We start from the raw sequence: 54597 nt of genomic DNA on the forward strand, positions 1-54597 counted from the left end.
CAGCTTCCACCAGTCCGCCCTGCCCCTGGCCCTGCTGCTCCGGCTGGCCGGGGTCGGCCGGATCAGCGCGATCAGCGACGACTACCCCGGCGCCCTGCTCGACGTGCGCCACCGCGTCCCGGCCGGCGTACCCGAACCCGAGCGTGCCCTCTCCCTCGCCGCCGCCGCCGGCTACACCCTCGCCCACCACGACGAACCGGCCCTGCGCCTGCGCCCGGCGCCGCAGCCCCCGCCCGAGGCCGGCGAACCGGGCTACGTGGTGCTGCACCCCGGCTCGGCGGCGCAGGCCCGGGGCTGCCCGCCGGAGCTGGCCGCCCGGATCGCCCGCACCCTGACCGGCGCCGGTTACCGGGTGGTGGTCACCGGCGGTCCCGGCGAGCGGGAGCTGACCGCCCAGGTGGCCGGCGACGACGCCGTCGACCTCGGCGGGCGGACCGGGCTCGCCGAGCTGGCCGCCACCGTCGCCCGGGCCGGCGCGGTGGTGGTGGGCAACACCGGCCCCGCCCACCTCGCCGCCGCCCACGGCGTCCCGGTGGTCAGCCTCTTCGCCCCGACCGTTTCGTTCGGACAGTGGGGGCCGTGGCGGGTGCCGACCGTACGGCTCGGCGACGCCGAGGCCCCCTGCCGGGACACCCGGGCCGCCCGGTGTCCCGTGCCCGGGCATCCCTGCCTCAGCGGCGTCGGGGCCGGGCAGGTGCTCGACGCGCTGCGGCTGCTCGGGGTGGCCCCGGCGGCCCTGCCGGCGCGCGACGGGGGCGGCGCGGGAGGCCGCGTGCAGGCGGCGGCCAGCACCGGCGGGAGCGGCCGATGAACGTCCTGCTGTGGCACGTGCACGGCTCCTGGACCACCTCGTTCGTGCACGGCAAGCACCGCTACCTCGTGCCGGTCACCCCCGACCGGGGCCCCTACGGCCTCGGCCGCGCCCGCACCTACCCCTGGCCGGACACGGCCGTCGAGGTCACCCCCGACCACCTGCGCACGGCCGACGTGGACCTCGTCATCCTCCAACGCCCCGAGGAACTCGACCTCGCCACCGAGTGGCTGGGCCGTCGCCCCGGCCAGGACATCCCCGCCGTCTACGTCGAGCACAACACCCCCAAGGACGGCGACGTCCCCCACAGCCGCCACCCCATGGCCGACCGGGACGACCTGCTCATCGCCCACGTCACCGCATTCAACGAGCTGTTCTGGGACACCGGCGCCACCCGCACCACCGTGGTCGACCACGGCATCGTCCCGCCCACCGTCGAGTACACCGGCGAGCTGGAGCGGCTGGCGGTGGTGATCAACGAGCCGGTACGCCGCTGGCGGGTCACCGGCACCGACCTGCTGCCCCGGTTCGCCGAGATCGCCCCGCTCGACGTCTTCGGGATGCGGGTCGCCGGGCTGGCCGACCACCTGGGTCTGCCGGCCGACCGGCTGGCCAGCCACGACGACGTGCCCCAGCACCGGATGCACGCCGAGCTGGGGCGGCGGCGGGCGTACCTGCACCTGTGCCGGTGGACGTCCCTCGGGCTGAGCCTGATCGAGGCGATGTCGATCGGGATGCCGGTCGTCGCGCTGGCCGCCACCGAGGCGGTGACGGCGGTGCCGCCCGGCGCCGGAGCCCTGTCCACCCGGGTCGACACGCTGCTGGACGCCGCCCGCCGGTTCGTCGAGGAGCCGGCGGAGGCGCGCCGGGCGGGGGCCGTGGCCCGCGCCGCCGCCCGGGAGCGCTACGGCCTCGACCGTTTCCTCGCCGACTGGGACCGGCTGCTGGAGGAGGAAGTATGCGCATCGCGATGATCTCGGAGCACGCCAGCCCGCTCGCCATCCTGGGCGGCGAGGACGCCGGCGGTCAGAACACGCATGTCGCCGAGCTCTCCGCCGCGCTCGCGGCCGCCGGACACGACGTGCGGGTCTACACGCGCCGCGACGCGGTGGACCTGCCCGTGACGGTACGCAGCGCCGACGGCTACGACGTCGTGCACGTCCCGGCGGGGCCGGCCGAGCCGGTCGCCAAGGACGCGCTGCTGCCGCACATGAAGGAGTTCAGCCGGTGGCTGGTCGACCGGTGGCGCGGCGGGGACTGGATGCCCGAGGTGATCCACGCGCACTTCTGGATGAGCGGCCTCGCCGCGCTGGCCGCCAGCCGGCAGACCGGGGTGCCGGTGGTGCAGACGTACCACGCCCTGGGCGTGGTGAAGCGGCGGCACCAGGGCGTGCAGGACACCAGCCCCGCCCGCCGCATCGGCTACGAGCGGGAGCTGGGCCGCTCGGTCGACCGGGTGATCGCGCAGTGCCAGGACGAGGTGGGCGAGCTGGTCCGGATGGGCGTGCCCCGGTCCCGGATGACCGTCGTCCCGTCCGGGGTCAACCTGGGCACGTTCGCCCCGCTCGGCCCGACCGCCGACAAGGAGGACGGCCGGGCGCGGATCCTCACCGTCGGCCGGCTGGTCGAGCGGAAGGGCTTCCAGACCGTGGTCCGGGCGATGGCGTACGTCCCCGGGGCCGAGTGCGTGGTGGTCGGCGGTCCGCCCGCCGGCCTGCTGGAGACCGACCCGTACGCCCGCCGGCTGCGCGCCCTCGCCGGCACCTGCGGGGTGGCCGACCGGGTGAAGCTGGTCGGCGCGGTGCCGAGGGAGGAGATGGGGCGCTGGTACCGCTCGGCGGACGTCCTGGTGGCCGCCCCCTGGTACGAGCCGTTCGGGCTCACCCCGCTGGAGGCGATGGCGTGCGGGGTGCCGGTGGTGGGCACCGCCGTGGGCGGCATCAAGGACACCGTGGTCGAGGGCGTCACCGGCGACCTGGTCCCGGCCCGGGACCCGCACGCGCTGGGCACCGCGATCCAGCGGCTGCTCGACGACCGGATCCGCCGTTTCGCGTACGCGGCCGCGGCGCGGGAACGGGCCCGGCGGCGGTACTCGTGGGCGGCCACCGCCGAGCGGCTGGTCGAGGTCTACGGCGACGTGGCGGCGGTGCGCCGGCCCACCCGGGTGGTGGCCTGATGGCGGCGGCCCCGACGCCGCTCGACGCGCACCTCGCGAACCTGGCCGCGGCGCTGCTGCCCTTCCGGCAGTACGAGGAGCTGCTGGCCGGGTGGGGGGAGACCCTGGCGCGTCGGCTGGTCGACGGCGGCCGGCTGCTGGTGGCCGGCAACGGCGGCAGTGCCGCCGAGGCCCAACACCTCACCGCCGAACTCGTCGGCAAACTCCGCGACGACCGCCGACCGCTGTCCGCCATCGCCCTGCACGCCGAGACCTCCGCCCTCACCGCCATCGGCAACGACTACGGCTACGACGAGGTCTTCGCCCGCCAGGTGCGCGCCCACGGGCGCGCGGACGACATCCTCCTGCTGCTGTCCACCAGCGGCACCAGCACCAACCTCCTCGCCGCAGCCCAGGCCGGCCGCGACACCGGCCTGCGCTGCTGGGCTCTCACCGGACCCGCCCCCAACCCCCTCGCCGACCTCTGCCACGACACCCTCGCCGTCCCCTCATCCGACAGCCAGGTCGTCCAGGAACTCCACCTCGTCACCAGCCACCTGCTCTGCGAGTACGTGGAGCAGGCGCTGCCGACGGCGCTCGCCGGGCCGGGGGCGCCCGTGCGGACCGGGGTCGAGGTGGTGCTCGACGGTGGGGCAGGTCAGCAGGTCGACGCGTGATGAGGAGGGAAGCGTGACGGGACCCGTGGTGGTGGTCGGCGACACCCTGCTGGACCGCGACGTCGAGGGGGTGGTGAACCGGCTCTGTCCGGACTCGCCGGTGCCGGTGCTGGACGAGACCGCCCACGTCGACCGGCCCGGCGGCGCCGGACTGGCGGCGGTCTTCGCCGCCGCTCAGGGCGCGGAGGTGGTGCTGGTGACCGCGTTGGCGGACGACGCCGGCGGGGCCCGGCTGAGTTCGCTGCTCGACGCCGCCGGGGTGCAGGTGTACGCCCTCGGCCTGGGCGGCGGCACACCGGAGAAGATCCGGCTGCGCGCCCGGGGCCGGGTGCTGCTGCGCCACGACCGGGGCGGCGCCGCCGGCACGCCGGGCGAGCCCTCCGACGCGGTGCTGCGGGTGATCGCCCGGGCCTCCGCCGTGCTGGTCAGCGACTACGGTCGGGGGGTGGCCCGGCAGCCCGCGCTGCGGGTGGCCCTCGCCGAGACCCGGGCGCCGGTGGTCTGGGACCCCCACCCGCGGGGACCGGCGGCGGTGCCGGGGGTGCACCTGGCCACCCCGAACGAGTCCGAGGTGCGGGAACTGGTCAAGTCCCCGCCCGGCGCGACCCGGCTGGCGACCGCGTCCCGGGGCGCGCAGGCGCTGCGGCAGCGTTGGCGGGCCGGCGCGGTCGCGGTGACCCTGGGCGGGGACGGCGCGCTGCTCTGCCACGCCGGCTCGACCCCGCTGGTGGTCTCCGCACCGACCACCGCCGAGGGGGACACCTGCGGGGCCGGCGACCGGTTCGCCGCCACTGCCAGCCTCGCCCTCGCGCGGGGCGCGCTGGTCTCCGAGGCGGTGCAGGAGGCGGTCGCGGAGGCGTCGGCGTACGTGGCGGGCGGGGGAGTGGCGACGGCCCTGCCGCCGGCGCGTCCGCTGCCGCCGGCGGTGTCCAGCCCCGGTGGGGAGCGGGTCGGCGTGGCCGCGGCCGCCGCCGTGGTGTCGGCGGTACGCGCGGCCGGCGGCACGGTGGTCGCCACCGGCGGCTGCTTCGATCTGCTGCACGCCGGCCACGTGGCGACGTTGCAGGCCGCCCGGCAGCTCGGCGACTGCCTGGTCGTCTGCCTCAACTCCGACGCGAGCGTGACCGGGCTGAAGGGCCCCGACCGGCCGGTGAATCCGCAGGGCGACCGGGCCCGGTTGCTCGCGGCGCTGAGCTGCGTCGACGCGGTGATGATCTTCGACGAGTCCACCCCGCGCGCGGCCCTGTCCTGGCTGCGGCCGGACGTCTGGGTCAAGGGCGGCGACTACGCCGGCGACGGCGGCGAGCCCGCCCTGCCGGAGGCGGACGTGCTGCGCCGCTGGGGCGGGCACACCGTGGTGGTGCCGTACCTGGACGGCCGCTCCACCACCGGGCTGATCGCCGCGGCCCGGTCGGCCGGCCCCGCCGCCGGTCCGGCCGACGCGCCGCCGCTCACCGACACCGTGCCGCCGGCCTGTCCGCCGCCCGGCCCCGGCCCCGGGTCCGGGGGCGCGTCGGCGCAGCGACCGAGCACGGCGGAGGGCACCCGGTGAGCGGCGCGCCGCCCGGGGCCGGGCAGACGGTGCTGGTCACCGGCGGGTCGAGTGGCCTGGGCGCCGCCGTGGTCGCGGCGGTGGCCCGGGCCGGCGGCCGGCCCGTGGTGCTGGACCGGCACGCGCCGGCGGACGGGGTGCCGTGGGTGGAGTGCGACCTGGCCGACACCCGGGCCGCCGAGGCCGCCACCCGGCAGCTCGCCGAGCGCTCCGGCGGGCTGGACGCGGTGGTCACCGCGGCGGGGGTGGACGTGCCGGGCCGGCTGGCGGACCTCCCCGGCGAGACCTGGGACCGCGTCGTGACCGTGGACCTGCTCGCCACGGCGGCCGTCGTCCGGGCCGCCCTGCCGTTCCTGGAGAGCTCCCGGGGCAGCATCGTCACGGTCGCCTCGACGTTGGGGGTGAAGGCGGTCAGCGACGCCACCGCCTACTGCGCCGCCAAGTTCGGCGTCGTCGGCTTCACCCGCGCCCTCGCGGCCGAACTCGCCGGCACCGTCAACGTCACCCTGCTCATCCCCGGCGGCATGCGCACCGCCTTCTTCGACGACCGCGACCCCCAGTACCGGCCCGGCCCCGACGCCAACCTCAACGACCCCGCCGACACCGCCGCCGCCGTCATGTTCGCCCTCACCCAGCCGCCCGGCTGCGCCGTCCGCGAGATGGTCGTCTGCGCCGAACAGGAAACCTCCTACCCGTGATCCTCGCCCTGCGCGCCCTCGGCGTCGGCGATCTCGCCACCGCCGTCCCCGCCCTGCGCGCCCTGCGCACCGCCCACCCCGACCAGGAACTCGCCCTCGCCGCGCCCGCCTGGCTGGCCCCGCTGGTCGGCCTCGTCGGCGGCGTCGACCGGCTGGTGCCCACCGACGGCCTCGGCCGCCTCGACCCCACCGTGCGAAGGCCCCACATCGCCGTCAACCTGCACGGCCGCGGCCCCGAGTCCCACCGCGTGCTCGCCGACACCCGGCCCGGCCGGCTGTTCGCCTTCGCCAACCCCGCCGCGGGCCACCACGACGGTCCCGACTGGGCCGACGACGAGCACGAGGTGCACCGCTGGTGCCGGCTGTTGCGCTGGTACGGGACGGCGGCGGACCCGGCCGACCTCGGGCTGCGCCGGCCGCCGACGGGGGACGCCCCGACCGGGGCCACCGTGCTGCACCCCGGCACCAAGGTCATGGCGAAGCGCTGGCCGGCGGAGCGGTTCGCCGCGCTCGCCCGGGAGCTGACCCGCCGGGGGCACCGGGTGGTGCTGACCGGAAGCGCCGACGAGCGGGCGCTCGCCGAGCGGGTCGCGTACGACGCGGGGCTGCCCGGCACGGCGGTGCTGGCCGGCCGGACGGGCCTGGCCGGGCTGGCGGCCGTGGTCGCGTACGCCCGGCTGGTGGTCTGCGGGGACACCGGCGCGGCGCACCTGGCCACCGGCTACGGCACCGCCTCCGTGGTGCTCTTCGGCCCGGTCCCGCCGGCACGGTGGGGGCCGCCGCCGGACCGCCCCCGGCACCGGGTGCTGTGGGCGGGCGCACGGGATTGGCCGAGGTGGGACGGGGTAGGAACGCATCCGACGTTGGCGGCCGTGGGTGTCGACGAGGTGGTGGCCGCCGTGGACGAGGCGGAACGGGCGGTGCGGGTTTCCGGTGCGGTTGCGGCGTAGCGATCCGGGCAGGCCCGGGTACGGGCGTCGCCGGCGCGGCAAGGGGTGGCTCTTCCTCGACCCGGCCGGCGAGCCGGTCCGCGACCCGGACGCGCTGGGCCGGCTGCGGGAGCTGGTGATCCCGCCGGCCTGGCGGGACGTGTGGATCTGCCCGCACCCGAACGGGCACATCCAGGCGACCGGCGTGGACGCGGCGGGACGCAAGCAGTACCTCTACCACCCGACGTGGCGGCAGAAGCGGGACGAGGCGAAGTTCGACCACGTGCTGGAGGTGGCCCGCCGGCTGCCGGTGCTGCGCGAGCGGGTCGGGCAGGACCTCTCCGGCCGGGGGCTGAACCGCGACCGGGTGCTGGCGACCGTCACCCGGCTGCTGGACATGGGCATGTTCCGGGTCGGCAGCGACCAGTACGCGGCCGGCGACGACCCGACCTTCGGGGTGTCGACCCTGCGACCGGAGCACGCCCGGTCCCGGGGCGGCTGCGTGGTGTTCGAGTTTCCCGCCAAGGGCGGCATCGAGCAGGTGCGCCGGATCGAGGACCCGGAGCTGTGCCGGGTGCTGACCAACCTGCGGCGCCGGCGGCGGGCGGCCGACCGGCTGTTCGGCTACTGGGACGGCCGGGACTGGCGCGACGTGCGCAGCGACGAGGTCAACGAGTACCTGCGCGACGCCAGCGGCGGGGAGATGACCGCGAAGGACTTCCGGACCTGGCACGCCACCGTGCTGGCCGCCACCGCGCTGGCGACGGCGGGGTCGCAGCGCTCGGTCACCGCCCGGAGGAGGGCGGTCGCGGGGGTGATGCGGAACGTCGCGGAGCTGCTCGGCAACACCCCGACCGTGGCACGTACGTCCTACGTCGACCCGCGTGTGGTCGACCTCTACCACGACGGCGTGGTGGCCCCGGTCGACGGGCGGACGCCCCGGGAGAAGGCCGAGCAGATCGTCCTGGAACTGCTGGAGGAGGCCTGACCGGCCCCGCCGTCGGTCCTGGGGGGAATGGCGACGGGGCCGGGGTCCAGGACGAGTCCGGGTGGTCACCGGGCGGCCGCCCGCCGCCTCCATGGGCGGCGGGCGCCTCGCCGCGGCCCCCGTTGACGCCCGACCCCGCTGTCGCCGTCGGCGGGGAGGGGATCGGCCGCCTCGGATGTCAGTCTGCCCCGACCGGGTTGACCGTGGATGCCGTCGAGTTGACTTTGCGTGCCGGCTCTGCCTGGCTGGCGCGCCAGGACTGCGGCGTCATGCCGTGGGCCGCCCGGAAGATCCGGCTGAAGTGTGCCTTGTCGGGAAATCCCCAGCGTGCCGCGATCGCCTGGATCGGATGGTTGCTCAGGCCCGGGTCGGCCAGGTCGTGCCGGCACCGCGCCAGTCGCAGGTCCCGGATGTACGACGCGACCGTCGACTCCTCGGCCTCGAAGAGCCGGTGCAGGCTGCGCAGCGAGATGTGGTGGGCGTCCGCCACCACCTGGGGGCTCAGCGTCGCGTCGCCCAGGTGCCGTTGGATGTAGCCCTGGACCTGGGTGACCAGCGCGCGCCGGCGTACCTCGGTGGGCACGGCGTCCTCGGCCACCAGGTGCCGACCGAGCATGGTGGACGCGAGGTCCAGCGCGACGGTGCCGAGCCGGGCGGCGTCGGCGGCATGGTACTGCTCGGGATGGTTGGCGACCTGGACGAGGAACTGCGCCAGCAGCGCGCCGATCCCCTCGGTGCCCGACATCCGGCCGCCGAGCAGGGGCGCCAGCCGGTCCGGCGGCAGCGGCAGCGCGCCGTGCGGGATGAGCGCCACCACCGACCGGGCCGCCTCCTGACCTCGGTCGTCGCCGAGGTGCCGGACGCCGTGCGGGCGCGAGGCGTGGTAGAAGGTGAACTCGTCGGGCCCCAGCATGCTGCTCCGGCCGGCCTGGCTGACCACGCCGTCGCCGTTGACGGTCAGCGCCAGCATGTAGACCTCCGGATCCGACTGGCGCACCAGCTTCGGCGTCCGGACGCAGTCCAGCGACGGGTACCGGTAGTTGACCACCTGGATCGGGCCGAGCTCGATGATCTCGGCTCGGGCGGCGAAGTCGTGCGCGTGCTCCGTCCGGATCCGCAGCGGCGTCGCCGTACGGGCCACCATGTCCAGCCACATCCCGAAGCGGTCTGCTGCCGGAACCTGCTCCGTGTCGATGGTGGTCCGCCGCAGCATCCCCGCCCCCCGTCCCTTGCTCTCCGCCCGGTGGCCATTGTGGGCGACGCGGCCGGCGGCGGCCAGGGAGGGTTTGCGTTCAGTCCGCCGTCGAGCGGCTGCTGACCAGCACCTCGACGCCGTCGAGCACCCGGTCGAGGCCGAACTGCCACTCCGCGTCGAACTCCTCGTCGTCGTCGGCGGCGACGCCGTCGGCCAGTAGCGCGCGGATTGCCGGGTACGGGCCGTGCCGGGTCAGCCGGGCGAGCTGCTGCCAGTAGCGTACGCCGGCCTCGTCCGGGCTGATCTTGGTCCGTGCCGCCGCCTCGCTGATGTCCGCCGTCAGGGTGGCCCAGTGCCGGGCGTACCCGCTGACCAGCAGGATCGTCGAGAGGCGCTCGGCGGCGCGCAGGCCGGTACCGCGCAGGGTGTCCAGCCCCTGTTCCATCCAGCGCACCTGGTTGGGGCCCATCGGCGGGCCGCCGACCGGGACGTGCCGGGTCCACGGGTGGCGTTGGATCGCTGTCGCGTTGCCCAGCGCCCAGCGGGCCAGCGCCGGCCGCCACCCCTCGTCCGCGCCGCGCGGCGGCGGCGGATCGCCGTACGCGGCGTCGGCCATCAGCTCCAGCAGGTCGCTCTTGGCGGAGACGTAACGATAGAGCGACATGGTGCCCACGCCCAGCTCGCCGGCGACGCGGCTCATCGACACCGCCGGCAGTCCCTCGGCTTCGGCCACCCGGATGCCGGCGGCCACCACCTGCTCCAGGCTGAGGCTGCGCTTGGGGCCCTTCCCAGGGCGTTCGCGCAGGCCCCAGGCGATCTCCACGCTCTCGGGCAGCTCGACGTCGGCGTCGTTCACCCTCACCTCCCGATCCGGCTTGACCGCCATCCTAGCCTCTGCGTATGGTCTACGCAGAATAGCGTACGTCATACGCGGAATGCGGAGGGTGAGGGGCGATGGGAGCAGCAGCACCTGAGGCGGTGGAGACGATCGACCTACGCAAGTCGTACGGCGGGGTTGCCGTGCTCGACGGCCTGACCATGCGGGTCGCCCGGGGCAGCGTGTACGCCCTGCTCGGCCCGAACGGGGCCGGGAAGACCACGACCGTCCGGATCCTGGCCACGCTCGCCACCCCCGACGGGGGCGTGGCCCGGGTGGACGGTCACGACGTGGTGCGCGACCGGCGCCGGGTGCGGCGGACGATCAGCCTCGCCGGCCAGCACGCGGCGCTCGACGACCAGCAGACCGGCACGGAGAACCTGCACATGATGGCCCGGCTGGCGGGGCTCTCCCCGGCCGCCGCCCGGCGACGGGCCGCCGACCTGGCGGAGCGCTTCGACCTGGTCGCCGCCGCCGGACGGCGGGTGGCGACCTACTCCGGCGGCATGCGCCGCCGCGTCGACCTCGCGGCCAGCCTGGTCGGCGAGCCGTCCGTGATCTTCCTCGACGAGCCCACCACAGGCCTCGATCCGCGCAGCCGGCAGGGGCTGTGGGAGGTGGTGGCCGAGCTGGCCGGGGCGGGGGTGACGGTGCTGCTCACCACCCAGTACCTGGAGGAGGCCGACCGGCTGGCGGACCGGATCGCGGTGCTGCACGGCGGTCGGCTCGCCGCCGAGGGCAGCGCGGGCGACCTCAAGCGCCGCTTCGGCGCCCACCGCCTGGAGCTGACGCTGCGCGACGCGCCGAGCTTCGCCGCGGCGGAGCGCCGCCTCGGCGACCGGGTCACGCACCGCGACCCGGCCCGGCTGGAGTTGGCGGTGGCGACCGACGGGGGCGCGCCGCACGTCCGGCATTTGCTCGACGAGGTGGACCCGGACCGGCAGGATCTCGCCCGGTTCACCGTCCGCGAGGCCACCCTGGACGACGTCTTCCTCACCCTCACCGGCGACCCGGTGGCGGCCGCGCGGGAGGTGGCCCGTGTCTGAGCTGACCCTGCGGCCCTCCCGCGCCGGCGAGGCGCTGGTGATGGCGGCGCGCTGCCTGCGGCTGTCCCGGCGCAACGTCGACGCGCTGCTGACCTCGCTGCTGCTGCCCGTGATCCTGATGCTGCTCTTCGTCTACCTGTTCGGCGGCGCGATCGACACCGGCACCCGGTACGTCACCTACGTCGTCCCCGGTGTGCTGCTGCTCTGCGCCGGCTTCGGGGCGGCGGGTACGGCCGTCAGCGTGACCACCGACCTGACCGAAGGGGTGATCGAGCGGTTCCGCACGATGGACGTCAGCGCCGCCGCGATCCTCGGCGGGCACGTCGTGGCCAGCGTCGTCCGCAACACCGTCTCCACCGTGCTGGTGCTCGCCGTCGCCGTCGCCATCGGCTTCCGCCCGACCGTCGCGCCGCTGCGCTGGCTGGCCGCCGTCGGGGTGCTGCTGCTCTTCCTGCTCGCCGTGTCGTGGCTCTCGGCCGCGTTCGGCCTGCTGGCCCGCACCCCGGAGGCGGCCGGCGGCTTCACCTTCCTGGTGATGTTCCTGCCCTACCCGAGCAGCGCGTTCGTGCCGGTGGAGACCATGCCGAGCTGGCTGCGCGGCTTCGCCGACCACCAGCCGGTCACCCCCGTCATCGAGACGCTGCGGGCCCTGCTGCTGGGCACCCCGACGGGTACGGCTCCGGCCCGGGCCGTGGCCTGGTGCCTCGGCATCCTGCTCGTCGCCGTGCTGGCGAGCGTGGTGTTGTTCCGCCGCCGGGTCGCCTGAGCGCCGCGCGGACCCGCCGCGCGCCGCCCAGCGGCGCGCGGACCCGGCCCGGCCGCCCCGGCGGGACGCGCGACCGCGGTCACCCGGAACGGGCGGCGGCGGCACCGGACCTCGTCCGATGCCGCCGTCGTCGACGGGTCAGTCGTTGAGCACCTGGGAGAGCCGGTCGCGGAAGCGCCGCTCCGAGTCGCTGATTACGTCCCCGCCGAGGCCGAGGATGCCGCCGCTGGACGCCGCGCCCACCACCTGCTCGGCGATGTCCACCAGCCAGTGCTTGTACGCCCCGGCCTCGCCCTCGTCCACCTTGGCCGCCAGCAGCGCCGCCGCCTCCTTGGCCCGGCCCAGCACGTCCTCCAGGTAGGCCCGCGGGTCGGACGGCGCGATGACCGGCAGCTCCTCGCCGGCCTCGGGGTCGCCCACCCGGGAGACGACCTCCCCGGCGACGGCGGCGACCAGCGGGCTGGCCGACTCCCGGCCGGCGGAGATGGTCTCCAGCCCGGCCGCGTTCTCCGCCATGGTGCGCTTGGTGCCGTCGGACTCGGCGGCGCTCGCCGCGGTCAGCACCGACTGCGGCAGGCCGACCAGCAGCCCCCATTCCTCGTCGGAGAAACCGAACCCGGTGTACGCCGGCTGCTCGATCACGGCAACGCCCCTTCCCGCACTGAATCGCTCGTCGTCCACGGCCCCGCCAGCGGTGCCCGGCTCAGGCTAGTCGAGGGTCAGCAGGCCCTGTTCGGACACCACGCTGACGGACAGCGTCTTGTACCCCACCTCGTCGAAGAGAACCGTCATCCGGCCCTCCTCGTAGCTCAGCACCAGGCCGGGGCCCCACTCCGGGTGCCGGACCTGGCTGTGCACCGGGAACGGCCCGACCGCGCCGTCGTCGGCGGTGCTGGTGCCGGCGTGGCAGTTGTCGCAGTGCCCGCAGACCCTGGTCATCTGCTCGCCGAAGTAGGCCAGCAGCGTCTGCCCCCGGCAGGCGGTGGTCTCGGCGAAGGCCCGCATCATGTCGGTACGCGACCGGGTCACGCTCTGCTGCCGCTCCGCCTCGGCCAGGGCCGCCGCGGCGGCGTCCACGGGCGTGGGGGAGTAGCGGGGCGCGCCGACGCGCTGCCTGGCCCGCGGCTCGGCCGCGCCGACCTGCTCCAGCAGGGCGAGGTACTGGCCGAGCTTGCGCGGGCCCAGGCCGGTGACCTCGCGCAGTTCCTTCTTGGTGCGCGCCTGCTTGCGCAGCAGCGCGGACAGGTCGCGCAGTTCCGTCTCGTCCGGCAGCCCGCCGCTGAAGAACCGTTGCAACCCGACGTCCTCGGCCTGCCAGAGCAGCAGCACCCGCGCCGGTGCGCCGTCCCGGCCGGCCCGCCCGATCTCCTGGAAGTAGCTGTCCGGCGAGTCGGGCAGTGCCATGTGGACCACCCACGCGATGTTGGGCTTGTCGATGCCCATCCCGAACGCCGAGGTGGCCACCATGATCGGCACCTGGTCGGCGAGGAACGCCTCGTGCAGTTCGGCGCGGGCGCCGGCCGCCATGCCGCCGTGGTAGTGCTGCGCCGGGAACCCGGCGTCGGTGAGCCGGGCCGCCAGCTCCTCGGCGGAGCGCCGGGTGGGCACGTAGATGATGCCGGGCCGGGTGTCGTCGCGCAGCAGGGCGAGCAGCCGCCGCCACCGGTAGTCCTCCGTCGGGCAGTGGGCGACCTCGAGGAACAGGTTCGGCCGGTCCAGCCCGGAGACCACCACCTCGGGCTCGCGCAGCCGGAGCCGGGCGACGATGTCGTCGCGTACGGGCGGGGAGGCGGTTGCCGTCAGCGCCACCACCGGTGGCCGGCCGATGCCCTCGACGAGGTGACCGAGCGCCAGGTAGTCCGGGCGGAAGTCGTGCCCCCACGCGGATATGCAGTGCGCCTCGTCGATCGCCACCAGCGCCGGCCTCAGCGACTTCACCTCGGCCGTCCGGTCGGGGTTGGCGAGCTGCTCCGGGGTGATGAAGAGGAACTCCGCCCGTCCGTCGCGGATCTCGGCGATCGCCTCGGCCTGTTGGGCGGGCGACTCGGCGGAACTGATCCGCACCGCGCGCAGTTCCGGCCGCTGCCGCTCGTTGAGGGCCGCGATCTGGTCCTGCTGGAGGGCGAGCAGCGGGGAGATCACCACGGTCGGGCCGGGGATCAGGCTGGCCGGGATCTGGTAGATCGCCGACTTGCCGGCGCCGGTGGGCAGCACCACCAGGGCGTCGCGGCGCTTCATCACCGCCCGCATGGCGGCCAGTTGGTGGGGCCGCAGCGCCGTCCAGCCGAAGAGGCTCTTGGCCGCGCGGCGCAGGGTCGTCGAGTGCGTGGACAGTTTCATCGAGGGCCGGAGGTACCCGCCGTGATCAGCGGCGAAACCGCCGCCCGGGGTGGCGCGGACGATCCGCCCGACGGCCGGCTCCGTTGACAGCCGGGACCCTCACCAGCCACTATGAACACTCGTTCATGAACGGCGGTTCACTACGTTCCGGAGGTGGTCGATGATCGTCAACGAGCAGCAGGCGCAGGCGTGGAACGGTTACGAGGGGCGGCACTGGGCCGCGCACCACGACCGCTACGACGCGGTGAACAGCGGGTTCAACGAGGCCCTGCTGGCGGCCGTACGCCCCGGTGACCGGGTCCTCGACGTCGGCTGCGGCAACGGCCAGCTCACCCGGCTGGCGGCCGGGCGGGCGGGCGCCGGCGAGGCGCTCGGCGTCGACCTCTCCGCCCCCATGCTGGAGCGGGCCCGGGACCGGGCCGTCGCCGAGCGGGTGGACAACGTCCGGTTCCACCGGGCCGACGCGCAGGTCCACCCGTTCCCACCAGGGGCGTTCGACGTGGCGTTGAGCCGCTTCGGGGTGATGTTCTTCGCCGACCCGGTGGCCGCCTTCGCCAACATCGGCCGCGCGCTGCGGCCCAGCGGCCGCCTCGCCTTCCTCTGCATGGACGACATCCGCCGACGTGACCTCGGCCAGGTGCTCGCCGCCCTCGCCGCCCACCTGCCCCCGCCGGACGGGGACGGGACGGGGGTGGCCGAGCCGCTGTCGCTGGCCGACCCGACGGTGGTCGACCGGGTACTCACCGCGGCCGGCTTCCTCGACGTCGACTGCGCCGCCGTCGAGGCGCCCCAGGTCTGGGGACGGGACGCCGCCGACGCCGCAGCCTTCCTGGCCGGCTGGGGGCCGATCCGCCACCAGTTCGACCGCGTGGACCAGGCGACCGTCGACCGCGCCACCGCCGCGCTGACCGAGGCGCTGCGCCGGTACGAGCAGCCCGACGCGGTACGCCTGCGCGGCACCGCCTGGCTGGTCACCGCCCGCCGCCCCGGCTGACCGGGGCGGTCGGCCGGCCTTCGACGAAGTCTCTACGATTCGGGTGATGTCACCCAGGACAGCGGCGGCCCTGCGGGGCGGCGACCGGAGTCTGCGCGATCACCTGATCGCCACGGCGGAGCGGCTGATCGCCGACCGTGGCGTGGCCGGGTTGACCGTGCGCGACATCGCCCGGGCCGCCGGCGTGGCCGACGGCGTGCTCTACAACCACTTCGCCGACAAGGAGGAGTTGCTCGCGCACGCGCTGCACGCCCACGTCCGCGCCGCCGAGGAGCGGGCGGGCGGGCCGGCGCCGGAGCCGGGTATCGGGACGGTCGGGGCGAACCTGCGCGCGCACCTCACCCGGGCCCTCGCGCTGCACGCGGCGGTCCTGCCGGCCTTCACCGGGCTGCTGCACCAGCCCCGGGTGCTCGCCCGCTTCGCGGAGCTGCCCAGTCCCGCCGCGGGCGGCTCGGTGCGCGCGGAGCTGGCCGACTACCTGCGGGCGGAGCAGCGGCTCGGCCGGGTGGCCCCGGACGCCCGGCCCGACGCCGTCGCGGCCCTGGTCGTCGGGGTCTGTCACGACCTGGTGCTCGGCCATCTGCTCGACCCGGCCGCCCCGGCCCCGGCCGAGTTGCCCGCGCGGACCGTCGACGACCTGGTCGTCACCCTGCTACGCGGCATCGCCCCGGCGCCCGACTGAGCCGGGGGACCGGGGCCGGGGCGCCTGTCCCGTCGGCGGGGAAACACCGCTCAGCGCAGGCGCGGGAACACCTCGCGCCGGTAGAGGTCGAGCAGGCCCGGCCAGTTCGGCCCCGTGTTGGCGACGTAGACCTCGTCGAAGCCGGCCTTGGCGTACTCGTCGATCTTGGCCAGGTGTGCGTCGACGTCCCGCCCGCAGACGAACGCGTCCTTCATCATCTCCGGCCGGACCAGCTTGGCGGCCTGCTCGAAGTGCCGCGGCGAGGGCAGCACCTGGGACAGTTCGCCCGGCACCCCGGCGTTCGGCCAGCGCTCGTACGCGATCCGCATCCCCTCCTCCTCGGTCTGCGCGTACGCCGCCTTGAAGCCGGCCTGGCACGGCTTGTCGCCGCCGCCCTCGCGGAACCGACGGACCAGATCGGCGTCGGGGGACGTGTTGACGAAACCGTCGCCGATCCGGGCCGCCAGGTCGACTGCCTTCGGGCCGAAGCCCGACACGTAGATCGGCGGGGGAGTGTCCGGCAGCGTGTAGATCCGGGCGTGCTCGACGGTGTAGTGCCGACCGTGGTGGTTGACGAAGCCGCCCCGCCAGAGTTCGCGGATCACCGCGACGGCCTCCTCCAGCATCTCCAGTCGGACGTCGGTCTGCGGCCAGACGTCGCCGAGGATGTGCTCGTTGAGCGCCTCGCCGCTGCCCACCCCGAGCACGAACCGGCCGGAGTGCATGACCGCGCTGGTGGCCGCCGCCTGGGCGACGATCGCCGGGTGGACGCGCACCGTCGGGCAGGTGACGGCGGTGGTGACCGGGAGTCGGCAGACCTGGCTGAGCGCGCCGATCACCGACCAGACGAAGGGGCTCTGCCCCTGCGCGTCCGTCCAGGGGTGGTAGTGGTCGGAGATCCAGAGCGCCTCGAAGCCGGCCCGCTCCGCGGCGCGCGCCTGTTCGAGTAGCTCCGCCGGCGCGTACTCCTCCGTGGACAGAAAGTAGCCGATCCTCATGCTTCCGTTACCTTTCAGTGCGTTCTGGTGAGCACACGATTGATAGTCCCGCCTTGCGGTGGGACGGTCCCGGTCTGACCGGCGGGTGCCGTGCCGGGTTGACGCTTCACAGCCACCTGCCCGCCTGGGCGGGTCTTACGGTCGGCTCCACGTCCTGCCACCGGGCCACTCCCGGCGGTGTTGAACTGCGTCGCGAGTGCGGCCAGGTTGTAGGCGGCGTTCAGGTCCCGGTCCAGGGTCAGGCCGCATGCCTTGCAGGTGTATTCGCGCTCGGACAGGGCCAGCTTGGTTTTCACCGTGCCGCAGCCTGAGCAGGTTTTCGAGGACGGATACCAGCGGTCGGCCACGATCAGCCGGCCGCTGTTCCACGTTGTCTTGTACGCGAGTTGCCTGCGGATCTCGGCGAAGCCTGCGTCGGCAATGTGCCGGGCCAGCTTGCGGTTGGCGATCATGCCGGTGACGTTGAGGTCTTCCACCACGATGGTTCCGTGCTCGCGGGTCAGCCGGGTGGTGAGTTTGTGTAGACCGTCGCGGCGTAGGTGCGTGACCCGGGCGTGCGCGCGGCCGAGCCGGGCGGCGGCGCGCTGCCATCGGTTCGACGGGCGCCGGCCGGTTCTGCGGTCCGGGCCGGTCTTGCGGGACAGCGACCGGCCGAGCCCGCGCAGGCAGCGTTGTGCGTTGCGGAGGTGTCGCGGGTTCGGGACCAGTTCGCCGGTGGACAGCACGGCGAGGTGTGTGATGCCGACGTCGACACCGACGGTCGAGGCGGGCCGGGCCGGTGTCCGCGCTGCCCGTTCGACCTCGACGGTGTAGGAGACGTACCAGCGTCCGCCGTCGCGCCGGACGGTAGCGGACATGGTCCGGGCGGTGCCGTTGTCGAGGCGGCGGGCGAGCTTGCGGGCGCACTCGTGCAGCTTCAGGCGGCCCAGCCGGGGCAGCACCACGTGCATCCGGTCCGGCTCGACCCGGATCGCGCCGGTCGTGAACCGCACGCTCGGTGTGCTGTGGCGCCGGGACTTGAATCGGGGGAACCCGACCGGCCGCCCGGCTCGTTTCCCGGTCCGGGAGTCGGCCCAGCCTTTCAACCCGCGCGCCAGGGCGTCGAGACCGGTATTAAACGCCTCTTTGGAGCACTCCTGCCACCACGGCGCGACATCGTTCTTGGCGGCGTTCCACGCCTTACGCAGCGCGGGCAACGACCACGACAACGCCGGGGTGAGTTGATCGTCCGGGATCCCGTATGAACGCTCGGCCGCCCGCTGATCCATGACCGCCTTCACCCTGGCCAGGGCCCAGTTGTGCGCGACCCGGGCGGCCCCGGCGTGCGCCAGCACGGCACGCTCCTGCGCCGGGGTGAGGTCGATGGCGTACCGGTACGCCTGGACGGTTTTCACGCCGCACCGTCCGGGCCGGTAACGGCGTCGACCGCACGACGAGCGCGGTCCGCCGCCGCCCGCCGGCCGTGCAGGCGGGCGTACAGCGACGTCAGGATCTCCGTGACGTCGCGGACCAGGTCGTCGTCGAACCCGGCCGGGTCAACGACCAGCAGCCGCCGGCCTTGCGCGGTCAGTGCGGCCTCGACGTACTCGGCGCCGAACCGGGCGAACCGGTCACGATGCTCGACCACGATCGTCGACACGTCCGGGTCACGCGACAGCGCGAGGAACTTCTTCCGATGCCCGTTCAACGCGGACCCGACCTCGGTCACCACCCGCGACACGGCGAGGTGCTGCCCGGTCGCCCACATGGCGACCCGGGCGACCTGCCGGTCCAGGTCCGCCCTCTGATCGACCGACGACACCCGGGCGTACATCACGGCCTGCCCAGCAACGGCCACCGCGCCGGTAACCGGCTCCCCAACCATGATCAGCCGACCCAGCCGATACGTGGGAACGGGCAGCGTCCCAGCCGCCTAACGCCGACGCGCGGTCGCATACGAGACACCGGTAGCCACCGCCCACTCCTTCAAATTCACGCCGTCACTCCAGCCGACCAACGAGCGCTGAAGCCAACCGACACGCCAGCAGTTAACAGCCCCGTCGCCGTGTCGTACCGGGTCCAACGAGGCAGGCGGTACCCCGGTGGCCGCCGTCGGAACCGGCCGGGCCGCGCGGGCGGGGATCAGCGCCGGAACATCGCGCGGATCGCGGCGAGCAGCAGCAGGCCGCCGACCACCAGGCCGAGCAGGCGTACGCCGGGGACGTCGGCCGGGCTCGTCGCGTCGGCCAGCAGCAGGGGATCCATCCCCGAACTGTCCCCAGCTCCGCGTCCGACGGCAACTGTAAGGTTTATTGACTATTCCTTCGGGCGATGTGACCATGGCAGCACCGCCGCCGGTGGCGGGCCGCCGGGGCGCGGAGAAGACGGGGGTACGACGACCGCATGAGCGAGCGAACCATCAGAAACCACGCGGGCGGGCCGAGGTGATGGCGTGAGCGCCGGAAGCCTGGCGGCCCTGGCCGCCGCCGTCCTGCAACCCGGCTTCGTCGGCACCACCCCGCCGCCCTGGATCTGCCGCTGGCTCGGCGAGGGGCTCGGCTCGGTGGTGCTGTTCGCCCGCAACGTGGTCGACCCGGAGCAGGTGGCCGCGCTGACCGCCACCCTGCGCGCCGAGCGCCCCGACGTCGTCGTCGCCATCGACGAGGAGGCCGGCGACGTGACCCGGATCGAGTCCGCCCGGGGCAGCTCCCGGCCCGGCAACTTCGCCCTCGGTGCGGTGGACGACCCGGCGCTGACCGAGCAGGTCGCCCGGGACCTCGGCGCCGACCTCGCCGCGCTCGGGATCACCCTGGACTACGCGCCGGACGCCGACGTCAACTCCAACCCGGCCAACCCGGTGATCGGCGTCCGTTCCTTCGGCGCGGAGCCGGCGCTGGTCGCCCGGCACACCGCCGCCTGGGTACGCGGCCTCCAGGCCGGCGGGGTCGCCGCCTGCGCCAAGCACTTCCCCGGGCACGGGGACACGCGGGTCGACTCGCACCACGCCCTGCCCCGGATCGCGGCCGACCGGGCCCGCCTCGACGCCGTCGAGCTGGCCCCGTTCCGGGCCGCCGTGGCCGCCGGCGTGCAGGCGGTGATGACCGGCCACCTGCTGGTGCCGGCGCTGGACCCGGAGCTGCCGGCCACCCTCAGCGGCCGGATCCTCGGCGGGCTGCTCCGCGACGAGCTGGGCTTCTCCGGCGTCGTGGTCACGGACGCGGTGGAGATGCGGGCCGTCGCCGGCCGGTACGGCTTCGCCGGCGCGACGGTACGTGCCCTCGCGGCCGGGGCCGACGCGATCTGCATCGGCGGCGAGCGGGCCGACGAGGAATCGGCGCGGCTGCTGCGGGACGCCATCGTCGCCGCCGTCGTCGCCGGCGACCTGCCCGAGGAACGCCTCGCCGAGGCGGCCAAGCGGGTCGGCCAGCTCGCCGCCTGGACGGTGACCGCCCGCGCCGACCGGCCGCCCCGGCCCCGCCCCTCCGTCGAGGGCTCCGCCGTCGGGCTGGCCGCCGCCCGACGGGCGCTGCGGGTCACCACCGCGCCCGCCGGCGTCGGCGCCCTGCCGCTGGCCGGCCCCGCGCACGTGGTGGAGTTCGAGCCGCCGCGCAACATCGCGATCGGCCCGGAGACGCCGTGGGGCCTGGCCGCCCCGCTGGCCGACCTGCTCGCCGGCACCACCACCGCCCGGTACGCCGAGGCCGACGTGCCCGCCGACCCGACCGCCGGTGCGGCCGACCGGTGCGTGGTGCTGGTGGTGCGCGACCTGCACCGGCACGACTGGGTGCGGGCGGCGGTGGGCCGCGCGCTGGCCGCCCGCCCGGACGCGGTCGTGGTCGAGCTGGGCGTGCCCGAGGCGGTCACCGGTGCCGTCCACGTCGCCACCCACGGCGCCACCCGGGCCGCCGCCCGCGCCGCCGCCGAGCTGCTGACCGGTCGCTGACCCGCCCGCCCTGCCGACGTCGCCGACCGCCCGGGTCGCCCCCGCTACGCCTCGGGGACGACCAGGTCGGCGTACTCGGGGTGGCGGTCGATGAAGGCGGCCATGAACGGGCAGCGCGGCACCACCGGAGTGCCGCGCTCGCGGAGCTGGTCGAGGGTGTCCCGGACCAGCGTCGCGCCGACGCCCATGTTCTGGAACTTCGGGTCCACCTCGGTGTGGGTGAAGACCAGCACCTCGCCGCGCGGCAGGTACGCGGTGAACCCGGCCAGCGCGTCGTCGACCAGGATCTCGAACCGGCGCTTGGCGGGGTTGTCCTCGACCAGGGTGCTCACCCGCCCATTCTCCCCCCGCCACCGGCGAGCCGGTCCAGTTCGGCGAGCAACCGGTCCACCTCGTCCGGGGTGTTGTAGTGGTGGATGCTGGCGCGCACCGCCCCGCCGCTGTCCCGCAGCCCCGTCGCCTGGAACCGTGGCGCGCCCGGTCGCCACGGCGCCGCCACCTGGGCGGATGATCATCACAATGCCGGGGTCGCGGTCGTCTCGTACCCTTGGCCGCGTGACGAACCGACGCGTTTACTCCCCGCTGACCCCCACCCGCCGGGCCACCGGCCTGCTGGCCGGCCTGGCGCTCGGCGTCGCCCTGCTGGCCGGTTGCAGCTCCGAGGGCGCCTCCACCGACTGCGGCCTGAACGCCTGCACGGTCACCTTCGACCGCGGCGTCGAGGCCAGCACCACCATCCTCGGCGTGGAGGCCAAGCTGGTCGGCGCGCAGGGCGACCAGGTGACCGTCGAGGTCGCCGGCGAGCAGCTGACGCTGACCACCGGCCAGCAGGCCACCGACGTCGGCGGCTTCTCCGTGACGCTGGACAGCGTCACCGACCAGGAGGTCAAGATCCGGGTGGCGACCGCCGGCAACTGACCCGCCCGGGGCGGCGGTGGCCGACGTTTGGGGATCTTCGCATTCGGAGATTGTGGCGCCATGTCACTCACCCGGAACGCCGAAGCCACCGCCTCCCGTACGGCGCACAGCCGGTGGCTCGAACTGTTGGCCCGGGCCGGTTTCATCGGCTACGGCATCGTGCACCTCCTGTTCGCCTGGCTGGCGCTGCAGATCGCGTTCGGGAAGCCCGCCGACGACGGCGACCAGTCCGGCGCGCTGCGCACCATCGCCGCCCAGCCGCTGGGCAGGTTCCTCGTCGTCACCATCGCGGTCGGCCTCTTCGCCATGGCGATCTGGCAGGCGCTGGAGGCAGCGGTCGGGCACCGCGCCGAGCGCGGCAAGGAGCGGGTCTGGGAGCGGCTGGCCTCGCTCGGCCGGACCCTCGTCTACCTCTACTTCGCCTGGACGGCCGTCAAGGTCTTCTCCGACGCCGGCTCGAACAGCGCCGACCAGCAGGAGGCGCTGACCGGCCGGGCGATGGAGTCCTCCGGCGGTCGCTGGCTGGTCGGCCTGGCCGGGCTCGTGCTCGCCGCGATCGGTGTCGGCCTGGTGATCTACGGGCTGGTCAAGCGCTTCGAGAAGCATCTCAGGAGCGGTGAGATGAGCCCGCGGACCCGCCAGCTCGCCCGCCGGCTCGGCGTCGCCGGCTACGTCGCCAAGGGCGTCGCGTACGGCATCGCCGGCCTGCTGATCATCCTGGCCGCCGTCAACTACGACCCGGAGAAGGCCCGGGGCCTGGACGCGGCGCTGCACACGCTGCGCGAACAGTCGTACGGTCAACTGCTGCTCACCCTCGTGGCCCTCGGCATCGCCGCCTTCGGCCTGTTCTGCTTCCTCCAGTCCCGGTACCGCAAGGTCTGAGCCTGGTCGATTCCGGGGCCGTCGGGCACTATTGGGCCTTTGCCCCGAAACAGGCCGCCCGGTCCGGAGGAGGAGAGAACCTGTGCAGAGCTACCTCGGGACGATCGTCGCCGCGCTCGCCGCGGCGGCGATCGCCCTGTTCGTCGTCGAGGTCGTGCATCGCGTGGTCCGGCGGCTCGGCCGGCGCTCGCTGCTGTTGACCGAGCTCACCGAGCACGCACATCGGTCGAGTCAGGTCGCCGCCACGGTCCTCGCCGTCCAGTTCGCCGTCCGCTTCAGCACCGGCTACGCGGTCGGCGAGCAGTGGCGGCAGGTGCTGCTGCACGCGCTGGTGCTCGGCGTGATCGCGAGCGTCGCCTGGCTGGTCGCCTCGCTGCTCGTGGTGGCGGAGGACACGGCGCTCGCCCGGTTCCGGGTGGACGTGCCGGACAACCGGCACGCGCGGCGGGTGCGGACCCAGGTGGTGCTGCTGCGCCGGTTGACCATCGCGGTGATCGTCGTCCTGGCGGTCGGCGTCATGCTGATGACCTTCCCGGCCGTACGCGGCATCGGCGCCGGCGTGCTGACCAGCGCCGGTGTCGTCGGTGTGGTCGCCGCGCTCGCCGCGCAGAGCCTGCTGGGCAACGTCTTCGCCGGCCTCCAGCTCGCCTTCAGCGACGCGGTGCGCCTCGACGACGTGGTGGTGGTCGAGGGGGAGTGGGGCCGGATCGAGGAGCTGACCCTCAGCTACGTGGTGGTGCAGATCTGGGACGACCGCCGGCTGATCCTGCCCACCTCGTACTTCACCACCAAGCCGTTCCAGAACTGGACCCGCACGGAGGCGGCCGTGCTGGGCACCGCCGAGTTCGACGTCGACTGGGCGATCCCGGTGCAGGCCATGCGGGAGGAGCTGCGCCGCCTGGTGGAGAGCACCGACCTGTGGGACGGCCGGGTCTGCGTGCTCCAGGTGACCGACGCGACCGGCGGCATGATCAAGGTGCGCGCCCTGGTCAGCGCGGCCGACGCCGGCAGCCTGTGGGACCTGCGCTGCCTGGTCCGCGAGCACCTGGTCGCCTGGATCCGGGACCAGCGGCCGACCGCGATGCCCCGGATGCGTACCGAGATCGGCGACGCGGAGAGCAACCTGCCGTGGCAGTGGGTACGACCCCGCCGGCCGGTGCGCCGCCTCGCCGACGGCGAGGTGCCCGACGACGCCCGGGTCTTCGGCGGCAGCGACGACGGCGACGCCCGCAGCGAGGCGTTCGTCGGCCCCGACGAGCCCGCCGAAACCCGCCGCTGACCCCCGCCCCCGCCCCGCCCCCGCCCCCGCGATCTTGCGCTTTGTGCCCTCCGAATGCGGAGAACGTCCGCTTTGCCGGGGCGGAAAGTGCAAGATCGCGAGGCCGGGTGGGAGTGGGGGCGGGGCAGGGCGGGGGCGGGGGCAGGGCGGGGAGGGGGAGGGTCGTGACCTGTGGGGGGTGGGGGCGGTTGGAGGTGTGGGTGGGGTTGTGCCTCGTGGGTTGACCGGGCGGAGTGCGCTGGCTCGGGAAGTTTGACCGGGCGTTTCGTGGGGACCTGCTGCGCGACGCTTCTGCACCTCCTCCCACGCGCCGTCCGCCGGCACGGGGGACGCGGCGGCCGGGCTCACCGGCCGCCGCGCGAAGGATTGACGGGCGGCGACTCCGGGCATACAGCGCGGTGATGATGAAAGGAGGACAGCATGGCTGACGTGGCGAACGCCCGCACATCCCGCGACGGGAGCGAGCCGTCCACCGCCGAGCTGGTGCAGCGGGCCACGGAGCAGGTCTCCCGCCTGGTCCGCGACGAGCTGGCCCTGGCCCGCGCGGAGCTGACCCAGAAGGGCAAGCATGCCGGCATCGGCATCGGCCTCTTCGGCGGCGGCGGGGCGCTGGCGCTCTACGGCCTGGGCGCCCTGGTCGCCACCGCGATCCTGCTGCTCGATCTGGTGCTGCCGGCCTGGGCCGCGGCCCTGATCGTCGCGGTGGTGCTCTTCGTGATGGCCGGCGTCCTCGCCCTGGTGGGCAAGAAGCAGGTCAGCCAGGCGGTCCCGCCGGTGCCGGCGGCCACGGTGCGCAGCGTCCGGGCCGACGTCGACACCGTCGCCGCCGCGGTGAAGGACAGGGGGCGGGCATGACGACGGGCAACGGCCGGGGCACCGGCGACACCGAGGCTCTCCGGGAGGAGATCCGGCGGACCCGGGTCGAGTTGGGCGAGACCATGGAGGCGCTCGCCGCCAAGGCCGACGTCAAGGCGCGGCTGAGGTCCTCCGCCGACCAGGCGAAGGAGCGGATGCGGGAGCAGGCCGCGCAGACCGTGGCCCGGGTGCGCGGGCAGGCGGCGCAGAAGGCGCAACTCGCGCGAGGGCAGGCGCAGGAGACGGGCGCGGTCGTCCGGCGCAACCCGGCGCCGTTCGTGGCCCTCGCGGCCGGCGCGGTGGCCGCCGCTATCGTGCTGTTGATCGTCCGGGGGAGGCGCAGGTGAGCAGGAACATCGGGAGGGCCGCGTACAAGCCGGTCGGCGTGCTGATGGGCATCGCCGCCGGTGCGGTCGCGGGCATGATCTTCCGGCAGGTGTGGAAGGTGACGGCGGGCGACGGCGAGGCGCCCAGCGCCACCGACGAGGAGCGCGGCTGGGGCGAGATCCTGGCGGCGGCGGCCTTGCAGGGCGCCATCTTCGCGGTCGTCCGGGCCGCCGTCGACCGGGGCGGCGCGGTGGGCGTACGCCGGCTGACCGGGCACTGGCCGGACTGACCCGGCTTTCGCCGAAGGCCCCCTCGCCGTGGCGGTGAGGGGGCCTTTCGCACGGCGGTAAGCGCCCACCCAGCGGATCTTCGGCATCCGTCAGGTCACATGTCGGAGAATTTCGTCGGGTAGGCTGTGCAGAGTTTTTGCGTACGTGGTTTGCTGTTCCACGCTGTTGAGAGATGGCGTGGGTTGAGAGAAGTCTCCTTCAATGGGGGCCGCCTCAGGCACCGCTGCTCGAAAACGGCCAATCGGCCGCACGGCGTGCTCGGCCGCCAGTTTTAGAAGGAGATACACATGGCGCAGGGAACCGTGAAGTGGTTCAACGCTGACAAGGGCTTCGGCTTCATCACCGTCGACGGCGGGGGTGCTGACGTGTTCGTCCACTTCTCGGCCATCCAGACCAGCGGCTACCGCACGCTGGAGGAGAACCAGCGGGTGGAGTTCGAGATCGCCCAGGGTCAGAAGGGTCCGCAGGCCGAGCAGGTCCGCCCCATCTGAGCACTGCCGGTCGGCAGTCGCCGACCAGTGGATGATCCGACGCCCGGATCACCAGTGAAGCCCCGTATCCCGCCCGGGATGCGGGGCTTTCCGCGTATCCCGGGCACGGTCGGCGCGCCGGGGCCGGGGGCGGGAGCGTGGGGGCCGCTCAGCGGCGTCGGCGGGCGCGCAGCCCGGACCAGAGCAGGGCGAGTCCGATCAGGACGACGAGTGGCCCGAGGATCGCCCAGATCCGCTGGTCGGTCATCAGGCTGCCCTCGACGTAGCCGAGGCCCTGCACCGTCCAGACCGCCCCTACGACCACGGCGAGCAGGCCGAGGGTGAGCGGCAGCCAGCCCTTCATCGTGATTCCCCTTCGTCGATCCCCGCCGCGGGGAACCGTCCGACGAGCTGCTCGCTGCCCGGTCCGACCACCCCGACGTGCCACCCCGGCCGGGGGAAGGTCCGCTGCTCCATGCCACCGAGCCTAGTGATCCCGCTTGTGGGGCCGCGCCACGGGCCGTACGGTTAGCAAGACGGACGTACGGTTTGGGAGGCTGCGATGTGGGATCCGACGACATACCTGCGCTACGGCGACGAGCGCTCCCGGCCCTTCCACGACCTGCTCGCGCGGGTCCCGGCCGAGCGGCCGCGCGTCGTGGTCGACCTCGGCTGCGGGCCCGGCAACCTGACGGAGGTCCTCGCCGGACGCTGGCCGGACAGCCGCGTCGTCGGCCTCGACTCCTCGGTGGAGATGATCGCGCGGGCACACGCCACCGCGTCCCCGGTCTCCTTCGTGGTGGGCGACGTCCGGGACTGGCGGCCGGAATCCGACGTGGACGTGGTGGTCAGCAACGCGGTGCTGCAGTGGGTCCCCGGCCATCGTGAGCTGCTCGCCCGCTGGGCACGTGAGCTGCCCGGCGGGGCCTGGCTGGCGGTGCAGGTGCCGGGCAACTTCGACGCGCCCTCACACCGGGCGCTGCGCGAGGTCGCCGGCCGCCCGGCCTGGCGCGCCGACCTCGTTCCGCTGCTGCGCGAGGCCCCGGTCGACGACGCCACCGGCTACGCCGGGTTGCTGACCGGTGCCGGCTGCGCCGTGGACGCCTGGGAGACTACCTACGTGCACCTGCTGCCGGCCCGCGCCGACGCGGACCACCCCGTGCTGACCTGGATGGAGGGCACCGCGCTCCGGCCGGTCCGCGCGGCCCTGGACGCCGCCGGCTGGGCCGACTTCCGGGCCGAACTCGGCGTACGCCTCGCGCAGGCGTACCCGGTGCGGCACGGTCAGGTGTACTTCCCGTTCCGACGCGTCTTCATCGTCGCCCGTACCGGCGCCCGTGCAGAGGAGAACATGTGACCGACCTGCAAACCTTCATCGCCGGACTGCCCAAGGTGGAGCTGCACGTGCACCACGTCGGCTCCGCCTCGCCCCGGATCGTCGCCGAGTTGGCCGCCCGTCACGAGGGCCGCAGCCCCGTGCCCGCGGACCCGGCCGCGCTCGCCGACTACTTCGCCTTCCGTGACTTCGCGCACTTCATCGAGGTCTACCTGAGCGTCGTGGACCTCATCCGCGACCAGGAGGACGTCTGGATCCTCACCCACGAGGTGGCCCGCGAGCTGGCCCGCCAGCAGGTCCGCTACGCCGAGCTGACCGTGACGCCCTACTCGCACGTGCACCGGGGCATCCCCGCCCCGGCCTTCTGCGAGGCGATCGAGGACGCCCGCAAGCGGGCCGAGGCCGACTTCGGCATCGAGCTGCGCTGGTGCTTCGACATCCCCGGCGAGGCGGGCCTGCCGGCGGCCGAGGAGACCCTGCGGATCTCGCTGGAGGAGCGCCCGGACGGGCTGATCAGCTTCGGCCTGGGCGGCCCGGAGATCGGCGTGCCCCGGCCGCAGTTCAAGCCGTACTTCGACCGGGCCCGGGCGGCCGGCCTGCGCTCGGTGCCGCACGCCGGCGAGACCACCGGCCCGCAGACGGTCTGGGACGCGCTGCGCGACCTGGGCGCGGAGCGGATCGGGCACGGCATCTCCGCCGCGCAGGACCCGGAGCTGCTGGCCCACCTCGCCGAGCACCGGATCGGCATGGAGGTCTGCCCGACGTCCAACGTGCGGACCCGGGCGGTCGCCACCATCGACGAGCACCCGTTGCGGCAGTTGGTCGACGCCGGCCTGCTGGTCACCATCAACTCCGACGACCCGCCGATGTTCGGCACCACCCTCAACGACGAGTACGCCGTCGCGGCCCGGCTGCTCGACGCGGGGCCGGAGGGGCTGGCCGCGCTGGCCCGCAACGCGGTGACCGCCTCCTTCCTGGACCCGGCGGGCAAGCAGCGGATCGGCGCCGAGATCGACGCCTACGTGGCGGCCGCCACCCGCTGAGCGGGGCGGGGTAGCCGGCGCGCGGCGTGGCAGGAGAGCGTCGCGCGCCGTGCGGGAAGGTGTGGCGGAAGGAAGTGTGGCGCGCGGCGGGAGCAGGTTGTGGGGGGACCGTTGCTCCCACCGCGCGCACGGCTCCACCGGCCGGTGGGTGCTCGGGGCAGTGACCGGTGGAACTGATGGGTTCGTGGAAGATCATGCCAGTCCGCGACGGGCCGGCCGCCGCGGTTAATCCGGATCTAAGGAAGACTTGCGCCGGCCCACAGCTCGGCCGACCAGCCCGAACCGGCTGACCTGCCGGGGCGTTGCCTCGGGGTCGGCGAGGAGCATGACCACGCTCGCCCCGCCGAGCCGGGCCCGGTCGATGCTCACCGAGCCGTTGGCCTGCAACGCCACCCGCTTGGCGATGTCCAGCCCCAGCCCGGTGGAGCCCTGGTCGCTGGCACCCCGGCGCAGCGCCCGGTCGGGGTTGGCGATCCCCGGCCCGGCGTCGTCGATCCGGATGGCCACGTAGCCGTCGCGGCGGGAGACCGCCACCTCGAACGCGGTGCCCTGCGGCGTGTAGCGGAAGACGTTGCCGATCACCGCGTCCAGCGCGGCGGCCAGCTCGGCCCGCGGCACCGGCGCCGGGATGCGCAGCTGGGCGCCGGTCACCCGGTGCGGGCGGTTCTGGTCGCCGGCCAGCGCGGCCCAGAACACCATCCGGTCCCGGACCACCTCGCTGACGTCGCACATCGCCGGCCCCGCCTCGTGCGCCACCGCCTTGCGGGTGGTCTTGATCAGCACGTCGATCTCGCCCTCGAGGGTGACGATCGCCTGCCGGATCCGTCGGATGCCGCGCCGCCGATCAAGCTCCGCCGCGCTGAACGAGCCCACGCTGGTGTCGTCGGACTCCAGCGCCTCGGCGTCCAGCCGGAGCACGGTCAGCGGGGTGCGCAGCCGGTGCGACAGGTCGGCGACCAGCTCCCGCTCGTCGGTGCGCGCCGCGACCATCCGGTCGGCCATCCGGTTGAAGGCGTACCCGGCCTCGGCCAGCTCGCGCGGGCCGCTGGGCTCGACGCGTACGGCCAGGTCGCCGTCGCCGATCGCGAGCGCGGCCCTGACCAGCCCCCGGGCCGAGTCGACCGCGCGGGCGGCGACCCGGTCGACCACCAGCACCGCCGCGCCCACCAGCGCGGCGGCCACCCCGAGCAGCAGCAGCCACCGGCCGCCGGCGCCCTCGTCCAGCGCCGACTCGGGCACGAAGACCTCCACCACGGCGGTGCGGTCGCCGAGCACCGCCGGGTCGAGCCGGAGCACCCCGCCGTCGACGTCGACGACCACGGAGCGCCGCTCGGCCCGGGCCCGCTCCAGGTCCGCGCCGCCGGCCCGGCCCGCGGGCCCGTCCGTCCCGAGGCCGTGTACGACGGGCCGGGTGGCCGGGTCGTCGCCGCTGGCGGCCACGGCGCGCTGCACCACGGCGGGATCGGTGCTGACCGCGAGCGCCCCGGTCACCAGCGCGCTGCGGCGGGCGGCATCCGCGATGGCCTCCTCGCGGGCCCGGTCACCGAGGCCGGTGGCGAGCGGGACGAGGAAGGCGAACGCGACCAGGGCGCACATGCCGGCCGTGAGACGGGCCAGCGACGCCCTCAGTCCGGTGCCACCAGCCGGAAGCCGACCCCCCGCACGGTGCGCAGGTAGCGCGGCTTCGCCGCGGACTCGCCCATTTTGCGACGTAGCCAGTAAAGGTGAACGTCGATGGTCTGGTCCTCGCCGACCGACGGCTGCCGCCATACCTCCTCCAGAAGTTCCCGGCGGGACACTACCCGGCCCGGACGTGCGGCGAGATACGCCAACAGGTCGAATTCCTTGCGGGTCAGCGCCAACGGCTCGCCGTCGAGGTGGGCGCTGCGCTCCCCGACGTCCACCCGCAGCCCGCCGACGCTGTGCACGGCCGGCTGCACCGCCCGGCTGGCCCGCCCGGCCCGGCGCAGCACCGTGGTGATCCGGGCGTCGAGGTGCGCGCCGGTGAACGGCTTGACCATGTAGTCGTCGGCCCCGGCGCGCAGCAGCCGGACCACGGACTGCTCGTCGTCGCGCGCGGTGGCGATGATGATCGGCACGTCGGTGATGCCGCGCAGCATCCGCAGCGCGTCCGAGCCGTCGAGGTCGGGCAGGCCGAGGTCGAGCACCACCAGGTCGGGGGTCTCGGCGGCCACGCGGCGCAGCGCGTCCAGCGCGGTGCCCACGGCGTGCACGGCGTGCCCCCGGTCGGCGAGGGACCGCAGCATCGCGCCGCGTACGACGTGATCGTCTTCGACCAGGAGCACGGTGGCCACGCCAAGACGGTACTCGGGGTGGCAAGTTGATCGCGTTGCGGCGCACCTGCGAACCGGGCAAGCTGGTACAACGATGTCCTTCACGCTCTTTGCCGACACCCGCCTCGCGCTCGCCCGGGACTCGCTCGCCGGCCTGTCGGTCGGCGACGCGCTCGGCTCGCAGTTCTTCGTCCCCGGCCGGCACCCGGCCGACCTGGCCGCCGGCAGGCTTCCCCCGGCGCCCTGGGAGTGGACCGACGACACCGAGATGGCCTGCTCGGTGGTCGCCGCCCTCGCCGCGGCGGGCACCATCGACCGGGACGCCCTCGCCATGGCCTTCGCCGAGCGCTGCGAGCCCTACCGGGGGTACGGGCCGGGTGCCGTGACGATCCTGCGGCTGATCCGCACGGGCACGCCGTGGCCGGTGGCGGCCGCCGCCGCCTTCGACGGGCAGGGCTCGTGCGGCAACGGCGCGGCGATGCGGGTCGGTCCGCTGGGCGCGTGGTTCGCCGACTCGACCGCCCGGGCGGCGGCGCAGGCAGGGGCGTCGGCCGAGGTGACCCACGCGCACCCGGAGGGCATCGCCGGGGCGGTCGCGGTGGCGGTGGCCGCCTCGCTGGCCGCCCGGGGCCGGCTGGACGGCCACCGGCCGCCCCCGCGCCGGCTGCTCGCCGGGGTGGCCGCCGCGCTGGACCCGGCCACCGAGGTGCACCGGGGCGTACGCCGGGCCGCCGACCTGCTCGACCGGCCGCTGCGCGAGGCCGTCGACGTGCTCGGCAACGGCTCCCGGGTCACCGCCCAGGACACCGTCGCCTTCACCTGCTGGGTGGCGGCCGTGCACCTGGACGACTACCCGGCGGCGATCGGCGCCTGCGTCGAGGCGGGCGGGGACGTGGACACCACCGCCGCCATCGTCGGGTCGGTGGTGGCCGCGCACACCGGGGTGGGCACCCCCGGCGGGGTGCCCGCTGACTGGCTGGCCGCCCGCGAGCCGCTGCCGGACTGGTCCGCCTGACCCTTCCCGCCGGTCGGGCGGGCGCCGGGGCCGGCGTCCCACGGGTCGCGGGGGCGGTGGCGTCGCCGACCGTGCCGGCGGGGGCGACCGATAGCATCGCAGGAGCCGAACGTTCGGCGTCATCCGTACCGTCTGCTGGAGGAGTGACCGTGTCCGCACCCCGTACCCCCGCCGTGGCCGACCCCGTCGTCGTCGCCGCCGGGACCACGGCGGCCGACGCGGTGGCCGCGGCCGGGCTGCCCGCGGCCGGCCCGAAGGCGGTCGTCGTGGTCCGCGACCCGCAGGGCCAGCTGCGTGACCTGGACTGGTCGCCGCAGGTCGACACCGAGGTCGAGCCGGTCGGCCTCGACTCCCCGGACGGGCTCAACGTGCTGCGGCACTCCACCGCGCACGTGCTCGCCCAGGCCGTGCAGGACGTCTTCCCCGAGGCCAAGCTCGGCATCGGCCCGCCCATCGAGAACGGCTTCTACTACGACTTCGCGGTCGACAAGCCGTTCCAGCCGGACGACCTCGGCAAGCTCGAGAAGCGGATGCAGGAGATCATCAAGTCCGGCCAGCGGTTCCGCCGTCGCCGCTTCGGCAGCCTGGACGAGGCGAAGGCCGAGCTGGCCGCCGAGCCGTTCAAGCTGGAGCTGATCGACGTCAAGGGAGAGGGGCTGGACACCTCCGAGGTGATGGAGGTGGGCGGCGGCGAGCTGACCATCTACGACAACCTCGCCGCGACGGAGGACAAGGTCTGCTGGTCGGACCTGTGCCGCGGCCCGCACCTGCCGAACACCCGGCTGATCGGCGCGTTCAAGCTGATGCGCTCGGCCGCCGCGTACTGGCGCGGGTCGGAGAAGAACCCGCAGCTCCAGCGGGTGTACGGCACCGCCTGGCCGACCCGGGACGAGCTGAAGGCGTACCTGAAGCTGCTGGAGGAGGCCGCCCGGCGCGACCACCGCAAGCTCGGCGCGGACCTCGACCTGTTCAGCTTCCCCGACGAGATCGGCTCCGGCCTGGCGGTCTTCCACCCCAAGGGCGGCATCATCCGCCGCGAGCTGGAGAACTACTCGCGCCGCCGGCACGAGGAGGCGGGGTACGAGTTCGTCAACACCCCGCACATCACCAAGGCGCAGCTCTTCGAGACCTCCGGGCACCTGCAGTGGTACGCCGACGGCATGTACCCGCCCATGGAGATGGAGGGCGCCAACTACTACCTCAAGCCGATGAACTGCCCGTTCCACAACCTGATCTTCCGGTCCCGGGGGCGGTCCTACCGGGAGCTGCCGCTGCGGCTGTTCGAGTTCGGCTCGGTCTACCGGTTCGAGAAGTCCGGTGTGGTGCACGGCCTGACCCGGGTGCGCGGCATGACCCAGGACGACGCGCACATCTACTGCACGCAGGAGCAGATGGCGGGCGAGCTGAAGTCGCTGCTGTCGTTCGTGCTGGACCTGCTGCGCGACTACGGCCTGGACGACTTCTACCTGGAGCTGTCCACCCGCAACCCGGAGAAGTCCGTCGGCACCGACGAGAACTGGGAGCGGGCCACCGAGGCGCTGCGCTCGGCCGCCGAGGAGTCCGGTCTGGACCTGGTGCCGGACCCGGGCGGCGCGGCCTTCTACGGCCCGAAGATCTCGGTGCAGGCCAAGGACGCGATCGGCCGGACCTGGCAGATGTCCACCATCCAGGTCGACTTCAACCTGCCGGAGCGGTTCGGGCTGGAGTTCCAGGCCGCCGACGGCAGCCGGCAGCAGCCGGTGATGATCCACCGGGCGCTCTTCGGCTCGATCGAGCGCTTCTTCGGGGTGCTCACCGAGCACTACGCGGGCGCCTTCCCGGCCTGGCTGGCGCCGGTGCAGGTGGTCGGCATCCCGATCCGCGAGGACCACACCGACTACCTGCACGGCTTCGTCGCCGCGCTGCGGGCCGAGGGCATCCGCGCCCAGGTCGACGCGGGCGACGACCGGATGCAGAAGAAGATCCGCAACGCCCAGCAGCAGAAGATCCCGTTCATGGTGATCGCCGGCGACGACGACGTGGCGGCCGGCACGGTCTCGTTCCGCTACCGGGACGGCTCGCAGCGCAACGGGGTGCCGATCGCCGACGCGGTGGCCCACGTCCTCGACGTGGTCGGCTCGCGGACCAACGTCGGCCCGTCGGCCGCCTGATCCACCACGCTCCGAGATCCACGGAAGGCCCCCCGCCACCGGCGGGGGGCCTTCGTCGACGGGCCGTCGGGCGTCAGATCCCGCAGGTCGGGGCGGACCAGGACCGGCTCGGCGTGTTGCCCAGGTGGGTGTGGTCGTTGTGGCCCGGGTAGCCGGGGCCGAGGATGTTGCTGAAGCCGTGGTAGCGGGCCTGCTGGGCGAGCCGGCACAGCGAGGGTGACCCGACCAGGTCGACCCCGTCGCCGTAGAGGTGCCGGCTGTTGCTGGCGCCGCCGACCGCGCTGTTGCAGGCGTAGCTGCGGAAGCCGCTGCTGATGTAGAGCGGTACGTTGCCGAGTGCGCGCCGCATGGCCTGGAGCTTCCACATCGACACGCGGGCGTTGAAGCGGGCGGTGCTGGCCGACACCGCGCCACCGGACCAGTCGCTGTTGCACCTGTTCCACTCCGCGTAGCTGAAGCTGACCGGGGTGCAGTCGTCGTCCTGGAGCGCGTAGATCTGGTTGAAGGTCTGGGGCCCGGCGACGCCGTCGGCGCCCAGCCCGTACGCCTGCTGGAAGCGGATCACGGCGGACCGGGTGCCCGGGCCGTACACCCCGTCGAGGGCGAGCACGGCGTCGTAGCCGGGGTAGCCCGAGACCCGGATCTGGAGTTGCCGGACGTCCTCGCCGGACATCCCCTGGGACAGGGTGCGTCCCCACGTGTAGCAGCCGTCGGCGTGGGCCGCGCCGGCGGTGAAGGTGACGCCGACCACGGTGGTGGCGGCGGTCAGCGCGAGCGCCGCGAGGAATCTGCCGAGCCGTCGGATCACGGAGACCTCCATCGGTCTATGGAAGTAAATCGATGGACGGAATTTTCAATGGTGCTTTTCGATTCGTCAACAACTTCCAGCGCCGGGTTCCCCACGGCGGGCCTCGCCGGTCGTCGGGCCGCTCCGTAGGATCGGCTTGTGGCAGGGGTGGAACGGCACACGGACAGCGGCATGGCCGACGGCCTGGAGCGGCTCTGGACGCCGCACCGGATGACCTACATCTCGGGCGAGGACCGCCCCGAGGGCTACGAGAAGCCGAAGGGGTGCCCCTTCTGCCTCGCCCCCGGCCTGCCGGCGGAGGAGAGCCTCGTCGTCGCGCGCGGCGCGCACGTCTTCGTGGTGCTCAACCTCTACCCGTACAACCCGGGTCACCTGCTGGTCTGCCCCTACCGGCACGTCGCCGACTACACCGACCTCGACGGGCCGGAGACCGCCGAGCTGGCGTCGTTCACCCAGACCGCGATGCGGGTGATCCGCAAGGTCAGCAACGCCCACGGGTTCAACCTCGGGATGAACCAGGGCGGGGTGGCCGGCGCCGGGATCGCCGCGCACCTGCACCAGCACGTCGTGCCCCGCTGGGGCGGGGACGCCAACTTCATGCCGGTGATCGGGCGCACCAAGGTGCTGCCGCAACTGCTCGGGGACACCCGGGAGCTGCTCGCCCGCGCCTGGCCCTCCTGACCCGGCCCGCCGGGGTCGGGATCCCGCGCGGCGGCGGGGACGTCGCCCCGGGGGTGGGCGCCGGAGGTGGCACGATGCGTCGATGGCAGTCACGACACGGACGTTGGGCCGCAGCGGCATCGAGGTCAGCGCGCTGGGCATGGGGTGCTGGGCGATCGGCGGCCCCTGGGCCGAGGGCACGCAGCCGCTGGGCTGGGGCGCCGTCGACGACGAGGAGTCCGTCCGGGCGGTACGCCGCGCGCTCGACCTCGGCGTGACCCTCTTCGACACCGCCGACACCTACGGGGCGGGGCACTCGGAGCGGGTCCTGGGCCGGGCGCTCGCCGGCCGGCGCGACGAGGCCGTGATCGCCACCAAGTGGGGCCACACCTTCGACGAGGCGACCCGCCAGGCCACCGGCGCGGACAGTTCCCCGGCGTACCTGCGGCGGGCGGTGGAGGAGTCGCTGCGCCGGCTCGGCACCGACCGGATCGACCTCTACCAGTTGCACCTCGCCGACCTGCCGGTGCCCCGGGCCGAGGCGCTCGTCGGCACCCTGGAGGACCTGGTCGCCGACGGGCTGGTCCGCGCGTACGGCTGGAGCACCGACCGCCCCGACCGGGCGGCCGCCTTCGGCCAGGGCGCCCGGCACGCCACCGCCGTGCAGCACACCCTCTCGGTGCTCCGGGACGCCCCCGAGCTGCTCGCCGTCTGCGACAAGTACGACCTGGCCAGCGTCAACCGGGGGCCGCTGGGGATGGGCCTGCTCTCCGGCAAGTACACGACCGGCTCCACGCTGCCCCGCGACGACGTGCGAGGGGTCGCACCGGGCTGGCTGGAGTGGTTCCGGGGCGGCCGGCCGGCCCCGGAGTGGCTGCGGCGGGCCGCCGCCGTGCGGGCGGCGCTGACCGCCGACGGGCGCACTCCGGCCCAGGGCGCGCTGGGCTGGATCTGGGCGCGCAGCGGGCGCACCGTCCCGATTCCCGGCTGCCGCACCGTCGCGCAGGTCGAGGAGAACGCCGCCGCCCTGCACCGGGGGCCGCTGCCGGCCGACCAGTTCGCCGAGGTGGAACGCCAGTTGGCGGCGCTCCGCTCGGCCGCGCTCCGCGAGGCCGACCGCCCCCACCACCCGAGCCCCATGCTCCCCACCGCCCGCCCCTGACGGGCCCCGCCCGCCGGGTCACCGTCGATCACGCAGTTGTGGTGGGCGTCGCGCCCCGGATCGCCCGTTTCGTCGGGCAGCTTCACCGCGCCGGGCGGCACGCCGCCACAACCGCGTGAATCGACCCCGCGAGGAGCCCGGTCAGGGGTGGCTGCCGTGTTCCTTGCGGACCTGGTCGGCCAGGTGGGCGGGCATGGGGTCGTAGCGGACGAAGTGGCGGCGGAAGGTGCCGGTGCCCGACGTCATCGAGCGCAGCTCGACCGCGTAACGGAGCAGCTCCGTGGCGGGCACCTCGGCGCGGACCAGGGTGCGCCCCTCGGCGTCCGCGTCCGGCTCGGTGCCGAGCACCCGGCCGCGCCGCCCGGACAGGTCGCCCATCACCGCGCCGACGGACGAGTCGGACACCCGGATCACGACCTCGTCGACCGGCTCCAGCAGCGCCGGCTGGCCCTTCTCGGCGGCGTCCCGCAGCGCCAGCGCGCCGGCGGTCTGGAAGGCCGCGTCGGAGGAGTCCACGCTGTGCGCCTTGCCGTCGAAGAGGGTCACCCGCAGGTCCACCACCGGATGGCCGGCGACCAGGCCCCGCTCCATCTGGGCGCGTACGCCCTTCTCGACGGAGGGGATGTAGTTGTGCGGCACCGCGCCGCCGACCACCCGGTCGACGAACTCGAAGCCGGCCCCGCGCGGCAGCGGCTCGACCTCGATGGCGCAGACGGCGTACTGCCCGTGGCCGCCGGACTGCTTGACGTGCCGGCCGTGCCCCTTGGCCGGGACGGTCAGCGTCTCGCGCAGCGCGACCCGGACCGGCTCGGTGTCCAGCTCCACCCCGCCCGCGCGCAGCCGCTCCAGCACCACGTCGGCGTGCGCCTCGCCCATGCACCAGAGCACCAGCTGGTGGGTCTCCGGGTTGCGCTCCAACCGCATGGTCGGATCGCCGGCGACCAGGCGGGCCAGGTTGCGCGCGAGGGCGTCCTCGTCGGCCCGGCTGTGGGCCACGACCGCGACCGGCAGCAGCGGCTCGGGCATCTCCCAGGGGGCGATCAGCAGCGGGTCGTCCTTGGCGGAGATCGTGTCGCCGGTCTCCGCGCTGCCCGACTTGGTGATCGCGCAGATGTCGCCGGCCACGCAGGCGCCCACCTCGCGCAGGCTCGCGCCCAGCGGGGTGTAGATGTGCCCGACCCGCTCGTCGGCGTCGTGGTCGGGGTGGCCGCGCTCGGCCATCCCGTGCCCGGAGACGTGCACGGTCTGCTCCGGGCGCAGCGTGCCGGAGAAGACCCGGACCAGGGAGACCCGGCCGACGTGCCGGTCGACGGTCGTCTTGACCACCTCGGCGACCAGCGGGCCGTCCGGGTCGCAGGCCAGCGGCGGGCGGGGCGAGTCGTCCACCCCGGCGACCGCCGGCAGCTCGTGCTCCAGCGGCGACGGGAAACCGGCGGTGAGCACCTCCAGCAGCGCGTCCAGCCCGACCCCGGTCTCCGCGCAGACCGGCACCACCGGGTAGAAGTGGCCCCGCGCGACCGCCTTCTCCAGGTCCTCGATCAGCACCTCGGTGCCGATCTCCTCGCCCGAGAGGTAGCGGTCCATCAGGGACTCGTCCTCGCTCTCGGCGATGATCCCCTCGATCAGCTCGTTGCGGGACTCGACGATGGCCGGCAGGTGCTCCGGGTCCGGCTCGCGCACGTCGGCCGGCAGGCCGGCGGTGTAGTCGAAGACCCGGCGGGTGATCAGGCCGAGCAGGCCGACGGTGGAGACGCCGTCGTCGCCGAGCATCGGCAGGTAGAGCGGGAGCACGTTGTCGCCGAAGACCCGCTGGCAGAGCGCCACCGCCTCGTCGAAGTCGGCGCGCGGGTGGTCGAGCCGGGCGACGGCGACGGCCCGGGGCATGTCGACCGCCGCGCACTCCTCCCACAGGGCGGCGGTGGCGGCGTCCATCCCGTCGACGGCGGAGACCACGAACAGCGCCGCGTCGGCGGCCCGCAGCCCCGCGCGCAACTCGCCCACGAAGTCGGCGTAGCCGGGGGTGTCGAGCAGGTTGACCTTGATCCCGTCGTGTAGCAGCGGCGCGCAGGCCAGGCTCACCGAGCGCTGCTGGCGTACGGCCGCCGGGTCGTGGTCGCAGACGGTGCTGCCGTCGGCGACGGTGCCGGCCCGGCCGATCGTGCCGGTCGCCGCGAGCAGCGCCTCGACCAGGGTCGTCTTGCCCGCTCCGGAGTGCCCGACGAGCACCACGTTGCGGATCCGGCCCGGCTCGGTCACCACCGGCGCGCCGCCGGCGGCCCCCTTCTCCTGACTTTTCTGCGCCATGGGGCGCACCTCCCTCAGCCGTGGTTGGTGGCGACCGCCGCGCGCGACGGGGAAGCGGCCCGAGCGGGTTCCGCGGCGATATCCTCCGGTGCTCTGCAGGGTTGCGGGTAATCAACGGGCGGGTGGGTGAGCTGACTCACCTTCCCGGCTCGATCTCACACCTGTTGCGGGGCCGGCACAAGCCTCCGTCCTGCGCGGGTCGCTGACCGGCCGTACCGCCGGTGCCGGTGGGACCGTTATCGTGGGACCGCCATGGCGAAGATCTTCCAAGTGACGGCCCGCGCGGGGATGACCCGCGTCGTCGAGCCGGTCGCACGCGGCCTGCTCCGAGCGGGCGTAACCCCCAACGCGGTCACCGTGGCGGGCACCCTCGGGGTGCTCGTCGGTGCGCTCGGCTTCGGTGCCCGCGGCCATCTGGTCGCCGGGGCCCTGATCGTGACCGTGTTCGCGCTCACCGACCTGCTCGACGGGACGATGGCCCGGATGAGCGGCGGCTCCACGAAATTCGGGGCGTTCCTCGATTCGAGCATGGACCGGATCGCCGACAGCGCGGTCTTCGGCGCGGTGGCGTACTGGCTCGCCACCGAGCACGACCATTCGGGCGTCGCCGCCGCGCTGCTCTGCCTGGCCGCCGGCGGCCTGGTCTCCTACGTCAAGGCCCGGGCCGAGGGGCTCGGCATGACGTGCAACGTGGGCATCGCCGAGCGCACCGAGCGGCTGCTCATCGTCGGCGTGGGCGGGCTGCTCACCGGCCTCGGCGTCCGGCCCGCGCTGGAGATCGCGCTCTGGCTGCTCGCCGCGGTGTCGATCTTCACCGTCGGCCAGCGGATGGCCCACGTCTACCGCCAGGCCCAGCGGGTGCACACCCCGGGCGGGCAGGGGTGAGCGCGACGAGCGCCGGTCGGCCGCTGTCCGGGGGCCGGCGCCGGTGAACCTCACCGAGCTCGGCTACGTCGCCGGGTGGCGCGTGATCCGCGCGCTGCCCCGGCCCGTCGTGGCCGCGGCGTTCCGGGCGGGCGCCGACCGCGCCCACCGCCGCGGCGGCGGGGGTACGGCCCGACTGCGCGCGAACCTGCGCCGGGTGGTCGGCCCCGACCTGCCCGAGGCCGACCTCGACGAGCTGGTCCGCCGCGGCCTGCGCTCGTACGCCCGCTACTGGATGGAGGCGTTCCGGCTGCCCTCGCTCAGCCGGACGGAGATCCTGGCCGGCTTCCGGCTCGACGGCGAGGAACTGCTCGCGGCCGACGTGGCGGCCGGCCGGGGCGCGGTGGTGGCGCTGCCGCACGCCGGCAACTGGGACGCCGCCGGCGCCTGGGTCGCGGCGACCGGCTGGCCGATCACCACGGTCGCCGAGCGGCTCAAGCCCGAGGGCGTCTACCAGCGGTTCCTTGCCTTCCGGCGAAGCCTGGGCATGGAGATCCTGCCCACCCACGGCGGCGACCGGCCGGCCTTCGACGTGCTGGTCGACCGGGTCCGGGCCGGCACGGTGGTGCCCCTGCTGGCCGACCGGGACCTCTCCGCCCGGGGGGTGGAGGTCGACTTCTTCGGGGCCCGCACCCGGATGCCGCCGGGCCCGGCCCTGCTCGCCCTGCGCACCGGGGCGCCCCTCTACGTCGCCTCGATGTGGTACGAGGCGGACGCGGCCCGCGCGTCGATCGAGGGTCCGCTGCCGCTGCCCGACCCCGAGGAGGGCCCGCTCGACCGGCGGGTCCGGTCGCTGACCCAGCGGATCGCCGACGGTCTGGCGGCGGGCATCGCCCGGCATCCGGAAGACTGGCACATGTTGCAGCGGATGTGGCTGGACCAGCACGGCACGGGTGGCGGCGCGACCCTGCCCTCCCCGGCTGCCGGACAGGCGTAAGGGAGGGGTTGAGGCGTGCGTATCGGCATCGTGTGCCCGTACTCCTTCGACGTGCCGGGCGGGGTGCAGAACCACGTCATGGACCTCGCCGAGGCGCTGATCGGCCTCGGACACGAGGTGAGCGTGCTCGCCCCGGCCGACGAGGACTCCCCGCTGCCGCCGTACGTGGTGCCGGCGGGGCGGGCGGTGCCGCTGCCGTACAACGGTTCGGTGGCGCGGATCGCGTTCGGCCCGGTCTCCACGGCGCGGGTGCGGCGCTGGATCACCCGGGGCGACTTCGACGTGCTGCACGTGCACGAGCCGCTGACCCTGAGCCTGTCGCTGCTGGCCGTGCTCTCCGCCCGCGGGCCGGTGGTGGCCACCTTCCACACGGCGATGACCCGGTCGCGGGCGCTCGCCGCCGCGCAGGGGGTGCTCCAGATCGTGCTGGAGCGGATCACCGCCCGGATCGCGGTCAGCGCGCTGGCGCGCAAGGTGCAGGTCGAGCACATGGACGGCGGCGCGGTGGAGATCCCCAACGGGGTGGCCGTCGCGAAGTTCAACCACGCGCAGCCGCTGCCCGGCTGGCCGGGGGAGTGCGCGCCCGGGCGCGGCGGCGCGATCGGCTTCCTCGGCCGGTTCACCGAGGCCCGCAAGGGCTTCCCGATCCTGCGCGACGCCTTCGTCGAGCTGGCCCGGCAGCGTCCCGGGCTGCGGCTGCTGGTGGCCGGCCCCGGTGACCCGGACGACCTGTTCGGGCGCTTCCCGGTCGAGCTGCGCGACCAGGTGACCTTCCTCGGGCTGGTCTCCGAGGAGGACAAGGCGCGGATGCTGCGCAGCGTGCACCTCTACGTGGCGCCGAACACCGGCGGGGAGTCCTTCGGCATGATCCTCACCGAGGCGCTCGCGGCGGGCACCACCGTCGTGGCCAGTGACCTCGACGCGTTCCGCCGTGTGCTCGACGGCGGCCGGGCCGGCCGGCTCTTCCCCACGGGGGACCGGCCCGCGTTGTGTACCGCCCTGGCCGACCTGCTCGACGATCCCGACGGCCGGGCCGCGCTGACCGCCTGCGGCGACCAGGTGGTGGCCACCTTCGACTGGCCGGTGGTCGCCCGCCGGGTCCTCGAGGTGTACGCGGCGGCGATCGAGGCCACCGACGGGCGGGTCATGGACACCGAATGGGTGGGGCTGGACTGACGATGTCGGGCATGTGGTGGGGGGTGGTCGCGGCCCTGGCCGTCGGGCTGGTCGCGGCGTACCTGGTCTGGACCGCCGGCCGGGTCGACCGGCTGCACGGCCGGGCCGAGCTGGCCGCCCGCGCCCTGGACGCCCACCTGCTGCGCCGCGCGGCGGCCGCCGCGGTCCTCGCCGAGCGGCGCTACGGCGTCGAGCTGTACGCGGCGGCGCGGATCGCGCTGGACGCGCAGCCGGACGAGCGGGAGGCCGCCGAGAACGACCTCACCCGCCAGTTGCGTGCCGTGGAGCTGGACCCGGCCGATCCGGACTGCGAGGCGGTGATCGGCGCCAGCCGACGGCTCGCCCTGGCCCGTCAGGTGCACACCGACCTGGTCCGCGACGCCCGCGCGGCGCGCGGCCGTCCGCTGGTGCGGCTGCTGCGCATGGGGCGACGCCGGCCCTGGCCGCGCTACTTCGACATCGACGACCCCACCCTCACGGTCCCGGCGGACGTCCCCGCCGGCTGAGGCGGGCACGGACCCGACAGAACGCCCAGACGGGACGCCGGGCGCACCCGGCGACCGGGCGGCGGCGGGGCGGTGACGACTGCCACAGGGCAGGCCACCGTGGGTCTGATTGGCTGTCGGACGGGCGTTGGGACGGCCGTAGCATTTTCGCAGCCACCCCACCCCGAGCACGTCGAGGAGCGATGACCCGTGCCCGAAACGACTGCCCAGAACGCCAGCGCCAGCCCGGTCACCGGCACCGCCCGCGTCAAGCGCGGCATGGCCGAGATGCTCAAGGGCGGCGTGATCATGGACGTGGTCAACGCCGAGCAGGCCAAGATCGCCGAGGACGCCGGCGCCGTCGCCGTGATGGCGCTGGAGCGGGTGCCCGCCGACATCCGCGCCCAGGGCGGGGTGTCCCGGATGAGCGACCCCGACATGATCGACGGCATCATCGACGCCGTCTCCATCCCGGTGATGGCGAAGGCCCGGATCGGCCACTTCGTGGAGGCCCAGATCCTCCAGTCGCTCGGCGTCGACTACGTCGACGAGTCCGAGGTGCTGACCCCGGCCGACTACGCCAACCACATCGACAAGTGGGCCTTCACCGTCCCCTTCGTCTGCGGCGCGACCAACCTCGGCGAGGCCCTGCGCCGGATCACCGAGGGCGCGGCCATGATCCGCTCCAAGGGCGAGGCCGGCACCGGTGACGTCTCCAACGCCACCACCCACATGCGCAGGATCCGCCAGGAGATCCGCCGGCTGGGCTCGCTGCCGACCGACGAGCTGTACGTGGCCGCCAAGGAGCTCCAGGCGCCGTACGAGCTGGTCAAGGAGGTCGCCGAGAGCGGCAAGCTGCCCGTGGTGCTGTTCACCGCCGGTGGCATCGCCACCCCGGCCGACGCCGCGATGATGATGCAGCTCGGCGCCGAGGGCGTCTTCGTCGGCTCCGGCATCTTCAAGTCCGGCAACCCGGCGCAGCGGGCCGCCGCGATCGTCAAGGCCACCACCTTCCACGACGACCCGGACGTGCTGGCCAAGGTCTCCCGGGGCCTGGGCGAGGCGATGGTCGGCATCAACGTCGACGACATCCCGCAGCCGCACCGCCTGGCCGAGCGCGGCTGGTGAAGGGTGTAAGGAAGGGCACCTTCCTAACGCCTGAGGTAGAGGAAGGGGCCCTTCCTAACCAGGAGAGGAGCGGCAGATGGGCGACGCACCCGTGATCGGTGTGCTCGCGCTCCAGGGCGACGTGCGCGAGCACGTCGCCGCCCTCGCCGCGGCGGGCGCGGACGCCCGCCCGGTGCGTCGGGCGCAGGAGTTGGACGCGGTGGACGGGCTGGTGATCCCCGGGGGCGAGTCCACCACGATCAGCAAGCTCGCCGACATCTTCGAGATGCGCGAGCCGATCGACAAGCGGATCGCCGGCGGGATGCCGGTGTACGGCTCGTGCGCCGGCATGATCATGCTGGCCACCGAGGTCCTCGACGGCCGGCCCGACCAGCGCGGCTTCGCCGGCATCGAGATGACCGTGCGGCGCAACGCGTTCGGGCGGCAGGTCGACTCGTTCGAGGCGCCGGTGGCGATCACCGGCGTCGACGGCGGGCCGTTCCACGCGGTGTTCATCCGGGCGCCGTGGGTCGAGCGGGTCGGCGACGGCGTCGAGGTGCTCGGCACGGTGAACGAGGGCCCGGCCGCCGGGCGGATCGTGGCGGTCCGGCAGGGCAACCTGCTGGCCACCTCCTTCCATCCCGAACTGACCGGCGACGCGCGCGTGCACGCGTACTTCGTGGAGCTGGTCCGGGCGTCGCGCTGAGCGGCGGCGAGCCGTGCCTTGTTTTCGCCCCGTCTGTCCTGGTCCGGGCGGGCGGGGCGTGGCGGCGAGGCGCGGCGCGGTGACAGCGGGCCGCCGGGCGTCGGTAGGATTGCCGAGATTCGGCAGGGCCATCTGCCCGTCACGGCTTCCACCAGGGCTGACCGGCACCACCGCGTGCGCCGGTGGGAGCGGGGCGTGCGCGGTGCGGTCGATGCAGACGGCGGGTAGCAACGGAGGTAACAGATGTCCGGCCACTCAAAGTGGGCGACGACCAAGCACAAGAAGGCGGTCATCGACGCCAAGCGCGGCAAGATGTTCGCCAAGCTCATCAAGAACGTCGAGGTCGCCGCGCGGACCGGCGGTGGCGATCCCGCCGGCAACCCCACGCTCTACGACGCCATCCAGAAGGCCAAGAAGAACTCGGTCCCGAACGACAACATCGACCGCGCCGTCAAGCGCGGCTCCGGCCTGGAGGCCGGCGGCGCCGACTACCAGACCATCATGTACGAGGGTTACGGCCCGAACGGCGTGGCGCTGCTCATCGAGTGCCTGACCGACAACCGCAACCGCGCGGCCACCGAGGTGCGCACCGCGCTGACCCGCAACGGCGGCTCGTTCGCCGACGCGGGCTCGGTGTCGTACATGTTCTCCCGCAAGGGCGTGGTGATCGTCCCCAAGGCCGGGACGACCGAGGACGACGTGATGATGGCGGTCCTCGACGCCGGTGCCGAGGAGGTCAACGACCTGGGCGAGGCGTTCGAGGTGGTCTCCGAGCCGACCGACCTGGTCGCGGTGCGCACCGCGCTCCAGGACGCCGGCATCGAGTACGAGTCGGCCGAGTCGGCGCTGATCCCGAGCGTCAACGTCCCCCTCGACGAGGACGGCGCGCGCAAGATCTTCAAGCTGATCGACGTCCTGGAGGACTGCGACGACGTGCAGAACGTCTACGCGAACTTCGACGTTTCCGACGAGATCATGGCCGCCGTCGGCTGACCCAGGGCGTCGGCTGAGCCGCCGCGCCTCCGGTCGGTTCCCCGTCGACGCGGCGGGGAACCGGCTACCGCCGCCGCGTGGTCTTCCGGCGGCGTCGGTTCCGATGCTGGTTGTGCGGCAGGCGCGGCGTCCGGGCACCCCGGACCGGTCGGCGCGCCGGCTCGTCGCTGTCCCCCGCGAGCTGGAAGAACAACCACGCGAAGAAGCCGGCGGCCCCCGCGATGGCATGGACCCCTAGCCGACCGACGGCCATCCCCCAGTCGGTGGACCACGCCCCCTCGGCGTCGGTGCCGCTGACCATGGCCGGAGTGATCGTGCCCGGTCCCGCCTCGACCGGGACGCGCAGGCTGATCGAGTCGATTCGTACCGCACCGTCAGTGCTGGTGAAAGGGCCGTGACAGGTCCAGTTGCCCTTGCTCTCGGTGCCCTCGTCGCACCTGGCGATCTCCAGGCTGCCGGGCGTGGGCGAGACGAAGGCGGCATCGACGTAGTCCCACGTGCGGCTGATCTCCCACACGTTCCACCAAGCGGCGCCGAGCAGCACGGCGGCGGCGACGACCAGCTTGCACCAGGCCGCCACCGACCTGTTCGTCATCTCGGTCCACAGTCTCTGCCGCATCGCGGCTCATCGTATGAACGCTGTCCACCCGTCGATGCGGCAAGATCGCCGGGCGACCGTCGCCCCGCGCGCTGTGTTCCCTGCCCCGTATCCGTCCGGGCGGTGATCGGGACGGCCGCCGCCCGGACGGGCGAAATTTCCGGATGATCATCCGGACACCCGCCGTTCGGAAAGCTCGCATAGGATCTCCCGCTGTTTGATCTTCTTGAGCAACGGAGAGACATGCGAAGGACCCTCACCGCCGCGGCTGCCGTCCTGGCGATTCCCGTCCTGGCCGGCGCCGTCGCCCCGCCGCATGCGACGGCGGGCCCGTTGCCGACTCCGGGCCGGGGCGTGGCCGTCGGGACGTCGCGCCCACCGGTGGCGCCCCCGAACATGCCGGCGACGGTGTACGGGGGCGCGTGGTCCTCGGGCCACGTGCAGGGAGTGGCGGTCGACTGGAGCCGCGGTCACGTCTACTGGTCCTTCACGAACCTCCTGGTCAAGACGGACCTCGACGGTCGGGTCGTCGGCACGGTGACCGGCTTGACCGGCCACCTCGGCGACCTGGACGTCAACCCGGAGGACGGCCGCGTCTACGGCTCGCTGGAGTACAAGGCGCAGCGGGCCTTCTACATCGCCATCTTCGACGTCGCCCGGATCACCCGGATCGGAATGGACGCCGAGACGGACGGCGTGATGACCACCGTCTACCTGAAGGAGGTCGTCGACGACTTCACGGCGGACCTGGACGGCGACGGCGTCTTCGACGGCGACACCGGGCAGACCGCCGACCACCGGTACGGCGCCAGCGGCATCGACGGGGTCTCGTTCGGGCCGGCGCTGGGCACCGCCGGCGGGCGGAACGTGCTGATGGTCGCCTACGGCATCTACCCGAACACGACGCGTACCGACAACGACCACCAGGTGCTGCTCGCGTACGACGTGCGGCGGTGGAGCCTCCTCGCCCGCTCGCTCAGCCAGACGGCACCGCACCGGAGCGGGCCCGGGCAGCCGTACTCCAAGGTCTTCGTCCGGACCGGGAACACCACCTTCGGGGTGCAGAACCTGGAGTACGACCGGCACACCCGCCGGTGGCTGATGGCGGTCTACCGGGGCGGCAAGCCGGAGTTTCCGAACTGGACGCTCTACGCGATCGACGGCACCGTCGCCCCGCAGACCGGTGTGATCACCGGCCAGCCGGACGGCGCGACCGGCTGGATCGTCCCGCTGGCCCCGGCCGGGCTGGCCGATCCGGCCACCGGGGTCCGCGGCTGGGAGGGGCCCGGCAGCTTCGGCCTGGAGGCGCTCGGCGACGGGCGGTTCTACGTGGTCAGCAGCGGGACGACCACGGTTGACGGTGAGCGGCGGCAGACCGGCACCGCCGTCCTCCAGCAGTGGACGGGAGCGACGCCGAACCCCTTCGCCACGGCCGGATCCACCGTCGCCGGGCGCCGACCCGCAGCCCGTGCCGTGCTCTCCCGGCCCCGCTGAGCCCGACGAGGACGGCGCGCGTGAGGTCTTCGACGTCCTGGAGGACTGCGACGACGCGCAGAAACGTCCACGCGAACCGGGACGCCGACAGTCGGTAGGTTGGGGGAGTGGATCGTCCGGGTCGGGTGGAGCGGGACGGTGGGCGGGTCGGGAAGGGGCACCGCTTCGCCCCGGGCGACGTGGTGGTCCGGCGCGAGGTCCTGCACGGCGAGGTGTGGTTCGCCTGCCCGACCGTCTGCGTCGAGGACTCGCCCGACCTGCTCGTGCTCTACCTGCCCCCGGGCGCGGAGTTCGGCTTCCCCGAGACCGGGCGCTTCCCGTGCGGGCGGCACCCGTGGCAGGTCGCCGGGCACCGGGCGTGGAGCGGCCACGGCAAGCTGATGCTGCACCGCCCGGGCGAGGCGCACTCCGTCGACGTCTTCTGGACCGGCCCGGAGCGCGCCTTCGCCGGGTGGTACTTCAACCTCCAGGACCCGTTCCGGCGTACCGCGATCGGGGTGGACACCCTCGACCACGAGCTGGACCTCTGGTGGCCGGCCGACGCCGCCCGCTACGTCTGGAAGGACGTGGAGATGTTCGCCCAGCGCCTGGAAGAGGGGCGTTATCCGGGGACGGCCGACGCGATCCGCGCCGAGGGCGACCGGATCGCCGCCCTGCTCGACGCCGGGGAGCGGTGGTGGGACGAGGCGTGGGCGTTGTGGCGGCCGGACCCGGCGTGGCCGGTGCCGGCCCTGCCGGCCGGCTGGGACACCGTCCCTCCGACCCGCTGACCGCTGACCGCTGACCGACTGGGACGCCGACCCGCTGACCGCAGCCCGCCGGCCCCGAGCGTGCCTCGGCCCTGCTCGTCAGGACCCGCCGCTGCGGGGCATGACCGGACGGACCTCGACCGGGCGGCCCGGCCCGCCGCCGGCGCGCGACGCGTACTCCGGGACGCCCACGCACGTGAACAGCAGCGCCGCGAGGTCGTCCGGCTCGCCGAGCAGGCCCGGGACCTCCGAGTCGAGGAAGGTCATCCCGGAGGCGCCGGCGCCCAGGGCGTACGCCGCGAGGTGCAGCCGGCCCTCGACGAGCCCGGCGGCGAGCTGGGCGTCGCGGTAGCCGCGGTCGTCGAGCGCCGACAGCGGGGTGGCCCCGACGACGACGTACGCCGCGTCGCCGGCGAGCGCCTGGTCCAGGCAGACCCGCAGCAGCTCGTCACGCAGCTCCGCGGCCCGCAGCGGCGTCGCCAGGTCGGGCCAGCGGTAGAGACCGGGCGCCACACCGTCGACGCCGTGCACGGCCACCCAGTGCGGCACCGGCACGCCGCGCAGGGCGGCGGCCAGGGGCCACTCCAGCAGGGCGCGCGGCAGCGTCCGGGACCGGTCCATCCGCCGCTGCGACCCGCGCCGGCGCACCACCTCGTCGAGCGGGTCGGACGGCGGGAACTCCGGCAGCGGCGGCGCCTCCGGCCAGGGCTCCCCGAGGGTGTCCCGCTCGCCCGCGCGCTGCGCGGCGGTGCACAGCGGCAGCTCGACCGGCGGCAGCTCACCCGGCACCGCCGCCGCGGTGGGGCCGGTCGCCGGCTCGCCGTCGCCGAGGGACAGCAGGGCGAGCGGATACTCGTGCACCCCGTCCGCGCCGACGAGGCGGCGCACCGTGGCGTCCGGGAACAGCGTCCGCAGCCGTGGCGCGAGGCCGGCGCTCGCGGCCGCCGCCGACAGTTGGGACAGCAGCGTCCCGGCGTCCCAGTAGAGGTGCCGCCAGCCGCGCTCGGCGTACCGCCACCCCGTCCGCCACGGCACGCCCGTGACGACGAGCGTGGTGGCCGCTCCGGTGGCGGCGGGGGCGACCTGGACGAGCGCGTGCCGCGCCGGGTCGTACCAGTGCACGCCGTCCGGGACGCCCGCGACGTCGCGGGTGCTCGCGTAGACCTCCAGCGGGAAGCGCGCGCCGGCCGAACCGGCGGCCCGGTAGAGGAACGGCCGCCCGTGGCGCTCGGCGGTGCGGACGACGCCGGCGCCGAGGAAGAGCACGCGGCCGAGCTGCGCGGCGTCGAGGAGCTGCGCCCGGCCCGCGGCGCCCGCGAGCACCGCCGTCGCGGGGATCCCCGGGTCGTGCAGGTCGCGCGGCAGGGCGACGACGGGCAGGCCGTCCGGATAGCCCTTGAGCTGCGGCGGCAGGGTCTCGGGGTCGTTCGGCACGAGGTCGTGGCGGATCCGCGGGTCGTCCCCGGGCACGTCCCAGTCGCGGTTCGGCACGTACGACGTCAGCCGGTGCAGCAGCCCGGCGCCGGAGTCGAGGTCCACAGCGGCCATCCTGCCAGTGCGCGCACGGCCCCGCACCGTAGTGACGACCGCACCGACCACCCCACCCCGCGCGGGGCTTAGCCTCGGGGCGTTCCTCGTCCGTCCGCCGCCGGAGGCCACCATGACCGATCCGATCCCGCCGGCCGCGTCCTTCGCCGGCATGCGCCTGATCCCCGCGGAGGCGGTCGCGGCGACCCCGGTCCGGGTCGCGGTGGACGCCCTGGAGGCCGCCCTGCGGGCGGGCCTCGACCCCGAGCGGGAGACGCCCCGCTCGAAGGTGACCACGCGGGGCGGCGAGCTGCTCGTCATGCCCGCGACGCGGGGCGCGTACTCGGGCTGCAAGCTGCTGACCAGCACCCCCGACAACGCCGGTCGCGGTCTGCCGCTCATCCAGGGGGCCTTCGTCCTCTTCGAGGGCCCGGAGCAACGCCCGGCGGCGCTCGTCGACGGCACCGCCCTGACGAACCTGCGTACGCCCGCCGTGTCCGCGCTCGCGGTGCGGCACCTGCTGCCCCGCGCGGCGGGCGACGCGCTGCGGCTCACCGTGTTCGGCACCGGCCCCCAGGCCCGCGCCCACGTCGAGGCGATGCTGGCGCTGCACGCGATCGCCGAGGTCTTCCTGGTGGGACGGGACGGCCCACGGCGCGACCGGCTCGCCGCGCGGTGCGACCGGGCGGGCGTCCCGGTGCGGGTGTACGAGCCCGGCCCGGTCACCGACGCGGTGACGGCGGCGGACGTCATCTGCTGCTGCACCAGCGCGTCGACGCCGCTGTTCGACGGTGCCCTGGTCCGGCCCGACGCCGTCGTCGTCGCGATCGGGTCGCACTCGCCGGACGCCCGCGAGGTCGACGACCGCCTCGTCGCCCGCTCCCACGTCGTCGTCGAGTCGCTGGCCGGCACCCCGCGGGAGGCGGGCGACATCGTCGCTCCGCTGGCGGCCGGTGTGCTGCGGGAGGAGGACCTGCGTCCGCTCCGTGACGTGGTGACCGGCCGCGTGCGGTTGCCGGCCGGTCGACCACGGTTGTTCAAGGGGACCGGAATGCCGTGGCAGGACCTCGTCGTCGGCGTCGAGGTCTACCGCGACGACCTCGCCCGGCGGCCCGGGTAGGGCCTGCCGCCGGCGCTCCACCGGGGCGACGTCCGCGCGGCGCCCCAATCGATCGGCCGGCCCCCGGTCGGTGGGCCGGCGGTCACGTCACCGTGCGGCGGTCGGGTCCCGGTCAGAGCCCGAAGAACGCGAGGTAGGAGTCGAGCTGGTGGGCGAGCATCGGCTCGCCGGGGTGCGCCCGCAGGCCGCGCGCGCGGGCCTCGGCCAGCAGGGCCGTCTCCGCCGGGGTCATGATGATGTCGGCGACCACGGCGTCCGTGGGCAGTTCGGCCACCGGGAACGGCAGCGGGTCGTCGGGGCGCAGCCCGAGGGGGGTCGCGTTGACCGCGAGGTCGGCGTCGGCCAGTCGCGGTCGCGCCGCTCCGGTGACCCGGTCCGGGTACGCGGCGGACAGCCGTCGCCGCAGCGTCTCCAGCCGGCCCGGGTCGGTGTCGGCCAGCCGCAGCTCCGCCACGCCGGCGTCGAGCAGGGCGACGGCGATGGCGCTGCCCGCCCCGCCCGCGCCCACCACGCACACCCGGCGGCCCCGGGGGTGGTGTCCGGCCGTGGCCAGCCCGCGGACGAACCCGTCGCCGTCGAAGGTGTCCGCGGTCCAGGTTCCGTCGGGCTCGCGCCGCAGGGCGTTGGCGCTGCCGGCCAGGCGGGCGCGGTCGCTGGCCCGGTCCGCGAGGGCCAGGGCGGCGGCCTTGTGCGGCACGGTGACCAGCATCCCGTGCAGGTTGCCCACCCGTTGCAGGCCGCGTACGACCGGGGTGAGGTCGGCCGGTGCGACGTGGACCGGGACGAGCACCGCGTCGGTGCCGCGGCGGGTCAGCACCGGATTGAGCAGGCCGGGGGCGCGTACCTGCGCGATCGGGTCGCCGAGCAGCGCGTACAGCCGGGTGGTGCCGCCGATCTCCGTCATGCCGCGCCTCCGTGTCGATGGCCGACGCCCAGGGTTGCCCGTCCCGCCGGTCGGGGTGCCGCGCCGCGCCGACGCTATCGCGGGCCCGGACGTGGGGTCCCTCCGGGTTCGCGTCGTCCGCCGAGCCGGCCCCTTCCGCCCGGTCGGCGCCGCCGGTTCCGTAGGGGACGGTGGGGGTGCCGGGGGCGTCCGACCCCCGGAGGCGCGGGGTGGGCGGTCGCGGCGGTACGGGGTGCCGGACCCGGAAACCGTTGCCGGCACCCCTAAGATCGCCGCAAGGATCTTTCGCCGGGAAATATTTAGTGATATCAATCTCGCACCGATCCCTCTCACCCCCGGAGTGCGACGTGCGGAGAACTCGCTTCGTGACCCTCGCCCTGAGCCTCGCCGCGGCTCTCGGCGCCAGCCTGTCCCTGACAACCCCCGCCCAGGCCGCCGCCACCGACCGCTACGTCGCCCTCGGCGACTCCTACGCCTCGGGCGTCGGCGCCGGCAGCTACACCAGCGAGAGCGGCTCCTGTCAGCGCAGCACCAACGCCTACCCCGCGCTGTACGCCGCCACCGTCAAGCCCGCCTCGTACCGCTCGGTCGCCTGCTCCGGTGCCACCACGACCAGCGTGATCAACACCCAGCTCTCCGCGCTCAGCTCCACCACCAGCCTGGTCAGCATCACGGTCGGCGGCAACGACGTCGGCTACTCCAACATCATGACCACCTGTGTGCTCAAGGGCACCACCGAGTGCGTCGCCGCCGTGCAGGCCGCCGAGGACAAGGCCCGCGCCCAGCTCCCCGGCCTGCTGAGCAACGTCTACAACGGCATCAAGACCCGGGCCCCGAACGCCCGGGTCGTGGTCGTCGGGTACCCGGTCTTCTACCAGCTCGGCACCGTCTGCGTCGGGCTGAGCGCCACCTCGCGTGCCAAGATCAACGAGGCCATCAACCTGGTCGACGACATCACCCGCAGCGCGGCCAACGCGGCCGGCTTCACCTTTGCCGACGTGCGCTCGGCCTTCGTCGGGCACCAGCTGTGCAGCTACGGCGAGAAGTGGCTGCACGCCCTCAACTACCTCAACCTCGGCGTCTCCTACCACCCGACCGCGGCCGGCCAGTCCGGCGGCTACTACCCGGTCTTCCGCAACGCCGCCGACTGACCCGACCGCGCGCCACCGCCGACGCGTACCGGCTGATCCGGCAGCCGCCCGCGGCGGCGGTGGCGCGCGTCCGTCCCGGCTCCCGGTGGTCCTCGCCCGATCCCCGCGGGACGTGGGCCGACCGGCCGCGGCGGCCCGGCACGTGGTGGGCGTGCCGGGCCGCGCCGGCCGTCAGCCCCGGACGCGGTACGCCCGGCCGGCGCCCCGCGACACCGCTCAGCCCACCGTCTCGCGCGACCGCCACGCCGTCCGGACCGAGGTGCGGCCGTTGGTGCGCAGCAGCGAACCCTCGTACACCCGGGCCCCCGCCGCGACGAGCGCGGCGGCCGCGACCAGCAGCAGGGCCAGCGACAGCAGCGGCTCCCAGCCGGCCGCGTCCCCGGTGAACAGCCGCAACGGCATCGCCGTGGGCGCGGAGAACGGCAGGTAGGACAGCACCCGCATGGCGGTCGCGTTGTCGTTCAGGAAGATCACCGCGAAGAACGGCAGCATGACCGCGAGCTGCACCGGCATCGACACGCCGGCGATGTCCTCCTGGCGGTTGACCAGCGCCCCGGCCGCCGCCCACATGGCCGCGACCAGCACGAAGCCGAGCAGGAAGAACGGCACGAACCAGCCGATCGCCGGGGCCAGCAGCGAGAGCAGCCCACCGCTGTCGCCGAACTGCACACCCACCACGGCGACCAGGGCGACCAGGGCGATCTGCCCGAGGGCCAGCAGGGTGCCGGCGACCATCTTGCCGGCCAGCAACGCCCGGACCGGCACCGCGGCCACCAGGATCTCCACGATCCGGGTCTGCTTCTCCTCGATGATGCTCTGCGCGATCTGCACGCCGAAGGTCTGCGAGGTGACGAAGAAGACGAACGCGAAGGCGAACGGCACCAGGAAGGCCACCACCGGGTCCACCGCGTCGGGGTCCAGCAGCCGCACCGGGGGCTGCGTACTCAGCGCCGCTAGCACGTCGTCGGGGGCCTCGTCCATGGCCAGCACCGCCGGCCCGGAGACCACGGCGGCGTCCACGTCGCCGTCGCGGACGGCCTGCTCGGCGGCGCGGTCGTCGGGCGCCAGCCGCACCTCCAGCCCCGCCTCGCGCAGCGGGCCGGCCGCCGCCTCGGTCACCGCCACGCTCGACGGGCCGCCGGAGAGCAGCGGCGGCAGGATGGTCGCGGCGGCGGCGATCAGCAGGAAGAACAGGGTGCTGATCAGGAAGGTGCGGTCGCGCAGCTTGACCCGGATCTCCCGGGCGGCGACCAGCCGGGTGGCCTGCGTGGTGTTCACTGGGTGACCTCTCGGAAGATCTCGGTGAGGGACGGGCTGACCGGGCGGAACGCGCGCACCGGGCCGCGGGCCAGCGCCGCGTGCAGCACCACCTGCTCGTCCGCGCCGGGCGCGAGGTCGAACACGGCGCGGGCGCCGTCCAGGTCGACCAGGGTCACCCCGGGCTGGTCCCGCAGCCAGCCGGCGTCGGTCTCCACCACCAGCTCGAACCGGGGCACCGTGTACGTCGCGCGCAGTTGCTCCCGGCTGCCGGCGGCGCGGATCACGCCGCCCGCGATGATCACCAGGTCGTCGCAGAGCCGCTCCACGACGTCCAGCTGGTGGCTGGAGAAGAGCACGGGCACGCCCGTGGCGGCCCGCTCCCGCAGGACCGCCACGACCGTGTCCACGGCCAGCGGGTCGAGGCCGGAGAACGGCTCGTCGAGCACCAGCACCTCGGGGTCGTGCACCAGCGCGGCCGCGATCTGCGCGCGCTGCTGGTTGCCCAGCGACAGCGTCTCCAGCAGGTCGTCGCCGCGCTCGGCGAGCCCGACCCGCTCCAGCAGCGCGTCCGTGCCGCGCCGCGCGGAGGCGGCCGTCATGCCGTGCAGCCGGCCCAGGTAGGCCACCTGTTCCCGGACGCTCATCTTCGGATAGAGGCCGCGTTCCTCCGGCATGTAGCCGAAGCGACGGCGGACCTCCCGGGTCAGCGGAGCGCCCTGCCAGCTGACCTCCCCGGCGTCCGGGGCGAGCACCCCCAGGATGATCCGCATGGAGGTGGTCTTGCCGGCGCCGTTGCCGCCGACGAAGCCGGTCATCCGGCCGGCCGCCACGTCGAAGGACACGTTCTGGAGCACCCGACGGTCGCCGAAGCTGCGGTCGACGCCGTCGAGACGGAGCACACTGGTCACGGCGGCCACGGTAGATCGTCAACTGCCCGCCGCCGTCCGCCCGGAGGCTGAGCGGGCAGGTCCCCCGCGCGGCGGAGGCGGGTCAGCCGCCCGGTCGCACCACCCCGTGTTCGTACGCGAAGACCACCGCCTGCA

General features: G+C 74.4%; 57 protein-coding genes and 1 pseudogene (2 of these 58 only partly in view). 37 read left to right on the plus strand and 21 right to left on the minus strand.

Going from position 1 to position 54597, the window contains the following annotated elements:
* The 8 genes in view from ACGFZ2_RS21840 to ACGFZ2_RS21875 are tightly spaced (at most 13 nt apart) and all read left to right on the plus strand, a layout consistent with a single transcriptional unit that may run on beyond the window.
* Window positions 1–811, plus strand: partial view of an HAD-IIIA family hydrolase gene (locus ACGFZ2_RS21840; protein ID WP_393456611.1) — the 3' end only. Its footprint begins 1037 nt before the window's first position; the window shows 811 of its 1848 coding nt (coding positions 1038–1848); its start codon lies beyond the left edge, outside the window; its stop codon occupies window positions 809–811.
* The gene (locus tag ACGFZ2_RS21845; protein ID WP_393269512.1) at window positions 808–1785 is read left to right on the plus strand and encodes a glycosyltransferase; all 978 of its coding nucleotides are present in this window, start codon (window positions 808–810) and stop codon (window positions 1783–1785) included. Before ACGFZ2_RS21840 ends, ACGFZ2_RS21845 begins: the two co-directional genes overlap by 4 nt.
* Window positions 1770–2987, plus strand: a complete 1218-nt coding sequence (locus ACGFZ2_RS21850; RefSeq protein WP_393269515.1) for a glycosyltransferase — start codon at window positions 1770–1772, stop codon at window positions 2985–2987. Before ACGFZ2_RS21845 ends, ACGFZ2_RS21850 begins: the two co-directional genes overlap by 16 nt.
* Window positions 2987–3643, plus strand: a complete 657-nt coding sequence (locus ACGFZ2_RS21855) for an SIS domain-containing protein (protein ID WP_393456282.1) — start codon at window positions 2987–2989, stop codon at window positions 3641–3643. Before ACGFZ2_RS21850 ends, ACGFZ2_RS21855 begins: the two co-directional genes overlap by 1 nt.
* Window positions 3644–3656: 13 nt before the next feature.
* The gene (locus tag ACGFZ2_RS21860; protein ID WP_393456285.1) at window positions 3657–5195 is read left to right on the plus strand and encodes a PfkB family carbohydrate kinase; all 1539 of its coding nucleotides are present in this window, start codon (window positions 3657–3659) and stop codon (window positions 5193–5195) included.
* Entirely contained in the window at window positions 5192–5893 is a 702-nt protein-coding gene (locus tag ACGFZ2_RS21865; RefSeq protein WP_393269521.1) for an SDR family oxidoreductase, read from the plus strand. Before ACGFZ2_RS21860 ends, ACGFZ2_RS21865 begins: the two co-directional genes overlap by 4 nt.
* Window positions 5890–6843: a glycosyltransferase family 9 protein gene (locus ACGFZ2_RS21870; protein WP_393456288.1), complete on the plus strand. Its 954-nt coding sequence runs from the start codon at window positions 5890–5892 to the stop codon at window positions 6841–6843. Before ACGFZ2_RS21865 ends, ACGFZ2_RS21870 begins: the two co-directional genes overlap by 4 nt.
* Window positions 6827–7810 carry a DNA topoisomerase IB gene (locus ACGFZ2_RS21875; protein ID WP_393456291.1) on the plus strand — a complete coding sequence of 328 codons (984 nt, stop codon included), beginning with the start codon at window positions 6827–6829 and terminating at the stop codon, window positions 7808–7810. The genes ACGFZ2_RS21870 and ACGFZ2_RS21875 overlap by 17 nt, the downstream gene beginning before the upstream one ends.
* 178 nt (window positions 7811–7988) lie before the next feature.
* Here the strand turns inward: ACGFZ2_RS21875 and ACGFZ2_RS21880 are convergent, their stop codons facing one another.
* Together ACGFZ2_RS21880 and ACGFZ2_RS21885 are read right to left on the minus strand one after the other, a co-directional pair.
* The gene (locus ACGFZ2_RS21880; protein WP_393269528.1) at window positions 7989–9023 is read right to left on the minus strand and encodes a helix-turn-helix domain-containing protein; all 1035 of its coding nucleotides are present in this window, start codon (window positions 9021–9023) and stop codon (window positions 7989–7991) included.
* 79 nt (window positions 9024–9102) lie between these two features.
* Window positions 9103–9861, minus strand: a complete 759-nt coding sequence (locus tag ACGFZ2_RS21885) for a TetR/AcrR family transcriptional regulator (RefSeq protein ID WP_393456294.1) — start codon at window positions 9859–9861, stop codon at window positions 9103–9105.
* A gap of 98 nt (window positions 9862–9959) precedes the next feature.
* On the opposite strand from ACGFZ2_RS21885, the gene ACGFZ2_RS21890 reads away from it, so the two are divergent.
* Together ACGFZ2_RS21890 and ACGFZ2_RS21895 are read left to right on the plus strand one after the other, a co-directional pair.
* Window positions 9960–10928, plus strand: a complete 969-nt coding sequence (locus tag ACGFZ2_RS21890) for an ATP-binding cassette domain-containing protein (RefSeq protein WP_393456297.1) — start codon at window positions 9960–9962, stop codon at window positions 10926–10928.
* On the plus strand, window positions 10921–11694 hold the full coding sequence (locus ACGFZ2_RS21895) for an ABC transporter permease (RefSeq protein WP_393456300.1): 774 nt from the start codon (window positions 10921–10923) through the stop codon (window positions 11692–11694). Before ACGFZ2_RS21890 ends, ACGFZ2_RS21895 begins: the two co-directional genes overlap by 8 nt.
* Before the next feature lie 138 nt (window positions 11695–11832).
* Here ACGFZ2_RS21895 and ACGFZ2_RS21900 read toward each other — a convergent pair whose 3' ends face one another.
* Window positions 11833–12336 (minus strand): hypothetical protein, encoded by a 504-nt coding sequence (locus ACGFZ2_RS21900; protein ID WP_393269539.1) that lies wholly within the window; start codon window positions 12334–12336, stop codon window positions 11833–11835.
* Between the two features lie 66 nt (window positions 12337–12402).
* A complete protein-coding gene (locus ACGFZ2_RS21905; protein WP_393456303.1) occupies window positions 12403–14034 on the minus strand; it encodes a RecQ family ATP-dependent DNA helicase in 1632 nt (543 codons plus the stop codon).
* Window positions 14035–14194: 160 nt separating this feature from the next.
* Here ACGFZ2_RS21905 and ACGFZ2_RS21910 point away from each other — a divergent pair, with 160 nt between their 5' ends.
* Together ACGFZ2_RS21910 and ACGFZ2_RS21915 are read left to right on the plus strand one after the other, a co-directional pair.
* A complete protein-coding gene (locus tag ACGFZ2_RS21910; protein ID WP_393456306.1) occupies window positions 14195–15028 on the plus strand; it encodes a class I SAM-dependent methyltransferase in 834 nt (277 codons plus the stop codon).
* A 46-nt stretch (window positions 15029–15074) separates the two neighbouring features.
* Window positions 15075–15710: a TetR/AcrR family transcriptional regulator gene (locus tag ACGFZ2_RS21915; RefSeq protein WP_393269546.1), complete on the plus strand. Its 636-nt coding sequence runs from the start codon at window positions 15075–15077 to the stop codon at window positions 15708–15710.
* 50 nt (window positions 15711–15760) lie between these two features.
* Here the strand turns inward: ACGFZ2_RS21915 and ACGFZ2_RS21920 are convergent, their stop codons facing one another.
* The 4 genes and pseudogenes from ACGFZ2_RS21920 to ACGFZ2_RS21935 form a co-directional block, all read right to left on the minus strand.
* Window positions 15761–16708, minus strand: coding sequence for a TIGR03557 family F420-dependent LLM class oxidoreductase (locus tag ACGFZ2_RS21920; protein ID WP_393456309.1), 948 nt, complete (start codon window positions 16706–16708; stop codon window positions 15761–15763).
* A 14-nt stretch (window positions 16709–16722) separates the two neighbouring features.
* The gene (gene tnpB / locus ACGFZ2_RS21925; protein ID WP_393456312.1) at window positions 16723–18102 is read right to left on the minus strand and encodes an IS607 family element RNA-guided endonuclease TnpB; all 1380 of its coding nucleotides are present in this window, start codon (window positions 18100–18102) and stop codon (window positions 16723–16725) included.
* Window positions 18099–18683, minus strand: a pseudogene (locus tag ACGFZ2_RS21930) (IS607 family transposase). The gene tnpB and the pseudogene ACGFZ2_RS21930 overlap by 4 nt, the downstream one beginning before the upstream one ends.
* Window positions 18684–18829: 146 nt before the next feature.
* Window positions 18830–18952 (minus strand): hypothetical protein, encoded by a 123-nt coding sequence (locus tag ACGFZ2_RS21935; RefSeq protein WP_350686202.1) that lies wholly within the window; start codon window positions 18950–18952, stop codon window positions 18830–18832.
* 187 nt (window positions 18953–19139) lie between these two features.
* On the opposite strand from ACGFZ2_RS21935, the gene ACGFZ2_RS21940 reads away from it, so the two are divergent.
* Window positions 19140–20630: a glycoside hydrolase family 3 protein gene (locus ACGFZ2_RS21940; protein WP_393456315.1), complete on the plus strand. Its 1491-nt coding sequence runs from the start codon at window positions 19140–19142 to the stop codon at window positions 20628–20630.
* A 44-nt stretch (window positions 20631–20674) separates the two neighbouring features.
* On the opposite strand, the gene ACGFZ2_RS21945 is transcribed toward ACGFZ2_RS21940, so the two are convergent.
* A complete protein-coding gene (locus ACGFZ2_RS21945) occupies window positions 20675–20962 on the minus strand; it encodes a GNAT family N-acetyltransferase (RefSeq protein WP_393456318.1) in 288 nt (95 codons plus the stop codon).
* Window positions 20959–21129, minus strand: a complete 171-nt coding sequence (locus ACGFZ2_RS21950; protein WP_393269555.1) for a hypothetical protein — start codon at window positions 21127–21129, stop codon at window positions 20959–20961. Before ACGFZ2_RS21950 ends, ACGFZ2_RS21945 begins: the two co-directional genes overlap by 4 nt.
* Window positions 21130–21185: 56 nt before the next feature.
* On the opposite strand from ACGFZ2_RS21950, the gene ACGFZ2_RS21955 reads away from it, so the two are divergent.
* The 7 genes from ACGFZ2_RS21955 (at window position 21186) to ACGFZ2_RS21985 (ending at window position 25672) form a co-directional block, all read left to right on the plus strand.
* A complete protein-coding gene (locus tag ACGFZ2_RS21955) occupies window positions 21186–21548 on the plus strand; it encodes a hypothetical protein (RefSeq protein WP_393269557.1) in 363 nt (120 codons plus the stop codon).
* 60 nt (window positions 21549–21608) lie between these two features.
* Window positions 21609–22430 (plus strand): DUF1206 domain-containing protein, encoded by an 822-nt coding sequence (locus ACGFZ2_RS21960; protein WP_393269561.1) that lies wholly within the window; start codon window positions 21609–21611, stop codon window positions 22428–22430.
* 82 nt (window positions 22431–22512) lie between these two features.
* A complete protein-coding gene (locus tag ACGFZ2_RS21965; protein WP_393456321.1) occupies window positions 22513–23709 on the plus strand; it encodes a mechanosensitive ion channel family protein in 1197 nt (398 codons plus the stop codon).
* Window positions 23710–24129: 420 nt separating this feature from the next.
* A complete protein-coding gene (locus ACGFZ2_RS21970; RefSeq protein WP_357697725.1) occupies window positions 24130–24564 on the plus strand; it encodes a phage holin family protein in 435 nt (144 codons plus the stop codon).
* Complete coding sequence (locus ACGFZ2_RS21975) at window positions 24561–24911, plus strand: DUF3618 domain-containing protein (protein WP_357452201.1); 351 nt, start codon at window positions 24561–24563, stop codon at window positions 24909–24911. Before ACGFZ2_RS21970 ends, ACGFZ2_RS21975 begins: the two co-directional genes overlap by 4 nt.
* An 8-nt stretch (window positions 24912–24919) precedes the next feature.
* The gene (locus tag ACGFZ2_RS21980; RefSeq protein WP_393269667.1) at window positions 24920–25180 is read left to right on the plus strand and encodes a DUF4235 domain-containing protein; all 261 of its coding nucleotides are present in this window, start codon (window positions 24920–24922) and stop codon (window positions 25178–25180) included.
* 288 nt (window positions 25181–25468) lie between these two features.
* Complete coding sequence (locus ACGFZ2_RS21985) at window positions 25469–25672, plus strand: cold-shock protein (protein WP_007075740.1); 204 nt, start codon at window positions 25469–25471, stop codon at window positions 25670–25672.
* A 148-nt stretch (window positions 25673–25820) separates the two neighbouring features.
* On the opposite strand, the gene ACGFZ2_RS21990 is transcribed toward ACGFZ2_RS21985, so the two are convergent.
* A complete protein-coding gene (locus ACGFZ2_RS21990) occupies window positions 25821–26015 on the minus strand; it encodes a hypothetical protein (RefSeq protein WP_393269566.1) in 195 nt (64 codons plus the stop codon).
* A gap of 198 nt (window positions 26016–26213) precedes the next feature.
* On the opposite strand from ACGFZ2_RS21990, the gene ACGFZ2_RS21995 reads away from it, so the two are divergent.
* Window positions 26214–27008 carry a trans-aconitate 2-methyltransferase gene (locus ACGFZ2_RS21995; RefSeq protein WP_393269569.1) on the plus strand — a complete coding sequence of 265 codons (795 nt, stop codon included), beginning with the start codon at window positions 26214–26216 and terminating at the stop codon, window positions 27006–27008.
* Window positions 27005–28030, plus strand: a complete 1026-nt coding sequence (locus ACGFZ2_RS22000) for an adenosine deaminase (RefSeq protein WP_393456324.1) — start codon at window positions 27005–27007, stop codon at window positions 28028–28030. The genes ACGFZ2_RS21995 and ACGFZ2_RS22000 overlap by 4 nt, the downstream gene beginning before the upstream one ends.
* 225 nt (window positions 28031–28255) lie before the next feature.
* On the opposite strand, the gene ACGFZ2_RS22005 is transcribed toward ACGFZ2_RS22000, so the two are convergent.
* On the minus strand, window positions 28256–29626 hold the full coding sequence (locus ACGFZ2_RS22005; RefSeq protein WP_393456327.1) for an ATP-binding protein: 1371 nt from the start codon (window positions 29624–29626) through the stop codon (window positions 28256–28258).
* 29 nt (window positions 29627–29655) lie between these two features.
* On the minus strand, window positions 29656–30345 hold the full coding sequence (locus ACGFZ2_RS22010) for a response regulator transcription factor (protein ID WP_357452216.1): 690 nt from the start codon (window positions 30343–30345) through the stop codon (window positions 29656–29658).
* A gap of 73 nt (window positions 30346–30418) precedes the next feature.
* Between ACGFZ2_RS22010 and ACGFZ2_RS22015 the strand changes: the two genes are divergently transcribed.
* A complete protein-coding gene (locus ACGFZ2_RS22015) occupies window positions 30419–31339 on the plus strand; it encodes an ADP-ribosylglycohydrolase family protein (RefSeq protein ID WP_393456330.1) in 921 nt (306 codons plus the stop codon).
* A 149-nt stretch (window positions 31340–31488) separates the two neighbouring features.
* The gene (gene thrS, locus ACGFZ2_RS22020) at window positions 31489–33489 is read left to right on the plus strand and encodes a threonine--tRNA ligase (protein ID WP_393269580.1); all 2001 of its coding nucleotides are present in this window, start codon (window positions 31489–31491) and stop codon (window positions 33487–33489) included.
* Between the two features lie 73 nt (window positions 33490–33562).
* Here the strand turns inward: thrS and ACGFZ2_RS22025 are convergent, their stop codons facing one another.
* Complete coding sequence (locus ACGFZ2_RS22025; protein ID WP_393456333.1) at window positions 33563–34309, minus strand: D-Ala-D-Ala carboxypeptidase family metallohydrolase; 747 nt, start codon at window positions 34307–34309, stop codon at window positions 33563–33565.
* Window positions 34310–34468: 159 nt separating this feature from the next.
* On the opposite strand from ACGFZ2_RS22025, the gene ACGFZ2_RS22030 reads away from it, so the two are divergent.
* Window positions 34469–34978: an HIT domain-containing protein gene (locus ACGFZ2_RS22030; protein ID WP_350706683.1), complete on the plus strand. Its 510-nt coding sequence runs from the start codon at window positions 34469–34471 to the stop codon at window positions 34976–34978.
* Window positions 34979–35060: 82 nt separating this feature from the next.
* Window positions 35061–36119 (plus strand): aldo/keto reductase, encoded by a 1059-nt coding sequence (locus ACGFZ2_RS22035; protein WP_393456336.1) that lies wholly within the window; start codon window positions 35061–35063, stop codon window positions 36117–36119.
* A gap of 141 nt (window positions 36120–36260) precedes the next feature.
* Here ACGFZ2_RS22035 and ACGFZ2_RS22040 read toward each other — a convergent pair whose 3' ends face one another.
* On the minus strand, window positions 36261–38423 hold the full coding sequence (locus ACGFZ2_RS22040; RefSeq protein WP_393269591.1) for an elongation factor G-like protein EF-G2: 2163 nt from the start codon (window positions 38421–38423) through the stop codon (window positions 36261–36263).
* A 252-nt stretch (window positions 38424–38675) separates the two neighbouring features.
* On the opposite strand from ACGFZ2_RS22040, the gene pgsA reads away from it, so the two are divergent.
* The 7 genes from pgsA (at window position 38676) to ACGFZ2_RS22075 (ending at window position 44751) form a co-directional block, all read left to right on the plus strand.
* Window positions 38676–39308 (plus strand): phosphatidylinositol phosphate synthase, encoded by a 633-nt coding sequence (pgsA, locus tag ACGFZ2_RS22045; RefSeq protein WP_393269594.1) that lies wholly within the window; start codon window positions 38676–38678, stop codon window positions 39306–39308.
* Between the two features lie 43 nt (window positions 39309–39351).
* The gene (locus tag ACGFZ2_RS22050) at window positions 39352–40284 is read left to right on the plus strand and encodes a phosphatidylinositol mannoside acyltransferase (RefSeq protein WP_393456339.1); all 933 of its coding nucleotides are present in this window, start codon (window positions 39352–39354) and stop codon (window positions 40282–40284) included.
* Between the two features lie 15 nt (window positions 40285–40299).
* Window positions 40300–41460 carry a glycosyltransferase family 4 protein gene (locus ACGFZ2_RS22055; protein WP_393456342.1) on the plus strand — a complete coding sequence of 387 codons (1161 nt, stop codon included), beginning with the start codon at window positions 40300–40302 and terminating at the stop codon, window positions 41458–41460.
* Window positions 41461–41462: 2 nt separating this feature from the next.
* A complete protein-coding gene (locus ACGFZ2_RS22060) occupies window positions 41463–41966 on the plus strand; it encodes a hypothetical protein (protein WP_393269670.1) in 504 nt (167 codons plus the stop codon).
* Window positions 41967–42155: 189 nt separating this feature from the next.
* Complete coding sequence (pdxS, locus tag ACGFZ2_RS22065; RefSeq protein ID WP_358093221.1) at window positions 42156–43073, plus strand: pyridoxal 5'-phosphate synthase lyase subunit PdxS; 918 nt, start codon at window positions 42156–42158, stop codon at window positions 43071–43073.
* Window positions 43074–43149: 76 nt separating this feature from the next.
* On the plus strand, window positions 43150–43758 hold the full coding sequence (gene pdxT / locus ACGFZ2_RS22070) for a pyridoxal 5'-phosphate synthase glutaminase subunit PdxT (protein WP_393456345.1): 609 nt from the start codon (window positions 43150–43152) through the stop codon (window positions 43756–43758).
* Between the two features lie 243 nt (window positions 43759–44001).
* Complete coding sequence (locus ACGFZ2_RS22075; protein ID WP_357701515.1) at window positions 44002–44751, plus strand: YebC/PmpR family DNA-binding transcriptional regulator; 750 nt, start codon at window positions 44002–44004, stop codon at window positions 44749–44751.
* 64 nt (window positions 44752–44815) lie between these two features.
* Here ACGFZ2_RS22075 and ACGFZ2_RS22080 read toward each other — a convergent pair whose 3' ends face one another.
* Window positions 44816–45370 carry a hypothetical protein gene (locus ACGFZ2_RS22080; RefSeq protein ID WP_393456348.1) on the minus strand — a complete coding sequence of 185 codons (555 nt, stop codon included), beginning with the start codon at window positions 45368–45370 and terminating at the stop codon, window positions 44816–44818.
* Window positions 45371–45592: 222 nt separating this feature from the next.
* On the opposite strand from ACGFZ2_RS22080, the gene ACGFZ2_RS22085 reads away from it, so the two are divergent.
* Window positions 45593–46843, plus strand: coding sequence for a hypothetical protein (locus tag ACGFZ2_RS22085; RefSeq protein ID WP_393456351.1), 1251 nt, complete (start codon window positions 45593–45595; stop codon window positions 46841–46843).
* 107 nt (window positions 46844–46950) lie between these two features.
* Entirely contained in the window at window positions 46951–47613 is a 663-nt protein-coding gene (locus ACGFZ2_RS22090; protein ID WP_393456353.1) for a DUF402 domain-containing protein, read from the plus strand.
* 78 nt (window positions 47614–47691) lie between these two features.
* On the opposite strand, the gene ACGFZ2_RS22095 is transcribed toward ACGFZ2_RS22090, so the two are convergent.
* Window positions 47692–49140, minus strand: coding sequence for a nitroreductase family protein (locus tag ACGFZ2_RS22095; RefSeq protein ID WP_393456355.1), 1449 nt, complete (start codon window positions 49138–49140; stop codon window positions 47692–47694).
* Between the two features lie 112 nt (window positions 49141–49252).
* On the opposite strand from ACGFZ2_RS22095, the gene ACGFZ2_RS22100 reads away from it, so the two are divergent.
* Complete coding sequence (locus tag ACGFZ2_RS22100) at window positions 49253–50239, plus strand: ornithine cyclodeaminase family protein (protein ID WP_393456358.1); 987 nt, start codon at window positions 49253–49255, stop codon at window positions 50237–50239.
* Window positions 50240–50351: 112 nt separating this feature from the next.
* Here the strand turns inward: ACGFZ2_RS22100 and ACGFZ2_RS22105 are convergent, their stop codons facing one another.
* Window positions 50352–51143, minus strand: coding sequence for a shikimate dehydrogenase family protein (locus ACGFZ2_RS22105; protein WP_393269618.1), 792 nt, complete (start codon window positions 51141–51143; stop codon window positions 50352–50354).
* Between the two features lie 347 nt (window positions 51144–51490).
* Here ACGFZ2_RS22105 and ACGFZ2_RS22110 point away from each other — a divergent pair, with 347 nt between their 5' ends.
* Window positions 51491–52294: an SGNH/GDSL hydrolase family protein gene (locus ACGFZ2_RS22110; RefSeq protein ID WP_393269621.1), complete on the plus strand. Its 804-nt coding sequence runs from the start codon at window positions 51491–51493 to the stop codon at window positions 52292–52294.
* A gap of 216 nt (window positions 52295–52510) precedes the next feature.
* Here the strand turns inward: ACGFZ2_RS22110 and ACGFZ2_RS22115 are convergent, their stop codons facing one another.
* The 3 genes from ACGFZ2_RS22115 to ACGFZ2_RS22125 all read right to left on the minus strand — a co-directional run.
* Window positions 52511–53572, minus strand: coding sequence for an ABC transporter permease (locus tag ACGFZ2_RS22115; RefSeq protein ID WP_393456361.1), 1062 nt, complete (start codon window positions 53570–53572; stop codon window positions 52511–52513).
* The gene (locus ACGFZ2_RS22120; protein ID WP_393269632.1) at window positions 53569–54462 is read right to left on the minus strand and encodes an ABC transporter ATP-binding protein; all 894 of its coding nucleotides are present in this window, start codon (window positions 54460–54462) and stop codon (window positions 53569–53571) included. The genes ACGFZ2_RS22115 and ACGFZ2_RS22120 overlap by 4 nt, the downstream gene beginning before the upstream one ends.
* An 82-nt stretch (window positions 54463–54544) precedes the next feature.
* Window positions 54545–54597, minus strand: partial view of a response regulator gene (locus ACGFZ2_RS22125; protein ID WP_393269672.1) — the final stretch only. 649 nt of this gene lie beyond the right edge of the window; 53 of the gene's 702 nt are visible here — the last part of the coding sequence; its start codon lies off the right edge, out of view — the gene reads right to left on this strand; it ends in the stop codon at window positions 54545–54547.

The sequence above is a fragment of the Micromonospora sp. NPDC048063 genome, assembly GCF_043202855.1.
Classification (GTDB): Bacteria; Actinomycetota; Actinomycetes; order Mycobacteriales; family Micromonosporaceae; genus Micromonospora.

What these genes read in the sequence shown, in the direction of transcription:
- ACGFZ2_RS21845 (WP_393269512.1), top strand. Translation starts at nt 808, where the DNA reads ATGAACGTCCTGCTGTGGCACGTGCACGGCTCCTGGACCACCTCGTTC.
- ACGFZ2_RS21850 (WP_393269515.1), top strand. Translation starts at nt 1,770, where the DNA reads ATGCGCATCGCGATGATCTCGGAGCACGCCAGCCCGCTCGCCATCCTG.
- ACGFZ2_RS21855 (WP_393456282.1), top strand. Translation starts at nt 2,987, where the DNA reads ATGGCGGCGGCCCCGACGCCGCTCGACGCGCACCTCGCGAACCTGGCC.
- ACGFZ2_RS21880 (WP_393269528.1), bottom strand. Translation starts at nt 9,023, where the DNA reads ATGCTGCGGCGGACCACCATCGACACGGAGCAGGTTCCGGCAGCAGAC.
- ACGFZ2_RS21890 (WP_393456297.1), top strand. Translation starts at nt 9,960, where the DNA reads ATGGGAGCAGCAGCACCTGAGGCGGTGGAGACGATCGACCTACGCAAG.
- ACGFZ2_RS21905 (WP_393456303.1), bottom strand. Translation starts at nt 14,034, where the DNA reads ATGAAACTGTCCACGCACTCGACGACCCTGCGCCGCGCGGCCAAGAGC.
- ACGFZ2_RS21910 (WP_393456306.1), top strand. Translation starts at nt 14,195, where the DNA reads ATGATCGTCAACGAGCAGCAGGCGCAGGCGTGGAACGGTTACGAGGGG.
- ACGFZ2_RS21915 (WP_393269546.1), top strand. Translation starts at nt 15,075, where the DNA reads ATGTCACCCAGGACAGCGGCGGCCCTGCGGGGCGGCGACCGGAGTCTG.
- ACGFZ2_RS21920 (WP_393456309.1), bottom strand. Translation starts at nt 16,708, where the DNA reads ATGAGGATCGGCTACTTTCTGTCCACGGAGGAGTACGCGCCGGCGGAG.
- ACGFZ2_RS21935 (WP_350686202.1), bottom strand. Translation starts at nt 18,952, where the DNA reads ATGGATCCCCTGCTGCTGGCCGACGCGACGAGCCCGGCCGACGTCCCC.
- ACGFZ2_RS21960 (WP_393269561.1), top strand. Translation starts at nt 21,609, where the DNA reads ATGTCACTCACCCGGAACGCCGAAGCCACCGCCTCCCGTACGGCGCAC.
- ACGFZ2_RS21970 (WP_357697725.1), top strand. Translation starts at nt 24,130, where the DNA reads ATGGCTGACGTGGCGAACGCCCGCACATCCCGCGACGGGAGCGAGCCG.
- ACGFZ2_RS21975 (WP_357452201.1), top strand. Translation starts at nt 24,561, where the DNA reads ATGACGACGGGCAACGGCCGGGGCACCGGCGACACCGAGGCTCTCCGG.
- ACGFZ2_RS21985 (WP_007075740.1), top strand. Translation starts at nt 25,469, where the DNA reads ATGGCGCAGGGAACCGTGAAGTGGTTCAACGCTGACAAGGGCTTCGGC.
- ACGFZ2_RS21990 (WP_393269566.1), bottom strand. Translation starts at nt 26,015, where the DNA reads ATGAAGGGCTGGCTGCCGCTCACCCTCGGCCTGCTCGCCGTGGTCGTA.
- ACGFZ2_RS21995 (WP_393269569.1), top strand. Translation starts at nt 26,214, where the DNA reads ATGTGGGATCCGACGACATACCTGCGCTACGGCGACGAGCGCTCCCGG.
- ACGFZ2_RS22005 (WP_393456327.1), bottom strand. Translation starts at nt 29,626, where the DNA reads ATGTGCGCCCTGGTCGCGTTCGCCTTCCTCGTCCCGCTCGCCACCGGC.
- ACGFZ2_RS22015 (WP_393456330.1), top strand. Translation starts at nt 30,419, where the DNA reads ATGTCCTTCACGCTCTTTGCCGACACCCGCCTCGCGCTCGCCCGGGAC.
- ACGFZ2_RS22025 (WP_393456333.1), bottom strand. Translation starts at nt 34,309, where the DNA reads ATGGAGGTCTCCGTGATCCGACGGCTCGGCAGATTCCTCGCGGCGCTC.
- ACGFZ2_RS22030 (WP_350706683.1), top strand. Translation starts at nt 34,469, where the DNA reads ATGGCCGACGGCCTGGAGCGGCTCTGGACGCCGCACCGGATGACCTAC.
- ACGFZ2_RS22035 (WP_393456336.1), top strand. Translation starts at nt 35,061, where the DNA reads ATGGCAGTCACGACACGGACGTTGGGCCGCAGCGGCATCGAGGTCAGC.
- ACGFZ2_RS22040 (WP_393269591.1), bottom strand. Translation starts at nt 38,423, where the DNA reads ATGGCGCAGAAAAGTCAGGAGAAGGGGGCCGCCGGCGGCGCGCCGGTG.
- pgsA (WP_393269594.1), top strand. Translation starts at nt 38,676, where the DNA reads ATGGCGAAGATCTTCCAAGTGACGGCCCGCGCGGGGATGACCCGCGTC.
- ACGFZ2_RS22060 (WP_393269670.1), top strand. Translation starts at nt 41,463, where the DNA reads ATGTCGGGCATGTGGTGGGGGGTGGTCGCGGCCCTGGCCGTCGGGCTG.
- pdxT (WP_393456345.1), top strand. Translation starts at nt 43,150, where the DNA reads ATGGGCGACGCACCCGTGATCGGTGTGCTCGCGCTCCAGGGCGACGTG.
- ACGFZ2_RS22075 (WP_357701515.1), top strand. Translation starts at nt 44,002, where the DNA reads ATGTCCGGCCACTCAAAGTGGGCGACGACCAAGCACAAGAAGGCGGTC.
- ACGFZ2_RS22080 (WP_393456348.1), bottom strand. Translation starts at nt 45,370, where the DNA reads ATGCGGCAGAGACTGTGGACCGAGATGACGAACAGGTCGGTGGCGGCC.
- ACGFZ2_RS22085 (WP_393456351.1), top strand. Translation starts at nt 45,593, where the DNA reads ATGCGAAGGACCCTCACCGCCGCGGCTGCCGTCCTGGCGATTCCCGTC.
- ACGFZ2_RS22095 (WP_393456355.1), bottom strand. Translation starts at nt 49,140, where the DNA reads ATGGCCGCTGTGGACCTCGACTCCGGCGCCGGGCTGCTGCACCGGCTG.
- ACGFZ2_RS22100 (WP_393456358.1), top strand. Translation starts at nt 49,253, where the DNA reads ATGACCGATCCGATCCCGCCGGCCGCGTCCTTCGCCGGCATGCGCCTG.
- ACGFZ2_RS22105 (WP_393269618.1), bottom strand. Translation starts at nt 51,143, where the DNA reads ATGACGGAGATCGGCGGCACCACCCGGCTGTACGCGCTGCTCGGCGAC.